Source organism: Arthrobacter sp. zg-Y238, from assembly GCF_024385525.1.
Classification (GTDB): domain Bacteria; phylum Actinomycetota; class Actinomycetes; order Actinomycetales; family Micrococcaceae; genus Arthrobacter_B; species Arthrobacter_B jinronghuae.
The window spans coordinates 113,575-169,327 of the sequence record NZ_JANFLU010000004.1; the positions used below are offsets into that span (position 1 = coordinate 113,575).

The 55,753-nt window shown below is 65.5% G+C and carries 56 protein-coding genes (2 of these 56 running past the window's edge); 37 read left to right on the forward strand and 19 right to left on the reverse strand.

All coding sequences use genetic code 11. The features are described from left to right. Positions 1–143: the 5' end (the start) of a S9 family peptidase gene (locus NNX38_RS04185; RefSeq protein WP_255796890.1), read on the reverse strand. It extends 2,035 nt beyond the left edge of the window; the window shows 143 of its 2,178 coding nt (coding positions 1–143); the start codon lies at positions 141–143; its stop codon lies off the left edge, out of view. A gap of 95 nt (positions 144–238) precedes the next feature. Then, positions 239–838, reverse strand: a complete 600-nt coding sequence (locus NNX38_RS04190) for a hypothetical protein (RefSeq protein ID WP_255796891.1) — start codon at positions 836–838, stop codon at positions 239–241. Between the two features lie 157 nt (positions 839–995). Here NNX38_RS04190 and paaA point away from each other — a divergent pair, with 157 nt between their 5' ends. The 7 genes from paaA to NNX38_RS04225 all read left to right on the forward strand — a co-directional run bounded on the left by paaA (position 996) and on the right by NNX38_RS04225 (position 6,021). Next, entirely contained in the window at positions 996–1,955 is a 960-nt protein-coding gene (gene paaA, locus NNX38_RS04195) for a 1,2-phenylacetyl-CoA epoxidase subunit PaaA (protein WP_255796892.1), read from the forward strand. A gap of 2 nt (positions 1,956–1,957) precedes the next feature. Beyond that, the gene (paaB, locus tag NNX38_RS16800) at positions 1,958–2,413 is read left to right on the forward strand and encodes a 1,2-phenylacetyl-CoA epoxidase subunit PaaB (protein WP_304661484.1); all 456 of its coding nucleotides are present in this window, start codon (positions 1,958–1,960) and stop codon (positions 2,411–2,413) included. Continuing rightward, on the forward strand, positions 2,344–3,228 hold the full coding sequence (paaC, locus tag NNX38_RS04205; protein WP_370646369.1) for a 1,2-phenylacetyl-CoA epoxidase subunit PaaC: 885 nt from the start codon (positions 2,344–2,346) through the stop codon (positions 3,226–3,228). Before paaB ends, paaC begins: the two co-directional genes overlap by 70 nt. A gap of 5 nt (positions 3,229–3,233) precedes the next feature. Then, positions 3,234–3,737 (forward strand): 1,2-phenylacetyl-CoA epoxidase subunit PaaD, encoded by a 504-nt coding sequence (paaD, locus tag NNX38_RS04210; RefSeq protein ID WP_255796894.1) that lies wholly within the window; start codon positions 3,234–3,236, stop codon positions 3,735–3,737. A gap of 4 nt (positions 3,738–3,741) precedes the next feature. Beyond that, the gene (gene paaE, locus NNX38_RS04215; RefSeq protein ID WP_255796895.1) at positions 3,742–4,875 is read left to right on the forward strand and encodes a 1,2-phenylacetyl-CoA epoxidase subunit PaaE; all 1,134 of its coding nucleotides are present in this window, start codon (positions 3,742–3,744) and stop codon (positions 4,873–4,875) included. Between the two features lie 9 nt (positions 4,876–4,884). After that, positions 4,885–5,652, forward strand: a complete 768-nt coding sequence (locus tag NNX38_RS04220) for an enoyl-CoA hydratase/isomerase family protein (protein ID WP_255796896.1) — start codon at positions 4,885–4,887, stop codon at positions 5,650–5,652. A 120-nt stretch (positions 5,653–5,772) separates the two neighbouring features. Beyond that, complete coding sequence (locus NNX38_RS04225) at positions 5,773–6,021, forward strand: DUF6480 family protein (RefSeq protein ID WP_229950199.1); 249 nt, start codon at positions 5,773–5,775, stop codon at positions 6,019–6,021. A 185-nt stretch (positions 6,022–6,206) separates the two neighbouring features. Here NNX38_RS04225 and NNX38_RS04230 read toward each other — a convergent pair whose 3' ends face one another. Further along, positions 6,207–6,659, reverse strand: a complete 453-nt coding sequence (locus NNX38_RS04230; protein ID WP_255796898.1) for an Lrp/AsnC family transcriptional regulator — start codon at positions 6,657–6,659, stop codon at positions 6,207–6,209. A 184-nt stretch (positions 6,660–6,843) separates the two neighbouring features. Here NNX38_RS04230 and pdhA point away from each other — a divergent pair, with 184 nt between their 5' ends. The 5 genes from pdhA to NNX38_RS04255 all read left to right on the forward strand — a co-directional run bounded on the left by pdhA (position 6,844) and on the right by NNX38_RS04255 (position 13,006). Next, the gene (gene pdhA, locus NNX38_RS04235) at positions 6,844–8,061 is read left to right on the forward strand and encodes a pyruvate dehydrogenase (acetyl-transferring) E1 component subunit alpha (RefSeq protein WP_255796899.1); all 1,218 of its coding nucleotides are present in this window, start codon (positions 6,844–6,846) and stop codon (positions 8,059–8,061) included. A gap of 26 nt (positions 8,062–8,087) precedes the next feature. After that, on the forward strand, positions 8,088–9,221 hold the full coding sequence (locus tag NNX38_RS04240; RefSeq protein WP_370646365.1) for an alpha-ketoacid dehydrogenase subunit beta: 1,134 nt from the start codon (positions 8,088–8,090) through the stop codon (positions 9,219–9,221). After that, positions 9,218–10,807, forward strand: a complete 1,590-nt coding sequence (locus NNX38_RS04245; RefSeq protein ID WP_255796900.1) for a dihydrolipoamide acetyltransferase family protein — start codon at positions 9,218–9,220, stop codon at positions 10,805–10,807. The genes NNX38_RS04240 and NNX38_RS04245 overlap by 4 nt, the downstream gene beginning before the upstream one ends. 63 nt (positions 10,808–10,870) lie before the next feature. Next, positions 10,871–11,731, forward strand: a complete 861-nt coding sequence (locus NNX38_RS04250; RefSeq protein WP_255796901.1) for an MBL fold metallo-hydrolase — start codon at positions 10,871–10,873, stop codon at positions 11,729–11,731. Between the two features lie 42 nt (positions 11,732–11,773). Next, complete coding sequence (locus NNX38_RS04255) at positions 11,774–13,006, forward strand: MFS transporter (RefSeq protein ID WP_255796902.1); 1,233 nt, start codon at positions 11,774–11,776, stop codon at positions 13,004–13,006. A gap of 21 nt (positions 13,007–13,027) precedes the next feature. On the opposite strand, the gene NNX38_RS04260 is transcribed toward NNX38_RS04255, so the two are convergent. Then, positions 13,028–13,936 (reverse strand): phosphatase PAP2 family protein, encoded by a 909-nt coding sequence (locus tag NNX38_RS04260; RefSeq protein ID WP_255796903.1) that lies wholly within the window; start codon positions 13,934–13,936, stop codon positions 13,028–13,030. 85 nt (positions 13,937–14,021) lie between these two features. Here NNX38_RS04260 and NNX38_RS04265 point away from each other — a divergent pair, with 85 nt between their 5' ends. From NNX38_RS04265 to NNX38_RS04275, 3 genes are read left to right on the forward strand one after another with little or no spacing between them, the layout of a single operon-like run. Next, complete coding sequence (locus NNX38_RS04265) at positions 14,022–15,020, forward strand: o-succinylbenzoate synthase (protein WP_255796904.1); 999 nt, start codon at positions 14,022–14,024, stop codon at positions 15,018–15,020. Positions 15,021–15,066: 46 nt separating this feature from the next. Continuing rightward, the gene (gene menD / locus NNX38_RS04270; RefSeq protein ID WP_255796905.1) at positions 15,067–16,773 is read left to right on the forward strand and encodes a 2-succinyl-5-enolpyruvyl-6-hydroxy-3-cyclohexene-1-carboxylic-acid synthase; all 1,707 of its coding nucleotides are present in this window, start codon (positions 15,067–15,069) and stop codon (positions 16,771–16,773) included. A 45-nt stretch (positions 16,774–16,818) separates the two neighbouring features. Then, a complete protein-coding gene (locus NNX38_RS04275) occupies positions 16,819–17,013 on the forward strand; it encodes a helix-hairpin-helix domain-containing protein (RefSeq protein ID WP_255796906.1) in 195 nt (64 codons plus the stop codon). A gap of 291 nt (positions 17,014–17,304) precedes the next feature. Here NNX38_RS04275 and NNX38_RS04280 read toward each other — a convergent pair whose 3' ends face one another. The 5 genes from NNX38_RS04280 to NNX38_RS04300 form a co-directional block, all read right to left on the reverse strand. Beyond that, complete coding sequence (locus NNX38_RS04280) at positions 17,305–18,054, reverse strand: amino acid ABC transporter ATP-binding protein (protein ID WP_229950183.1); 750 nt, start codon at positions 18,052–18,054, stop codon at positions 17,305–17,307. Positions 18,055–18,059: 5 nt separating this feature from the next. Then, positions 18,060–18,845 carry an amino acid ABC transporter permease gene (locus NNX38_RS04285; protein WP_152271435.1) on the reverse strand — a complete coding sequence of 262 codons (786 nt, stop codon included), beginning with the start codon at positions 18,843–18,845 and terminating at the stop codon, positions 18,060–18,062. Positions 18,846–18,918: 73 nt separating this feature from the next. After that, on the reverse strand, positions 18,919–19,707 hold the full coding sequence (locus NNX38_RS04290) for a basic amino acid ABC transporter substrate-binding protein (protein WP_255796907.1): 789 nt from the start codon (positions 19,705–19,707) through the stop codon (positions 18,919–18,921). A gap of 169 nt (positions 19,708–19,876) precedes the next feature. Continuing rightward, positions 19,877–20,656: a basic amino acid ABC transporter substrate-binding protein gene (locus NNX38_RS04295; protein ID WP_255796908.1), complete on the reverse strand. Its 780-nt coding sequence runs from the start codon at positions 20,654–20,656 to the stop codon at positions 19,877–19,879. A gap of 187 nt (positions 20,657–20,843) precedes the next feature. Next, positions 20,844–22,193, reverse strand: coding sequence for an isochorismate synthase MenF (locus NNX38_RS04300; protein ID WP_255796909.1), 1,350 nt, complete (start codon positions 22,191–22,193; stop codon positions 20,844–20,846). 119 nt (positions 22,194–22,312) lie between these two features. On the opposite strand from NNX38_RS04300, the gene NNX38_RS04305 reads away from it, so the two are divergent. Genes NNX38_RS04305 through NNX38_RS04315 form a run of 3 tightly spaced genes read left to right on the forward strand, consistent with a single transcriptional unit; the run spans position 22,313 to position 25,453 of the window. After that, a complete protein-coding gene (locus NNX38_RS04305) occupies positions 22,313–23,023 on the forward strand; it encodes a demethylmenaquinone methyltransferase (RefSeq protein WP_255796910.1) in 711 nt (236 codons plus the stop codon). Continuing rightward, complete coding sequence (locus NNX38_RS04310) at positions 23,020–24,348, forward strand: geranylgeranyl reductase family protein (RefSeq protein WP_255796911.1); 1,329 nt, start codon at positions 23,020–23,022, stop codon at positions 24,346–24,348. The genes NNX38_RS04305 and NNX38_RS04310 overlap by 4 nt, the downstream gene beginning before the upstream one ends. A gap of 49 nt (positions 24,349–24,397) precedes the next feature. Beyond that, positions 24,398–25,453, forward strand: a complete 1,056-nt coding sequence (locus NNX38_RS04315; protein WP_255796912.1) for a polyprenyl synthetase family protein — start codon at positions 24,398–24,400, stop codon at positions 25,451–25,453. A 66-nt stretch (positions 25,454–25,519) separates the two neighbouring features. On the opposite strand, the gene NNX38_RS04320 is transcribed toward NNX38_RS04315, so the two are convergent. From NNX38_RS04320 to NNX38_RS04335, 4 genes are all read right to left on the reverse strand, one after another. Then, entirely contained in the window at positions 25,520–26,008 is a 489-nt protein-coding gene (locus NNX38_RS04320) for an HIT family protein (RefSeq protein ID WP_255796913.1), read from the reverse strand. 7 nt (positions 26,009–26,015) lie between these two features. Next, a complete protein-coding gene (locus NNX38_RS04325) occupies positions 26,016–26,444 on the reverse strand; it encodes a hypothetical protein (protein ID WP_229950166.1) in 429 nt (142 codons plus the stop codon). A gap of 143 nt (positions 26,445–26,587) precedes the next feature. Then, entirely contained in the window at positions 26,588–27,217 is a 630-nt protein-coding gene (locus NNX38_RS04330; protein ID WP_255796914.1) for a putative glycolipid-binding domain-containing protein, read from the reverse strand. Between the two features lie 9 nt (positions 27,218–27,226). Continuing rightward, the gene (locus NNX38_RS04335) at positions 27,227–28,636 is read right to left on the reverse strand and encodes a PucR family transcriptional regulator (protein ID WP_255796915.1); all 1,410 of its coding nucleotides are present in this window, start codon (positions 28,634–28,636) and stop codon (positions 27,227–27,229) included. 146 nt (positions 28,637–28,782) lie between these two features. Between NNX38_RS04335 and NNX38_RS04340 the strand changes: the two genes are divergently transcribed. Together NNX38_RS04340 and gabT are read left to right on the forward strand one after the other, a co-directional pair. Then, positions 28,783–30,213 carry a gamma-aminobutyraldehyde dehydrogenase gene (locus NNX38_RS04340; protein WP_255796916.1) on the forward strand — a complete coding sequence of 477 codons (1,431 nt, stop codon included), beginning with the start codon at positions 28,783–28,785 and terminating at the stop codon, positions 30,211–30,213. Positions 30,214–30,262: 49 nt separating this feature from the next. Continuing rightward, positions 30,263–31,618: a 4-aminobutyrate--2-oxoglutarate transaminase gene (gene gabT, locus NNX38_RS04345; protein ID WP_255796917.1), complete on the forward strand. Its 1,356-nt coding sequence runs from the start codon at positions 30,263–30,265 to the stop codon at positions 31,616–31,618. A gap of 30 nt (positions 31,619–31,648) precedes the next feature. Here gabT and NNX38_RS04350 read toward each other — a convergent pair whose 3' ends face one another. Further along, positions 31,649–33,409 (reverse strand): HNH endonuclease signature motif containing protein, encoded by a 1,761-nt coding sequence (locus NNX38_RS04350; RefSeq protein ID WP_255796918.1) that lies wholly within the window; start codon positions 33,407–33,409, stop codon positions 31,649–31,651. 391 nt (positions 33,410–33,800) lie between these two features. Next, the gene (gene rarD, locus NNX38_RS04355) at positions 33,801–34,907 is read right to left on the reverse strand and encodes an EamA family transporter RarD (RefSeq protein WP_255796919.1); all 1,107 of its coding nucleotides are present in this window, start codon (positions 34,905–34,907) and stop codon (positions 33,801–33,803) included. A gap of 136 nt (positions 34,908–35,043) precedes the next feature. Here rarD and NNX38_RS04360 point away from each other — a divergent pair, with 136 nt between their 5' ends. Together NNX38_RS04360 and NNX38_RS04365 are read left to right on the forward strand one after the other, a co-directional pair. Then, the gene (locus tag NNX38_RS04360; RefSeq protein WP_255796920.1) at positions 35,044–36,465 is read left to right on the forward strand and encodes an FAD-dependent oxidoreductase; all 1,422 of its coding nucleotides are present in this window, start codon (positions 35,044–35,046) and stop codon (positions 36,463–36,465) included. 164 nt (positions 36,466–36,629) lie between these two features. Continuing rightward, positions 36,630–37,994, forward strand: a complete 1,365-nt coding sequence (locus tag NNX38_RS04365; RefSeq protein ID WP_255796921.1) for a GAF domain-containing protein — start codon at positions 36,630–36,632, stop codon at positions 37,992–37,994. A gap of 13 nt (positions 37,995–38,007) precedes the next feature. Here NNX38_RS04365 and NNX38_RS04370 read toward each other — a convergent pair whose 3' ends face one another. Then, positions 38,008–39,690, reverse strand: coding sequence for a DHA2 family efflux MFS transporter permease subunit (locus tag NNX38_RS04370; RefSeq protein WP_255796922.1), 1,683 nt, complete (start codon positions 39,688–39,690; stop codon positions 38,008–38,010). Positions 39,691–39,877: 187 nt separating this feature from the next. Between NNX38_RS04370 and NNX38_RS04375 the strand changes: the two genes are divergently transcribed. The 8 genes from NNX38_RS04375 to NNX38_RS04410 all read left to right on the forward strand — a co-directional run bounded on the left by NNX38_RS04375 (position 39,878) and on the right by NNX38_RS04410 (position 46,737). Then, entirely contained in the window at positions 39,878–41,401 is a 1,524-nt protein-coding gene (locus NNX38_RS04375; protein WP_255796923.1) for an aldehyde dehydrogenase family protein, read from the forward strand. A gap of 91 nt (positions 41,402–41,492) precedes the next feature. Next, the gene (adhP, locus tag NNX38_RS04380; protein ID WP_255797012.1) at positions 41,493–42,503 is read left to right on the forward strand and encodes an alcohol dehydrogenase AdhP; all 1,011 of its coding nucleotides are present in this window, start codon (positions 41,493–41,495) and stop codon (positions 42,501–42,503) included. Next, entirely contained in the window at positions 42,503–42,898 is a 396-nt protein-coding gene (locus NNX38_RS04385; RefSeq protein ID WP_255796924.1) for a DUF779 domain-containing protein, read from the forward strand. Before adhP ends, NNX38_RS04385 begins: the two co-directional genes overlap by 1 nt. 102 nt (positions 42,899–43,000) lie before the next feature. After that, positions 43,001–43,372 (forward strand): hypothetical protein, encoded by a 372-nt coding sequence (locus NNX38_RS04390; protein WP_255796925.1) that lies wholly within the window; start codon positions 43,001–43,003, stop codon positions 43,370–43,372. 105 nt (positions 43,373–43,477) lie between these two features. Beyond that, positions 43,478–44,098: a TetR/AcrR family transcriptional regulator gene (locus tag NNX38_RS04395; RefSeq protein WP_255796926.1), complete on the forward strand. Its 621-nt coding sequence runs from the start codon at positions 43,478–43,480 to the stop codon at positions 44,096–44,098. A gap of 269 nt (positions 44,099–44,367) precedes the next feature. Beyond that, positions 44,368–44,667, forward strand: coding sequence for a DUF4193 domain-containing protein (locus NNX38_RS04400; RefSeq protein WP_146360892.1), 300 nt, complete (start codon positions 44,368–44,370; stop codon positions 44,665–44,667). A gap of 81 nt (positions 44,668–44,748) precedes the next feature. Further along, positions 44,749–45,402, forward strand: a complete 654-nt coding sequence (locus tag NNX38_RS04405) for an NTP transferase domain-containing protein (protein WP_255796927.1) — start codon at positions 44,749–44,751, stop codon at positions 45,400–45,402. A 144-nt stretch (positions 45,403–45,546) separates the two neighbouring features. Next, positions 45,547–46,737 (forward strand): TerC family protein, encoded by a 1,191-nt coding sequence (locus tag NNX38_RS04410; RefSeq protein WP_255796928.1) that lies wholly within the window; start codon positions 45,547–45,549, stop codon positions 46,735–46,737. A 133-nt stretch (positions 46,738–46,870) separates the two neighbouring features. On the opposite strand, the gene NNX38_RS04415 is transcribed toward NNX38_RS04410, so the two are convergent. After that, positions 46,871–47,494, reverse strand: a complete 624-nt coding sequence (locus NNX38_RS04415; RefSeq protein ID WP_255796929.1) for a hypothetical protein — start codon at positions 47,492–47,494, stop codon at positions 46,871–46,873. An 89-nt stretch (positions 47,495–47,583) separates the two neighbouring features. Between NNX38_RS04415 and NNX38_RS04420 the strand changes: the two genes are divergently transcribed. Continuing rightward, positions 47,584–48,369, forward strand: a complete 786-nt coding sequence (locus tag NNX38_RS04420) for a glycosyltransferase family A protein (RefSeq protein ID WP_255796930.1) — start codon at positions 47,584–47,586, stop codon at positions 48,367–48,369. A gap of 67 nt (positions 48,370–48,436) precedes the next feature. Here the strand turns inward: NNX38_RS04420 and idi are convergent, their stop codons facing one another. Next, positions 48,437–48,958 carry an isopentenyl-diphosphate Delta-isomerase gene (gene idi, locus NNX38_RS04425; RefSeq protein WP_255796931.1) on the reverse strand — a complete coding sequence of 174 codons (522 nt, stop codon included), beginning with the start codon at positions 48,956–48,958 and terminating at the stop codon, positions 48,437–48,439. A 35-nt stretch (positions 48,959–48,993) separates the two neighbouring features. Here idi and NNX38_RS04430 point away from each other — a divergent pair, with 35 nt between their 5' ends. The 6 genes from NNX38_RS04430 to NNX38_RS04455 are packed head-to-tail and all read left to right on the forward strand — an operon-like array spanning position 48,994 to position 54,329. After that, positions 48,994–50,061, forward strand: coding sequence for a polyprenyl synthetase family protein (locus NNX38_RS04430; RefSeq protein WP_255796932.1), 1,068 nt, complete (start codon positions 48,994–48,996; stop codon positions 50,059–50,061). Between the two features lie 3 nt (positions 50,062–50,064). Continuing rightward, a complete protein-coding gene (locus NNX38_RS04435) occupies positions 50,065–51,000 on the forward strand; it encodes a squalene/phytoene synthase family protein (protein ID WP_255796933.1) in 936 nt (311 codons plus the stop codon). 2 nt (positions 51,001–51,002) lie between these two features. Further along, positions 51,003–52,682, forward strand: coding sequence for a phytoene desaturase family protein (gene crtI / locus NNX38_RS04440; protein WP_255797013.1), 1,680 nt, complete (start codon positions 51,003–51,005; stop codon positions 52,680–52,682). Then, complete coding sequence (locus tag NNX38_RS04445) at positions 52,682–53,104, forward strand: lycopene cyclase domain-containing protein (protein WP_255796934.1); 423 nt, start codon at positions 52,682–52,684, stop codon at positions 53,102–53,104. The genes crtI and NNX38_RS04445 overlap by 1 nt, the downstream gene beginning before the upstream one ends. Next, the gene (locus NNX38_RS04450) at positions 53,101–53,445 is read left to right on the forward strand and encodes a lycopene cyclase domain-containing protein (protein ID WP_255796935.1); all 345 of its coding nucleotides are present in this window, start codon (positions 53,101–53,103) and stop codon (positions 53,443–53,445) included. The genes NNX38_RS04445 and NNX38_RS04450 overlap by 4 nt, the downstream gene beginning before the upstream one ends. Positions 53,446–53,480: 35 nt before the next feature. Continuing rightward, positions 53,481–54,329 carry a prenyltransferase gene (locus NNX38_RS04455; RefSeq protein WP_255797014.1) on the forward strand — a complete coding sequence of 283 codons (849 nt, stop codon included), beginning with the start codon at positions 53,481–53,483 and terminating at the stop codon, positions 54,327–54,329. A 79-nt stretch (positions 54,330–54,408) separates the two neighbouring features. Here NNX38_RS04455 and NNX38_RS04460 read toward each other — a convergent pair whose 3' ends face one another. Continuing rightward, on the reverse strand, positions 54,409–55,753 hold the 3' portion of the coding sequence (locus tag NNX38_RS04460; RefSeq protein ID WP_255796936.1) for a catalase. It continues 146 nt past the right edge of the window; 1,345 of the gene's 1,491 nt are visible here — the last part of the coding sequence; the start codon falls outside the window, past its right edge; it ends in the stop codon at positions 54,409–54,411.

Here is a 55,753-nt window from a genome sequence, read left to right on the forward strand (position 1 = left end):
TAGGCGTTCTCTGCCTTGAGGTGTTCCACCACCTCCGGGTTTTCCTTCTCCCGGAGCCATTCATAGTTGTCAATGAACGTGTCACCGTGGCGGGTGCGTTCGGTGGGGACTTTCTTGGCAACCGGAGGCTGGGGAGTAGTCATGCTTCGAATATATCCATCCCGGCGGCGGCGTCGAAGGACCGCGCTGGCGTTATGCTCGCGGCTTAGCCGCGGACCGGCTCAGTGCGGGCTTCGGGCTAGTCCCCGAGCAGCAGCCAGGCGCAGAGTGCACCGGCGGCAAGGAAGAGGGCCCAGTTCACTACCACCACCAGCAAAGTGGAGGTGAAGGAGCGCGCTGCGGCTTGGTGCCGGGGAAGGAGCACCGGCTCGGGTGCCGGGCCCTTGCGGAACTGGCCCCACAGGCTCGTGGCCAACAGGACACCTCCTCCGCACAGGGCCAGCGGCAGTGCCGGCAGCGAGAACAGGATCACCTGCGGCGCAAACAGGAGCAGCACGGTCTCCGCCAGGAGGCAGGCCGCCAGCATCAGGGCCGGCCGCCGCAGGGACGCCCAGGTGGGATTTACCGCGTAAAGCGGGCTGACCCCGGCCACCACCATGGCGGTAAGGGCCAGCAGCAACCCCGGGGCGGTGACGCTGACGGTCGCCTCGTCAGCGGTGACGGCTGCCGACACGGCAAAGAAACCCAGCAGGCCCAGAAGCGTGGGGACGATGACGACGGCGGCGGACGTCCGTTCTGCCGGCTCTGCGACGGCCTGCTCCGAAGAAGATCCGCTGCCACCCGAAGCTGCACCCGCACGGATGGGCCGGCGGCCGGCGTCGGGCCCTGGAATACCCATGACTTTCCTTTCCGCACCGCAACATCTACTCACCAGTTTTACATAGCCCTCCCCTTGACTGGCCCACCGCACCTCCATATCCTGAACGAACGGTCGGTAATTATTTAGCGCGCGGCTACTGGGGACCACTCGCCGGCGCAAGTGGAAGCGGAGAAACATGAGCGGGCAAGAGCACTTTGACGCACTCATTGCAGCGGACGCCCGGGTGGAGCCGCGGGATTGGATGCCCGACGGGTACCGAAAGACGCTGGTCCGGCAGATCTCCCAGCACGCACACTCGGAAATCATCGGGATGCAGCCCGAAGCAAACTGGATCACCCGTGCACCGTCCCTGAAACGCAAAGCGATCCTGATGGCGAAGGTGCAGGACGAGGCAGGCCACGGCCTCTACCTGTACTCCGCCGCTGAAACCCTGGGCACACCGCGGGACCAAATGACCGCGGACCTCATTGCCGGCAAGGCTCGCTACTCGAGCATCTTCAACTACCCCACGCTGACGTGGGCGGATATGGGTGCCATCGGCTGGCTCGTGGACGGTGCCGCAATCTGCAACCAGGTCCCGCTTTGCCGCGCCTCCTACGGTCCATACGGGCGGGCCATGGTGCGGATCTGCAAAGAAGAGTCCTTCCACCAGCGGCAGGGCTTCGAGATCCTGCTGGAACTGGCCAACGGCACCCCTGCACAGCGGGAGATGGCCCAGGACGCAATCAACCGCTGGTATGCCCCCTCACTGATGATGTTCGGACCCCCGGACGAGGATTCACCGAATTCCCGCCAGTCCATGGCCTGGAACATCAAACGCTTCTCCAATGACGAACTGCGTTCCCGCTTTGTCGGCATGATCGTCGAGCAGGTGAAGGTCCTCGGCCTGACCCTTCCCGATGCGGATATCCGTTTCAACGAGGAGACCGAACGCTGGGAACACGGACCGCTCGACTGGGACGAGTTCTCCGAAGTCCTTGCCGGGCGCGGTCCGTGCAACTCGCAGCGTCTGGCCCGACGGCGGGAGGCCCACGAAGACGGCGCCTGGGTGCGTGAAGCCGCGGCGGCCTATGCCGCCCGCCAGGCCGGCCGCAGCAGCGCCGGTGCTGTCTCCAGCGAAGCGGGGGCAGCGTAGCCATGACGGGCGGATCAACAACCGGCGACGACGGCTCGACGCCGGTTGTCGCGGGCGCCGGCACGGCCGCAGTCCAGGACGCGGGATCGAAGCCGGCCACAGTCAACGACGCCGGCGCGGGGCCGGCGGGGTCGGCGACGGCAACTCCCGGAACGCCAACGGCTGCGCCGACCCCCGCGGCGGGCTGGCCGCTCTGGGAAGTGTTTGTCCGCTCCTCCCGCGGCCTGTCCCACGTGCATGCCGGTTCGCTTCATGCGCCGGACGCGGACATGGCAGTGCGCAACGCCAGGGATCTGTACACCCGGCGCAACGAGGGCGTTTCGCTCTGGGTGGTGCCGGCGTCGGCCATTATTGCCAGCGATCCCGATGCCAAGGGGCAGTTCTTCGAATCCCCGCAGGGCAAGGATTACCGCCACGCCACTTACTACACCAAGTCGGAAGGGGTGAAGCACCTGTGAGTTCAGACAGCGCCACCCGGATTACCCCGGGCAACGCCCTGCGGCCGGAGGACATTGCCGCCGCCGGAACGCGGGCAGACGCGAACACCGCCGCCTATGCCCTGCGCCTGGGCGACGACGCGCTGGTGCTGGCCCAGCGGCTCGGCTGGTGGATATCGCGGGCACCGGAACTGGAAGAGGACGTGGCCCTGGGGAACATTGCCCTCGACCTGATCGGGCATGCACGCTCCTTCCTCAGTTATGCCGGCAGTGCTGACGGCCGCACCGAGGATGATCTCGCGTACTGGCGGCAGGAAACCGAATTCCGCTCCGTGCATCTGGTGGAGCAGCCCAACGGCGATTTTGCCCGGACCATTGCCCGGCAGCTGGTGGTGTCCTTCTACCAGTTCGAGCTGTACGGCGCGCTGCAGCATTCCACCGATCCCACCCTTTCGGCGATTGCAGCGAAAGCGGTCAAGGAAGTGGATTACCACCGGGACCACAGCGCCCAGTGGGTGCTCCGGCTGGGCCTGGGCACGGACGAATCCCGACGCCGGATGATCCGTGCGCTCGAACTGACCTGGCCGTACGTGGCCGAGCTGTTCGACGACGACGAGCTCGTGGTCTCGCTCGGAAGCCGGGCGGTTCTGCCCTCGTCCCTGAAGCCTGCCTTTGACGGCCACATTGCCGCCATACTCCGCCAGGCGGAACTGGATCTGCCCGTGATACAGCCCGCTCCCGGCGGCGGCCGGCGCGGACAGCACAGCGAACATCTGGGTTATCTGCTGGCAGAGATGCAGGTGCTGGCCCGCGAACATCCCGGTGCATCGTGGTGAGCCTGATGGAATCCTCCCTGCGCCCGGCGGACCCCGCCGCGGCAGCGGCCTGGGACATCGCCGCCACGGTCTGCGACCCCGAAATCCCCGTACTCACCATCGAGGACCTGGGCGTGCTCCGGCGGGTGGAGGTCACCGACGCGCAGGTGCAGGTGGCCATCACCCCCACCTATTCCGGCTGTCCTGCCATGGACGCCATCCGGCAGGACGTCACCGCAGCCCTGGGCGCGGCCGGCTATCCCAGCGTCCAGGTCTCCCTCGAGCTGGCTCCGGCATGGACCACCGACTGGATGAGCAGTGCAGGCAAAGCGAAGCTGGACGCCTACGGCATCGCGCCGCCGTCGGGCCGCGCCGCCGCAGGTCCCGTCCGGGTGGGCCTGAGCGTGAAATGCCCCCAGTGCTCCTCGCTGAACACCCGTGAGCTGACCCGGTTCGGTTCCACCTCCTGCAAGGCGCTGTGGGTCTGCAGCGACTGCCGGGAACCGTTCGACTACTTCAAGGTGCTCTGAAGCTATGACCGCCCTTCCCGATGCGCCGCCCCGCCGCGGTGCCTTCCGTCCACTGACCGTTGCCGCCGTACGCCGATTGACCGGCGATGCCGTCGAGGTCACCTTCGACGTACCGTCCGAGCTGGTGGAGGCCTACGCCTATCTGCCGGGACAGTACGTTGCCCTCCGCACTGTCCTGGACGGCACGGAACTGAGGCGCAGCTACTCCATCTGCGCCGAGCCGAAGCCCGGCGAACTGCGGGTGGCCGTCAAGCGGGACCTGGGCGGCCTGTTTTCCTCCTGGGTGAACGAGCATTTGAGGGCCGGTGACGTACTGGACGTTATGAGCCCGGCCGGCAGCTTCATCTCCCGGCACGCCCCGGGCCAACGCGGCCTGGAATCGTTGCACGGGCAGGTGTTTGCCGCCGTAGCCGCAGGGTCCGGCATCACCCCGGTCATCGCGATCGCCCGCACCGTGCTGGCTTCCTCCGACACCACGCGCTTTGACCTGGTCTACGCCAACAAGGCGGCCATGGACGTGATGTTCCTGGAGGAACTGGCGGACCTGAAGGACCGCTACCCGTCCCGGTTCGCCCTGCATCACGTCCTCTCCCGCGAACAGCGGATTTCGCCGCTGCTCAGCGGACGGCTCGACGCCGGGAAACTCACCACCCTGATCGACTCGGTGCTGCCGGCCGCAGCGGTGGATGAATGGTTGCTCTGCGGCCCGTTCGACCTGGTGCAGCTGTGCCGCGACGCGCTCGCCGAACGCGGCGTCGACCCGGCTAAGGTGCGTTTCGAACTCTTCACCACCGGACGGCCCGACCGGCCGGAAGGCTCCGCCGGCCGTCCGCTTCTCCCCGACAGTTCAGGGGAGAACTTCGACATCACTTTCCGGCTGGACGGGCTGCAGGGCAAGGTGGCGAGCCCGGTGCACGCCCGCGAATCCGTGCTCAACGCTGCCCTTCGCGTCCGTCCGGATGTGCCTTTCGCCTGCGCCGGCGGCGTCTGCGGAACCTGCCGGGCGAAGCTGGTCTCCGGCACCGTGGACATGGAGGAGAACTATGCGCTCGAACCGGAGGAACTGGAGCGCGGCTACGTGCTGACCTGCCAGAGCCGCCCCACCAGCCCGGAAGTGACCGTTGACTACGACGCCTAGGAGCACCCGATGATCGACCTGACCATCTCCGACGGCGTGGCCGAAGTGGTCCTGAACGCCCCGCAGAAACTCAATGCCTTGGACGGTCCCGCCCTGGCGGAACTGGGACAGGCATACGACGACGCCGCTGCCGCCGGAGTGCGGGCACTGCTGCTGCGGGGAGAGGGCCGGAGCTTTTGTGCAGGGCGGGACCTTTCCACCGTCTCCCCGGAACACGACGACGCGCGCGGCTACCTCGTGGATGACCTGCTGCCGCTGCTGCAGAAGATGACCGCCTTCCCGGCGCCGACATTCGCTGCTGCCCAGGGTGCGTGTCTGGGAGTGGGGCTCGGATTGCTGGTGGCCACCGACGTCGTTTATGTGGCAACGGACGCGAAGGTCGGTTCGCCGTTCGCGAACCTGGGTGCGGCACTGGATTCGGGCGGGCACTGGCTGTTCACGGAACGGCTGGGGCCGCACCGCACCCTGGACCTGATCTACACGGCGGATCTGATGAGCGGTGCGGAGGCCGTAGCCGGCGGGCTGTTCAGCCGTGCCATGGACCCCGCCGAACTGCTGGACCGCACCCGTGCCACGGCAGTGCGCGTCGCGTCCGGACCCACGCAGGCCTTCACGGCGTCCCGGGAACTCGTGGCACAGATCAGGGACCGGCGGCTGGGTTTCTGGGAAGCGCTGGATGCCGAGAACACCGTGCAGGAAAAGCTCAGCGGAACTCCCGACTATGCGGAAGGGTTTAACGCCTTCCTGGCCAAGCGCAGGCCCGTTTTCCAGGGGTGACCGTCCGGGGCCGGCTTGTGATGCGGCGGACACCGGACTAGGTTGGAACTAACTCGTAAGCATACTTACAACAGGTGCTTGCCGGCGCTAGAGAACCCTGAGACACCGAGGAGGCGGAACATGGCCGACAGCTATAACCCGAACAATGACCCGGCGAACCCGGATAAGCCCAAGGACGCGCAAAAGGGCTCGAATACGCAGGAGGGCACCGGCAACCACGCCCACAGCGAGGCAAAGGCCGGAAGCACCAATCCTGATCCGCTGGACGGCAACATCACCGGCCTCGAGCCCGGTGGCGGCGTTCCTCCGGGAGAGACCCCTCCGGCAGAGGACCAGATGAGCACCGACCAGGGCCACGACGAAAACTGACCTGCCGGACTGGACTGGACTGAATGAATGCCTGGACCAAGGAAGCTGCCTGGATCGAATGAACCGTCCGGGCAGACATAAAAAGCAGACGTAAAAAGCAGGGCCTGCAGTTGCGGGCCCTGTTTTTTGCTTCCGCTGCTGCGCTTTGCTTCCGCTGCTGCGCTGTAACTTTCCCTGCTGCGCTGTCAGCGGGTGTCGCGTTCCTCGAACACCAGGAAGGTCTGCGTGTCGAGGACACCCGGCATGGACTGCAGCTGGTCGAAGATGACCCTGCGCAGGTGGACGTTGTCCTCGGCGCGGACCAGCACAATCACGTCGAACGAGCCGCCCACCAGGGCGATGTGGTGGATCTCCGGCACCTCGCTGAGCCGGTCCTTCAATTCCCGCCAGGCGTGCTGGCGGACCTTCAGCGTCACATACGCCGAAGAGCCCAGGCCGGCCTTCTCCGGATCCACCAGCGCCGTGAATCGGCTGAGGACTCCGGACTCCGTGAGTCGGGCAATCCGCGAGTAGGCGTGTGCCCGGGAGATATGGACTTCCTGCGCGACGGCGGTAAACGATGCCCTGCCGTCGGACCGCAGGACGGCCAGGATCTTTCGGTCAATGTCATCCAACGGCTGCACCTGCGTTGTAGTCATAATGTCCACGCTCTCCCCAAGTAATCTGCGTCACATTTGCAAGGTGTCCATCAGATTACTCCCGCAGAGCGCTGGCGTCCAAGATTTCGGGGAATGCTGGTAACGATTCAACGGCCGAAAGCATACTGGCAAGACAGAAGTTCCGTGTGCAAAGATGCCGCGGTGCTGCGGACGGAGGCTCGCGATGACCATCTCTACCGGCAGGACCCGGCAGGCTGCCTTTGGCGCCGAAAGCGGTTCCGGGAGCGCGGATGCCCTGTTGCCCTCGGACGTCCCCGTCCAGCTGCTGGATGCCGGCGGCGCAGCCCGTCAGGATTCCCGGTACGCGATGCCCGCCGATGACATGCTGCTGGATGCCTATGCCCGTCTGGTGGCGGGCCGGCGAATCAATGACCAGGCCAACGCCCTGGTGCGTCAGGGGCGGCTGGCCGTCTACCCTTCCTCGCACGGGCAGGAAGCCTGCCAGGTAGCCGCCGCTGCCGTGCTCCAAACGCAGGACTGGCTGTTTCCCACGTACCGGGACAGTGTTGCCGTGATGTCCCGCGGAGTGGACCCGCTGCAGGTGCTGACGCTGCTGCGCGGAGACTGGCACAGCGGCTATGACCCGTACGAGCATCGGGTGGCCCCGCAGGCTACACCCCTGGCCACCCAGCTGCTGCACGCCGTCGGCGTCGCGCACGCCGCGAAGCTCAAGGGGGAGGACACCGTGGTGCTTGCCCTGTGCGGCGACGGTGCCACCAGCGAGGGCGACTTCCACGAAGCGCTCAACTTTGCCGCCGTGTTCCACGTACCCGTGGTGTTCTTCATCCAGAACAACGAATACGCCATCTCGGTACCGCTGAAAAACCAGTCCGTGGCGCCGTCGCTGGCGCACAAAGCCATCGGATACGGCATGCCGGGGGAGCGGGTGGACGGGAACGACGTCGCCGCCCTCATCTCCGTCCTGGGCGCGGCAGTGCTGCGGGCACGCGAAGGCGGCGGACCGGCACTTGTGGAAGCGCATACCTACCGCATGCAGGCCCACACCAACGCGGACGACGCCACCCGGTACCGTTCGGCGGAAGAAGTGCAGGACTGGTTGCCCCGGGACCCGCTGGCCCGGACCCGTTCCTACCTGCGCGGCTGCGGGCTGCTCGATGACGCCCGTGAGGATGAACTGGCAGCGGCTGCCGAAGCGCTCGCGGCAGCCATGCGCGAGGGCCTGAATACCGACGTCGAACCGGACCCGCTGGCGCTGTTTGAACACGTCTATACCCGGCGCACTCCGCAGCTGGCGGAGCAGTCCGAGTTGCTGCGCGGCGAACTGCAACGCGGCGAGGCAGAACGCGATGCGCTTGTCCGCAACGTAGCCGCAGGTCCGGACGGCACCGGGAACCCCGCAGATCCCGGCGCTTCGCGGTGACACCTCCTGATCTGAAAGGCAGCACCATGGCAGCAACTCCAACGGACACTCCGCCCCAGGCACGGGAGATGGCCGATGCAGGGAGCGGACCGGAAACCCTGACCTTCGCCAAGGCGTTCAACGCCGCGCTCGCCGACGAAATGGCCGCCGACCCGACGGTCGTGGTCTTCGGCGAGGATGTGGGCCCGCTCGGCGGGGTCTTCCGGATCACCGACGGGCTGACTGCGCGGTTCGGAACCGACCGCTGCTTCGACACTCCGCTGGCCGAATCCGGGATCATGGGAATGGCCGTGGGCATGGCGATGAACGGTCTGCGTCCGGTAGTGGAGATGCAGTTCGACGCCTTCGCCTACCCAGCGTTCGAGCAGGTGGTCAGCCACGTGGCGAAGATGTCCAACCGGACCAGGGGAAAGGTGAAACTTCCGCTGGTGATCCGCATTCCGTATGCGGGCGGGATCGGCGGGGTGGAACACCACAGCGATTCCTCCGAGGCCTATTACGCGCACACGCCCGGCCTGACCGTCGTCGCGCCGGCAACCGTAGCCGATGCCTACACGCTGCTGCGCGACGCGATCCGGCTAAATGATCCGGTGGTTTTGCTGGAACCCAAGAAGCTCTACTGGAGCAAGGAAACAGTGGACCTGGCCGTCCTGCGCCGGGCCGCCGATGAAGCACTGCACACAGGCCGGCAGGTTCCGGACGGTATCGGGACAGCAGCTGTGGCGCGCACCGGAACGGACGCAACGCTGGTGGCTTACGGGCCGTCAGTGTCGACGGCGCTGGCTGCAGCGGCAGCCGCCGAAGCCGAGGGTCGGTCCCTGGAGGTCATCGACCTGCGCTCGATTGTTCCGTACGACGACGCCGCGGTCGACGCGTCCGTCCGGCGCACCGGACGGGCCGTGGTCATTTCCGAAGCGCCGGGGTTTGCCTCGGTGGCGTCGGAAATCGTGGCCCGCATCCAGGAACGCTGCTTCCATTCCCTCGCCGCACCGGTGCTGCGGGTGACCGGCTTCGATGTGCCGTATCCGGCGCCGAAGCTGGAACACTGGTTCCTGCCCGGCGTGGACCGCATCCTGGACGCCGTGGATGAGCTGCAGTGGGAGGAGCCTCCCGGTTCCGGCGCGGGTGCCGGAACTTCTGCTTCGGAGGATCCCCGATGAGTGTGCGCACCTTCCTGCTGCCGGATCTGGGTGAGGGCCTGACCGAGGCTGAACTCGTCAGCTGGCTCGTGGCCGTGGGGGACACGGTTGTGGTGGACCAGCCTGTTGCCGAAGTGGAAACGGCAAAGTCCCTGGTGGAAGTTCCGTCCCCCTTTGCGGGCCGCGTGGCACAGCTGCATGGCCGGGCCGGCGAGAGCGTCGACGTCGGGCATCCGTTGATCTCGGTGGAGACCGCTGCCGTGGCCACGGTTGGGGCCGGCCTGGCCGCCGGAATGACAGCTGCGGGAACCGGGGAAACGATGGCACCCGCGGCGGCCGTGGGACCGGCGGAAGCGGCCGAAGCAGTAGCGGCTGCGGAAACCGCCGGTGAGACCGCAGCGGGGGAGGCCACGGCGGGGGAGGCCTACCGGGAGGAAGAGAAGGCAGGGTCCGGAAACGTACTTATCGGCTACGGAACCCCGCCCGGCGGGCAGTCCCCGCGGCGCACCCGTGCGCCTCGGCGGCGGATGGGCGCGGCTGCTGGGGCGGCTGCCGGTCAAGCTGCCGGCCGCTCCGCTCGGACGGAAGCTCCGCGCTGTGTATCCCCTCTGGTCCGGCGCCTGGCCCGTGATGCCGGTTTGAAGCTGGCGGATGTGGCCGGCAGCGGCCCCGACGGGTTGATTCTGCGCCGCGATGTCGAAGCCGCCATGGCTCCCGCTGCGGCGGAGCACGCTGCCGCGGCTCCCGCCGGGGTGGAGGAAGTCACCACCGAAGAAACGGCGGCCCGATGGAATGCCCGCGGAACCGGGGCATCCGACGCCGCAACAGACGCGCGGACAGGGCTCGCCGTCACCTCGCGCACTCCGGTGCGTGGCCTGCGGCGCACTGTCGCCGCAAACCTGAGCCGCAGCCGCAGCCTGATCCCCGAGGCGACCGTGTGGGTGGATGTGGATGCCACGGCCCTGATGGACCTGCGCGCGGACCTTTCCCGGCAGCGGGAGGACACACCGTCGCTGCTGGCTTTCCTGGCCCGTTTCACGTTGGCCGGACTCACCCGGTTCCCGGAACTAAACACCCGGTTTGTGCCTGCAGGGGAGGGGATCGGCGCGGGATCGAGGGACAAGGCACGGGACAACACGGGCAAGGGCAAGGAAGAACAACAGGCCGTGATTGATGCCTTCGACGGCGTGAACCTGGGCATCGCAGTGCAGGCTGAGCGCGGGTTGATGGTTCCCTCGGTTCGGCGGGCGGACACCCTGTCCACTCGGGAACTGGACGCGGAGATCCGGCGTCTCACCTCGGCCGCCCAGGCCGGCCGCGCAACCCCTGCCGAACTTTCCTCGGGCACGTTCACGCTCAACAACTACGGTGTCTACGGGGTGGACGGCAGCGCTGCCATCATCAACTACCCCGAGTCGGCCATCCTCGGCGTGGGACGCATCATTGAAAAACCGTGGGTGGTTTCCGGCCGGCTCGCGGTCCGGATGGTCACCCAGCTGACCCTGGTGTTCGACCACCGCGTCTGCGACGGCGCGACCGCCGGCGGCTTCCTGCGCTACGTTGCCGACGCCGTCGAAAATCCGGGCCGCGTGCTGGCGGACCTGTAATACGTGCCGCAGACAACCACCCGCGATAGGTTGGAAACCGAGCCGGCGAAAAGGAAAGCTGACATGACAGAAACACCGCAGCAGCACATCCCCACCCAGCGTGGCTGGCAGGAGGTCGCGCCCCGGGTCTGGGTGCGCGCCAATGCTGCCTTTGCCGTTAACACCGGGCTGGTGATCGGGGACGATCGGGCACTGCTGATCGATACCGGAGCAGGCCCCGGAATGGCGCAGGAGATCTACGACGCCGCCCGGACGCTGACCGACCTGCCGCTCACGGCAGTGAACACGCATGCCCACTTCGACCACTACTTCGGCAACGCCCTGATGCTCGCCAACGGCGTGGAGGATATCTGGGGTACCGCCGGATGCGCCGCCAGTATCCGTGAAAACGGCAACAGCCACCGCCCGCAGGCTGCCGACGCCGAACCCGAAATGGCTGCAGCCATGGGCGAAAACACGGAAATCGCCGAACCCACGAAGCTGGTGGAGGACGCACCGGTGGACCTGGACCTGGGCGGCATCTCCGTGACCCTCTTCCACCTCGGACGAGGCCATACGGACCATGACCTGCTGGTGGGAGCCGGGGACGTGCTCTTCACCGGCGATCTCGTCGAACAGGGCGCTGATCCGGCCTTCGAGGACTCCTTCCCCAAGGACTGGATCCGCACGCTGGGGAAAATCTCGGCACTCGAGGACCTGTACACGGTCTTCGTTCCCGGGCACGGAAAGCCCGTCACCGTGGATTTCGTGACCACTCAAATGAACAAGATGCGCACCGCCGTCGCCGTCACCCGCAGCGCCATGGACCAGGCATCGGTGGACATGACGAAGGCAATTCCCATCCTGCCGTACGGGCCGGACCAGTCCCGGGCGCTGCTCACCCGCCTGCGGACCCTTGCCCGATGGAAGTGGCTCAAGCAGTAATCACCGGCCGGACCGGAACCGGATTGGGGATAGTCTGGGGCCGTGCCAGCGGACGATTTCAGCCTTCGTAAAATAGCTATCCCGGCCTACGGGCCCACCCTGCTTTACGGGCTGGCGACCGGAGCCATCCTGCCGGTCATCGCGCTCAGCGCCCGCGGCCTGGGTGCCACTGTTGCCCTCGCAGCGCTGGTCATCACCCTTACCGGCGTCGGTTCACTCCTGACGAATGTGCCTGCCACCATTGTGACCACGCGTTTTGGGGAGAAATGGGCGCTTGTGGCTGCCTCGGCCTGGTGCGCGCTGGCGATGGTCCTTGCCGCTCTCGTCCCTGTGCTGGCGGTTTTCGCCCTGGCCGTCTTTATGGTCGGGATGGCAGGCTCGGTCTTCGGGCTGGCCCGGCAGAGCTATCTGACGGAAGCCGTACCGGTGCACTTCCGGGCACGGGCCCTGTCCACGCTCGGCGGGGTGAACCGGATCGGCGTCTTCATCGGCCCCTTCGCAGCTGCCGGCGCAATCCACTTCTTCGGCACCACCGGGGCGTACTGGGTGGGTGCCGCGGCCGCCGTCGGCGCCGGGATCATCAGCCTCCAGGTGCCGGATCTTACTGTCCGTTCCGGGAAGCGCGGAGCGGGGCGGGAGTCCAAGGCCGACGCCGGCCCTGCGCCCACCGTGCGCTCCATCCTGCGAAGCCATGCACGGATCTTCCGGACCATCGGCATCGGGGTGCTGCTGATCGCCGCCGTCCGTGCGACGCGGCAGGCAGTTATTCCGCTCTGGGGCCAGCACATCGGCCTGGACCCCACCGCTACAGCGCTGATCTACGGGCTCTCCGGCGCCATCGACATGCTGATCTTCTATCCCGCGGGCAAGGCCATGGACACCTGGGGACGGCGCTCGGTGGCGGTGCCCTGCATGCTGATCATGGGGCTGGGCCTCGGGCTGCTGCCGCTGGCTTCCGAAGCAACCGGACTGCTGCTGGCTGCACTGCTGATCGGGTTCGGCAACGGCATTGGCTCCGGAATCGTCATGACTCTCGGTGCGGACTTCTCGCCCTCGCCCGGACGCCCGCAGTTCCTGGGCATCTGGCGGCTGCTGGCAGACGTCGGGACCATGGGCGGCCCCGGCATCCTCTCCGGAGTGACTGCCCTCGTGTCGCTCTCGGCAGGAATCGGGGCCACTGCCGTCCTGGGACTGCTGGGCGCCGTCGTGCTCTGGATCTGGGTTCCGGGGCGGAAGGCCGCAGGCAATCCGGTCACCGCCGGAAAGGCCCGCTAGCCTCTATCGCACTGCTGCCCGTTACCGGCGTGCGGGGTCTCCGGCCTGCTGGTTGAACAGCCAGCAGGCGAGGGCGCTGACAAGGTAGCCGACGCCCACTATCAGGGACAGGCCCGCCCAGAAATACAGCGGCGCAGACGTGCTCACGGCGGTGGGGTCCCAGCGGGCATAGAAGTACAGTCCCAGGCTGGCAGCCGTGGCGAGCACGCCCGGCACGGCGCAGATGACGGCAATCGCTTTCGCCGCTCCTTTCGCCGTTCCCTTGGCCGGCCAGCGGTTCCAGTCCGGGTTGGTCCGCATCATCACCAGGCCGCCGACCAGTGTCCAGGCGGCCACCACCAGGAGCGAGGCCACGACGTCGGCCGGCCGGTGCCAGAGGTTGAGGAAGGTGGCGGCGCCCGCGAGCACGGCGTAGCTGCCGCCGAAGAGTGCAGCCAGGGGCCGCCAGCGCGGCGAGGCGAGCAGGAAGACCGCCGCGGCTGCAGAGGCGGCCAGCGTGGTGTGGCCGGACGGCAGCGAGTTGAAATCCAGGGTCACCACCCCGCGGTCCGGCCGGTCCAGCACGGTCCGTTTCAGCAGCTGGCTGCTGACATTTGCTGCTCCGAAAGTGCCGAGGGCAATCACCGCCGGCGAAATCCGGTGCCGCAGGATGGATACAAACACCACCACGATCACGGCGATGAAGACGGAGATCAGCGGCAGCTCGTCCAGAAAGGCAATCACCGGCCGTTCGGTGGCCGGTGCAATCAGCTCCGCTTCCTGGAAAGCGGACTCATCGGCGAGCTGGCCGGTGGTGGTGCGGACGAAGAACCAATACGTTGCGGCAACGCCGGCAGCGCAGAGGAGGGCTGCGAAAAGAAAGAGCGCCGGATTATGCGCAGCCGGTCGTTCGGCACGGGCGCGCTGTGCCAGCAAGTTGCGAGTATCCATTACATCCAGATTGCCACATCATGCTGGTCCTTACCTGTTCGACCCGAAGCGGGCAGCCGGTGAGGGTCAAGCGTAGGCTGGCAGGGTGCCGAACAACCCTGACCTGTCTGCCCTCCTCGCCGGAGCCCGCGTGGTTTCCATCCCCATGCGGGTGAAGTTCCGCGGCATCCTGCACCGCGAAGCCCTGCTGATCGAGGGGCCAGCCGGTTGGGGCGAGTTTGCTCCGTTTCCGGAATATTCCGACGCCGAGGCCTCACCTTGGCTCGCCTCCGCCTTGGAAGCGGCCTGGCAGGGCTATCCCGAAGCGGTGCGGAAGTCCATCCCGGTGAACGGCACGGTCCCCGCCGTGGCGGTGGATCAGGTGGAGGGCGTGCTCGCCCGGTTCGGAAACGTCCCTGCCGTGAAGGTCAAAGTGGCCGAAGCCGGCCAGTCTCCGCTTCAGGACCTGGCCCGGGTGGCCGAGGTACGCCGGCTGCTGCCCGACGCCGGTATCCGGGTGGATGCCAACGCGGGCTGGGACGTGCGCACCGCCGTCGACACGCTGACCCTGCTGGCCGAGGCCGGGCTCGAATATGCCGAACAGCCCGTGGCGGGTATCGACGGCCTGCGCGCCGTCCGGACAGAGCTGCGCCGGCGCGGGGTTCCCGTACTGATCGCCGCTGATGAAAGTGTGCGAAAGGAAAGCGATCCGCTGAAGGTCGCCCGGGAAGACGCTGCGGACCTGATCGTCATCAAGGCGGCGCCGTTGGGCGGGGTGCGCCGCGCCGTGGAGATCGTGGCGCAGGCCGGACTGCCGGCCGTGGTGAGCTCCGCCATCGACACCTCCGTGGGGATCCGTACCGGAGTGGCACTGGCCGCGGCGCTGCCCGAACTGCCCTACGCCTGCGGGCTGGGTACGTTGTCGCTGATGGCCGGGGACGTGACGGAAGAATCGCTGGTGCCCGACGGCGGTGCCCTGGCTGTGCGGGACGTGCCGGTGTCCGAGGAACTGTTGGAGCGGTTTGCCGCACCGCCGGAGCGCCGTCAGTGGTGGCTGGACCGGCTGGAGCGGGTGCACGGGCTGCTGGCCGTGCCGCGCCACTAGGCCGGACCCAGACACCTGCCCCGGCAGCTAACCCTAGGATGGAAGGGTGACCGGATCCTCGAACGCCCCCGCCCAGTCTTCCGCGGACCTGACGTCCCTGCAGGCAGCCCGCTCCGCCGTCGCAGCTCTGGCCGCCGCCGGGGTGCGCGACGTCGTCCTGGCCCCGGGATCGCGCAGCGCACCGCTCGCCTACGCGTTGGCGGAAGCGGAACTGCAGGGCCGGATGCGGGTGCACGTCCGGATCGACGAACGGGTTGCCGGCTTCACCGCGCTGGGCCTGGCGCGCGGCGGCCGCCGTCCCGCAGCCGTCGTGACGACGTCGGGCACCGCCGTCGGCGAATTAATGCCGGCCGTGATGGAAGCCCACCATGCCGGTGTCCCGCTGGTGGTTCTCTCCGCAGACAGGCCGGCCGAGCTGCACGGCACGGGCGCCAACCAGACCACCGTGCAGCCGGGAATCTTTGCCCACTACCCGGTGACGGCTGCAGACGTGGCGGCTGGCACCGATCCCGCTGAAGCCATTTCCGCAGCTCTGGCCCGGCTCGGCCACGGAATTCCAGTTGGACCGGTGCACGTGAACCTCCAGTTCCGGGATCCGCTGACCCCCGGCGAAACCGACCCCCTGTTCCTCGAATCCGGCTCCGTCCCGGAGGCTTTGCCCGCCTCCTCCGCAGTTCCGGCAGAGGACCGCGTCCCGGCCTCCCATCCACCGATTCCCGGCGTTCACCGCACAGTGGTGGTAGCGGGCGACGGCGCCGGGGAGCTCGCTGCGCTCTTCGCCCTGCGTGCGGGGCTGCCGCTGCTGGCCGAACCGTCCTCCAACGCCCGCTTCGGTCCCAACGCAGTGGGTGCGTACCGGCTGCTGCTGCCGGAACTGGGTCCACTGATCGAACGCGTGGTGGTGTTCGGCCGGCCCACGCTGTCCCGTCCGGTGGCCGCGCTGCTGGCCCGTACCGACGTCGAAAAGGCGCTTTACCTGCCCCGGCCGGTGAACTGGTTTACCCAGGGGCGGCGTCCGGAAACCATCATCAGCGACATTCCCGGACTCTTCGAGTTCGCCGGAACCGGTGCGCCCGGCTGGCTTGAGAAGTGGCGGACTGCCTCGGAAGCGGCACTGAACACGCTGAACAACCTGCTGGAACAGCAGCCTCGCCTCACTGGCCTGCACGTCGCCGATCTGGTGTGGGACGCCGCAGACGCCAACCTGGTGCTCGGTTCCTCCAACGTCATCCGGGACATGGACCTGGTGGCCTCTCCGGGCTGGCATCCGCTGGATGTCTACGCCAACCGGGGTCTGGCGGGGATCGACGGGACCATTTCCACCGCTACGGGCATTGCGCTGGCGAACGGCATTCCCACCCGGCTGCTGCTGGGTGACCTCACGTTCCTGCACGACGCCGGTGCTCTTCTCCTGGGAGACGGGGAGGACGAGCCCGACCTGCAGATGATCGTGCTGAACGACGGCGGCGGAGGCATTTTCTCTGTCCTCGAACACGGTGCACTAGGGGAGGACCCGCGATACACGGCCTTGGTGGAACGCTTCTTCGGGACACCGCACCGTGCCGACCTGGCCGGGCTGTGCCGAGGCTACGGTGTCCGGCACCAAGTGGTCAGCTCTGCCGATGAACTTGAAGCGGCGCTGGCCGAACCGGTTCACGGACGGTCGGTGCTGGAAGTACGCACGGCCAGGGAAACGCTGCGGGACCTGCACCAGCAGGTGCAGTCGGCAGTGGCGGCAGCGGTGCGGGGCTAGTAGGTTCACCTTTACGCCCGCCCGGGTGAAGCGTAGCGTCGCCGCATGGCTACGCCGCTCGATGCCTTACCGAAGATCGGGGCGCCGGCTACCAGTGCCCTGACCGAGGCAGGCTATGACTCACTTCGGAAGCTGGCCGGTGTCCCGCAGGCGGAACTCGCTTCGTTGCACGGCATGGGTCCGAAAGCGCTGCGGCTCATAGCGCAGGCGCTGGAAGAACATGGACTCGCGCTGGGCTGAATGAAGCGCCGGACCGGTTGCACCTTAGAGGTGCAGGCCGCGCCGGCGGGTGTGCTGCTTCCGTCTTGGCCACCGGGCCCGGGATAACCCGGCGGCTCCGACCGCCGCTGGAGCGTGCGGACATCGCCTGGTCCGGCCGGCGGCGGCTGTCCCGTCGGTCGAGGGCCTTCATTGACCTGGTCCGGTCCCGTGCAGCCGATCTAGCGCCGGAGCCCGTATAGGAGCGGTGATTCCACGAAAACAGCCCTTCCGGACAAAGCCGGAAGGGCTGTTTTTGCTGGGAGGAACCTTTTAGAGAACCTTCGAGAGGAACGCCCGGGTGCGTTCGTGCTGCGGGTTGCCCAGGACGTCCTCGGGACGTCCCTGCTCCACTACGACGCCGCCGTCCATGAAGACAACGCGGTCGCCTACTTCACGGGCAAAGCCCATCTCGTGGGTCACCACCATCATGGTCATGCCTTCCTCGGCAAGCTGGCGCATGACGGCGAGCACGTCGCCCACGAGTTCCGGGTCCAGCGCGCTGGTGGGCTCGTCGAACAGCATCATGTCCGGATCCATGGACAGTGCACGGGCAATGGCCACACGCTGCTGCTGGCCGCCGGAGAGCTGGGCGGGGAATGCCGTGGCACGGTCCTCCAGGCCCACCTTGGCGAGGTTCTTCAGGGCTACCTTGGAGGCTTCCTCCTGGCCGCGCTTCTTCGCCCGGCGCTGCGCCAGGGTCAGGTTGCGCAGCACGTTCAGGTGCGGGAAGAGGTTGAACTGCTGGAAGACCATGCCGATCCGGGTGCGTACCTTGTCCAGGTCCGTGTCGGGATGGGTAATGTCAACGCCCTCCACCAGGACGGTGCCGCTGGTGGGCTCCTCCAGGCGGTTGACGCAGCGCAGCAGGGTGGACTTGCCGGAACCGGACGGGCCGATCACGCAGACCACTTCGCCCTGGTCTACATGGAAGTCGATGCCCTTCAGCACCTCGTTGCTTCCGAAGGACTTGTGGAGGTTGCGGACCTCGATGGCAGGGGCGTTGGTGTTGGGAACGCTCATGGCTGCTACCTGCCTCTCTGGTTGTGTCGTTCAAGCTTTGCCACCAACTGGGTCAGCGGCAGCGTAATGATCAGGTACATCAGGGCGGCGAGCACCAGCGGTGTGGCGTTCGCTGTCTGCGAGACGGAGTCGCGTGCGAAGGTGGTCAGCTCGCGGTCCTGCAGGGCCATGCCGGCAATGAAGAGCAGCGAGGTGTCTTTGATCAGGATGACCAGTTCGTTGGTCAGCGGCGGCGTGATGATCCGGAAAGCCTGGGGCAGGGTCACGGAAATCATGGTCCAGGCCGGACCCATGCCCAGCGACCGGGCAGCCTCGGCCTGGCCGGAGGGAACGGCCTGGATTCCGGCACGGATGGTCTCAGCAATGTAGGCACCGGAGACAATGATCAGGGCCAGGAGTCCTGCGCCTGCGCTGCCTCCCGGCGGGCGCCAGTCAAAAGCGATCGGCACGGCGAAAGCGAAACCGAAGATCACCAGCAGTGCAGGGAGTCCGCGGAAAAGTTCGATGTAGGCCGTGGCGGCCCAGCGGTACGGCGCTACCGGGGAAAGCTTCATCAGCGCCAGCAGCAGGCCCAGGAGGAGCCCGCCGGCGAAAGCGATGACGGTATAGATAATCGTGTTCTTGACCGCCACCGTGATGATGGTGGGGAAGGCCTCACGGGCCACCTCGGCGTCGAAGAAGTTCTCGCCGATGGCTTCCCAATCGGCAGCCAGCACTACGGCTACCAGCGCGATGACGAAAACGGCGTACAGGACGCCCCGGAACAGGCGTCTGCGGGTGGAGGGTTTCAAAGTGGGGAGCCTTCCAAGGAAGAAAAGGGGTTGTCCCGGGCACCCGGCCCGGGACAACGCAGTGGTCTAGGCGTTATTCGGTGAAGTACTTGTCGTAAATCTCCTGGTATTTGCCGTTGTCCCGCAGCTCAGCGAGCTGCTCATTAACGGCGGAGATGAGCTCGGTGTTGTCCTTCTTCATGGCGAAGCCGTAGGACTCATCCGTCTCATACTCTTCGGCGATGGTGAATTCACCATCCTCCGTGTGTCCAATGTTCACCGGCAGGTCCTGGAGCACAGCATCGACGTTACCGGACTGGATGGCAGGGAAAAGTTCGGCATCGCTCGGGAAAGCCACGATTTCCGCTCCGGCAGCATTCTCGCGGGCGTAGGACTCACCGGTGGTGTTTCCCTGGACACCGAGCTTCTTGCCCTCCAGGTCCTCGATGCTCTTGATGTCCGAGTCGACGGGGACCAGCAGTGACTGCAGCGAGTCATAGTACGGATCGGCGAAGCCCATGGCCTCTTCACGTTCCGGGGTGATGGTGATTGCGCTGGCCTCAAGGTCGCACTGTCCCGCCGCGAGCACGGTGCCGCTGGCAATTCCCTCGAACCCGGCGTCCTGGACTGCGAGTTCAAGATCAAGACCGGTCGCGATCTCCTTGACCAGGTCCATGTCGAAACCTGTGTATTCGCCGTTCTCTTCGTACTCGAACGGAACGTAGGGAATGTCCGAGCAGACCGTCAGCGTGCCTTCGGATACCAGGTTGTATCCGTTGGCAGCGTCGTCGGAGGCTCCGGCGTCGTCACCACCGCAGGCGGTCAGCGAAAGGGCGCCGATGGCCAGAAAGGTGAAGGCGGCGGTGCGGGCTTTGTACGGCATTGGTTTACAACCTTACGTCGGACGGTATGAGCGGTCTCACCCGTAGCTGGGTATTGGGATGCAGTCTAGAGCGTACGTAGTCCATATTTCGGTAACGTGTCCGCCACTGTCGGCAGCAAAACAGAAGCCCCGTGGCGTGCCGTACTGCGGCACCCGATTCCCTGTGCGGCTACTTCGTGAAGAACCGGTCATGGAGCTCCTGGTACTTCCCATTCTCCCGCAGATCAGCAAGCTGTTCATTTACCTTCGAAACCAGCTCCTCGCTGCCTTCCTTCTTCATTGCGAGGCCGTAGGATTCACCCGTCTCGAAGCTGGCTGAAATCCGGAACTTGCCGTCCTCGGTGTGGTCCTGGTTCACCGCGTGGTCCTGGAGGACCGCATCAATGTTTCCGGCCTGCAGTCCCTGGAACAGCTCCGCGTCGGTCTGGAAGGACATAATCTCTGCGTCGGCCGCGTTTTCCCGTGCATAGCTCTCACCGGTGGTGCCCTGCTGGACCCCTACCTTCTTGCCCTTGAGGTCTGCCAGGGAGGCAACCGAGGAGTCGGCAGGAACCAGGAGGGTCTGCGGCGAGTCATAGTACGGGTCCGAAAAAGCCAGTTTCTCGGCCCGCTCATCCGTGATGGACATGGCCGCGGCAATCACATCGCACTGGCGGGCAGCCAGTACGGTTCCGCTCTGCAGGCCGTCGAATCCAACGTTCTGCACCTCATGCTCGAGACCCATGCCCTTGGCAATTTCACGGGTGAGCTCGATATCGAAGCCGGTGAACTCGCCGTCCACCACGTATTCAAACGGTTTGAAAGGAACGTTGGAGCACACAGTGAGTGTGCCCTCGTTGACGGTCGTGAGACCGGACTCCGCGGAGTCGTCTCCGCCGCCGCAGGCGGTCAGGGACAACGCTCCGACAGCAAGGAGGGCAGCAAGAGTGGTGCGGGCTTTGTGCGGCATTGCGATTCAGAACCTTTGGTCGGCAGGAACAGAAGAGGCCGCAGGCGGAAACCAAACCGTCTCCAGAGCGGCATAGGGCGGAAGCGGCCATGACGGCGCGATCCGAGTTTCTATTCTACCCACTGTAAATTTATGCAAAAAACCAATCGCCTATGCAGTTGGTCTCCGACGGAGGTGCCGTGAGGCTTCAGGATCCCGAAGATGAGGATGCGAAATCGGGGTTACGCACCGGAACGGCGCGGGGCCGGTCCAGGCCGAGGGCCTCAAGCATTGGACGGAACTTGCTCCAGGTTTCCTCTAGTTCCGCCGCAGGATTGGAGCCGGCCACAATTCCACAGCCTGCATAAAGCCGTACTTTCGTGGGGCTTTCGATCACTGCGCCGCGCAGGGCGATACCCCATTCACCGTTTCCGGCAGCGTCCATCCAGCCGACCGGTCCGGAGTAGGGGCCGCGGTCCATGTGCTCAAGCTCACTAATAAGTTCGCCGGCAACGCTGGTGGGGAAGCCGCAGACAGCGGCGGTGGGATGCAGTGCTTCCACCAGGGTCAGGGGCGTGGGGATCAGTCCGCTCTCATCCGGCGCGAGCTCGGCGGTGACGTCTGAGGCCAGATGCCAGACATTGGGCAGTTCAAGGACAAACGGCTCCGTGTGGGAAGTCATCGAAGAGGTGAAAGGTTCAAGGGACCGGGTGAGGGAATCGATGGCAATCTGATGCTCGTGCTGCTGCTTGGCGGAACCGGCCAGCACCCGCTTGGCGTAGTGGGGATCGTCGGCAGGAGCAGTGGCGCGGTCCAGTGTTCCCGCCAGTACGCGCGCCTCGGCGGTACCGTTTTCGACCTTGATCAGCATCTCAGGGGTGGACCCGATCAATCCGTCCACGGAGTACGTCCAGCAGTCACGGTAACGCACGGCCAGTTCACGCAGCACCTGTGACGCCACGAGGGGGTTGCCCAACTCCACGGCAATATCGCGGGCCAGGACAATCTTGCTTAAATCGCCGGCTGCTACATGGGCAACCGACCGTGCCACGGCGTTTTTCCACTCTGACTCACTCAGCATGCCCGGCAGGACCCGGTCTGCCGGATCGCTTTCCCGGTAGACCGGAAGGTCCTCCAGGTAGCGGGCCAGTGCGGCCTTCGCGGTCTCCTCGTTGAGTTCCGCGTCGGGATCCGTGGTTGTGTACGTCACCCAGCCGGCGCCGTCGCGCAGCCCAACGATGATTTCCGGAACCACCAGACGGGATTCAAAGGGGGAGCGCTTGGAGAAGGCGAAGGAACCAAAGGCGACGATGCCGGTGCCGGGAGCGGAAAGAGGGCCCTCGACGTCGGCGTCCGCAAGGAGGGACCGCCACCATTCCTGTGCCCGGGCGAAGCGCTCGGGGCCGCTGGAGGTGAAGCGGGCCGCTTCCCCAAAGCCCACCAGTCCCTCCTGACGCCGGATCCAGCACAGTTGCTCGTCAAGAACCAAATACTCCAGAAGGCCGATGGCGGCGGAAAGCTCACCTACAGGCACGGTCACAGAACGCAGGGTGGTCATAGTGGTTCCACACTACTCCGCCGCCGGTACACGCCCGATATCGGGGCCGTCGGCTGAGAGGAACCAGACAACCCGACGGCCGGTTCGGCGGCCCTCCCATTGTTTGAGACAATGACAGAGTGAACCGCGCATCGTTGGAAAAACGCCCGGATGAAGTTGCTGCCATGTTTGATGACGTGGCACCTAAATACGACGTCGTAAACGACGTGCTGTCCCTCGGACAGACACGCCGCTGGCGGCGCATTGTGGTGGACGCCGTCGGCGCCGTGCCCGGACAGCGGGTCCTGGACCTCGCCGCCGGCACCGGCACCTCGAGCGAGCCCTACGCAGACGCCGGCATCGACGTCGTTGCCTGCGACTTCTCCCTCGGCATGCTCAAGGTAGGCAAGCGCCGCCGCCCGGATATCGACTTCGTCGCCGGCGATGCGACTAACCTGCCGTTCGAGGACAACTCCTTCGACGCCTCCACCATTTCCTTCGGCCTGCGCAACGTCAACGAGCCGAAAAAGGCCCTGGCGGAAATGCTCCGGGTGACCAAGCCCGGCGGCCGCCTTGTCATCGCGGAATTCTCTTCGCCGGTGGTTCCGGTATGGCGCACCATGTACACCGAATACCTGATGCGTGCCCTTCCTTCGATTGCCCGCAAGGTCGCCTCCAATCCGGATGCGTACGTCTACCTCGCCGAGTCCATCCGGGCGTGGCCGAACCAGGACGGCCTGGCAGCGTGGATTGCCGAAACCGGCTGGCAGGACGTTGCCTACCGCAACCTCACCGGCGGCATTGTGGCTGTGCACCGCGCCGTCAAGCCCGGAGGGCATCCGGACAAGTGAAGGTCCTTATCGTCGGTGCCGGCCCCGCCGGTTCCACAGCCGCGTACTACCTCGCCTCTGCAGGGGTGGATGTAACAGTTCTCGAAAAGACCGCCTTCCCGCGGGAAAAGGTCTGCGGCGACGGCCTGACCCCCCGCGCCGTGCGCGAAATCCAGTTCCTGGGCCTGCCGCACGAAGAAGCCGAAGGGTGGCGCCGGAATAAGGGGCTACGCCTGATTGCCGGCGGTAGAACGCTGGAACTGCCATGGCCAGCGCTGTCGGATTTCCCCGATTACGGCCTGATCCGAACCCGTCTCGGTTTCGACGAGGCACTTGCCCGCCACGCGCAGGCTGCCGGAGCGAAGATCCTTGAGCGGCACACAGTAGTCTCTGCCATCCGCGGCGACGACGGACGTGTGGAAGGCGCAGTCGCCAACGTTCTGGATGAAAACGGGAGGCGCACCGGCGAACGGCGGGAGTTCTTCGCCGACGTCGTCCTGGCTGCCGACGGGAACTCAAGCCGCACCGCCCTGAGCGTGGGCATCGAAAAACGCGACGACCGTCCCATGGGCGTAGCCGTACGTACCTACTTCGAAAGCCCGCGCACCAATGACGACTGGATGGAAGGCTGGCTGGAGCTTCCGGATGCCTCCGGCAATCCGCTGCCCGGCTACGGCTGGGTCTTCGGAGTGGGAGACGGAACGTCCAATGTTGGCCTCGGCATCCTGAACTCCTCCAAGGAATTCGGCAAGCTGGATTACCGCAAGGTCCTGCGCGACTGGACCGCCGGCATGCCCGCAGAGTGGGGCTTCACCCCGGAAAACCAGGTGGGCGAGATCCGCGGGGCAGCCCTGCCCATGGGCTTCAACCGCACCCCGCACTACTCGCCGGGGCTGCTGCTGCTCGGCGATGCCGGCGGCATGGTCAGCCCGTTCAACGGCGAAGGTATTTCCTACGCCATGGAATCGGCGCGGTTTGCGGCCGAACACATCATCGAGGGCTCCGGGGCCGCACTTGCACCGGGCCTGCTCACATCGCAGGCCGCGTTCGACGTCGAACTGCGCGCCTATGCCGACCACGTGCGGGAAGAATGGGGCAGCCACTTCACGCTCGGCCGCATCTTCGCCGCCATGATCGGCCGCCCCGCAGTCATGAAACTGGCGCTGCGCACAGGAATGCCGATTCCCGTGCTTATGCGTTTTGTGGTGCGTATGCTCGCTAACCTGACGGACAGCAGTTCCAAGGGCATAGAGGATAGAGTGATTGCCTTACTGGAAATGCTGGTCCCGCCGGCAAGCAACCAAGGAACGCCGATAACTCCCCGGCAGCCTGCGCAGCACCCGTGACTTCTATGCCTGTTGTCCACCCGTTCCGACAAATAGTGAGTCTTGAACAGTGACTGAATCCACCAACACCAGCCCGGAAACCGTGCCAGGCACTTCCGCACTGCCGCCGGGCTTCGCCCTGCTGGCTGAGGACCCGAGGCTTGGCCCGTCCATGGCCGCATCCCTGGAGCAGGTGGAACTGCGGCTGCGCGAAGCGGTAGCCAACTCCGATCCCTTCGCCGATGTCACCTCCCGGCACCTTGTGGAGGCCGGCGGCAAGCGGATCCGTCCGCTCCTGACCCTCCTGGCTTCCCATCTCGGTGCCGAAGATGCGCCGGAAAAGGTTATCCAGTCGGCCGTGGTCGTCGAGCTGACGCACCTTGCCACGCTCTATCACGACGACGTGATGGACGAGGCGCCGTACCGCCGCGGAGCCCCGACAGCACATGAACTCTGGGGCAACTCGGTGGCCGTGCTCACCGGCGACCTCATCTTTGCGCGGGCTTCCAGCCTGGTCTCCGCCCTGGGTGGCCCTGCGCTGGCTATCCAGGCACACACATTCGAGCGGTTGTGCCTGGGTCAGCTGCACGAAACGGTTGGCCCTGCCGAAGGCCAGGATCCGCTCGAACACTACCTGTCCGTGATCGCGGACAAGACCGGTTCACTGATTGCCGCCTCCGGCCAGTTCGGTGCGTTGTTCTCCGGCGCGGGCCAGGAAACCATCGACATCATGGTCGAATACGGCGAGAAGGTAGGCATCGCCTTCCAATTGGCCGACGACGTCATTGACGTCACCGGCAAGCAGGCGAAGTCCGGGAAGACGCCGGGCACCGACCTGCGCGAAGGCGTTCCCACCTTGCCCGTGCTGCTGCTTCGGCGTGCCGCGGCCGACGGGGATGCCGAAGCCGCAGCCGTGCTCGAACTGGTGGAAAGGGACCTGAGCTCCGACGAGGCGCTGGCCGAAGCCGTAGCTGCCCTGCGCAGCAGCCCGGTCACGGATCAGTCCTGGGAAGTTGCACGCAGCTGGTCCGAAGACGCCGTAGCTGCCCTCGCACCGCTGCCTGAGTCCGTAGTGAAGGAAGCCCTGGCCGCTTTTGCGCGCGCCGTGGTCAACCGCGAGGTGTAACTTCCGCTGCCGGGACTGCATGTCACGGGATTCCTCGGCCGCCGCAGTTTCCTGCTGGAACTGCGGCTATAGGACCGCGCGCAGCTCGGCGGCCTTGCGGGCACGCACAGCGGGCGGCACGATGGGCCGCTTGGGCGTGAAGTAGAGCCCGTCGTCCGTCCAGCGAGGGAGCACATGCTGGTGGTAGTGCCACACGTGCTGGCTCCCGGCGGGCTCGTTGTGCTGCCTTGTGGTGACGCCGTCGGGATGCCAGGCCTTCTTGATGGCCACCGCCATATCCCGGGTCACGAGCATGATCCGCGCCGCGACGTCGTCGGGCAGCTCATAGAGCAGTTCGTAGTGCTGGCGCGGCGTGACGAGGACGTGGCCGGGCTCAGGATCAAACCCGTGTGAAGCTATGAACGCCAGCACCAGCTCGTCGGAGTAAATCAGGTCTCCGGGCTCGCACAGGTTTCCGGGATTCCGGAACTCGCCCGAGGCCATGTCGCAGAACGGACACTGGTACCCGTCAGGTGCGTGGCTTTTCCAAGTTGTTTCGGGAAAAACGTCCTTCATAGACGGCTCAGTCCTCGTCTTCATCCTCTTCAAAGACCCACTCGAACATGTCCAGGACATACTCGCTAAGGGTGCCTTCTTCGCTCTGCCAGTCACCGCGCGCGTTGTTGCGGCGCCACACGATGGGATCGGGAACGTCCAGCTGGTCCGCACGGATGCCCCAGACGAACTTCTCGTCCTCATCTTCGAGGAACAGCAGGTAGCCGTCTTCGATCTCCAGCTCGTCCGGATCCCAGAAGAAGTGGAAGGCCTCCATCAGGTCTTCGCATCCGCCGAGGGCGAGGTAGAACTCACGCAGTACCAGCGGGATGTTGAAATCGTGGGCGGCAAGCATCGAGTCGAGCTCCCGTTCGGGGATGCCGTCCTCTTCCCGCCAGTTGTCCTCAAGGTACTTGGGGACCAAGGCGCGGAATCGATCCAGGAAAATTTCACTCATGTGGTCTCCAAGCGTGCGTTGAGTGGATGTATTCCAATCCTAGCCGGGACACGGAGTGGGTCCGGACGCGGGGAAGCGGAAGCCTTTGCGGAGCCCGAAGTCCGGAGTCCGGTGCCCGGTGTCTGGACGTGAGGGCCTGGACCTCAGGGCAGACGCGCGGCCAGTCCGGGGTAGTCGATGACGGTGCCGTCCGCGTCGACGGTGATTTCGGCGGTGAACCCGCGGTTGGGCGAGCTGTAGAGGACGACGGCGTGGCCCTGGTCCGGAGAATAGGCGCGCACCTGTGAATACACCTGTCTGCTGGGCAGGACCCGCAGGCTGGGCATTTCCACCCACGCCATCGTCAGTTGGGTCTCATCCGGGGGAGCGGATTCGTTCAGCAGGTCCAGCCGCAGGATCGGCATGGTGTTGGTGAGCGGACACAGCGCAAGGTCACAGTCCTGGGCTTCGTCGAGGCTGCGCGGGTCGGCGATTCCGGGGGCGGGCAGGTCCGTGAGCCCGGACGTGGTTGTCTCCACGCTCCATCGGCCCTCGGTGCTGCGTTCGAGCTCCAGGGTCCGGGACCAGCCCTTCCCCGTCACCTCCACCGTCAGCCGCCGGGTGACCCAGCCCGGGATTGTGGAGAGCGTCCATGATGCGCGGTATTCGGCGGTGACAGAGGTGCCGGCTGCGGCTAGTTCCCGGTCCCGGAAAGACACCACTGCTGTGTCCGTGCGCTCCGGATCGTCCTGTCCCTGCCAGCGGACGGTCCTGGCCTGCGCGGTGGTAGTCATTCCTAAAGGTTAACTGCCCAAACGGCGGACGTTCAGCGCAAGGTACAGGTGTACCCGGTCTGCGGTCACTGCGGGGTCGTATCCGGACAGCTCGGCAATCTGTGCAAGCCGGTACCGGACAGTGTTGCGGTGCAGGCCCAGATCTGCGGCGACGGCGGCCACCGACCCGTTCAGGAGCAGGTAGGTGTCCAGGGTAGGGATCAGCTGAGCGCCGTGCTTCTTGTCGAAGGCGATCAGAGGGTCCAGGGCTTCGGCTGCCAGATCCGAGAGCGGAACATCGCGGCTGGCCATCAGCAGGGACGTGAGATTCAATCGGTCCGGTTCGTTCACTGCTGCACCGTTGCGCAGTGCCTCCCGTGCCTCGTAGTAACTCCAGCGCAGCCCTGCTGCTTCGGTGTACGACCCACCGATCCCCACCTTCGCCGTCAGCCCGGCGCCAAAGAGATACGCGCTCAACTCAGCGGCCAGCACGTTCGCGTCGGCAGCCGGAACAACCATGGCCAGCAGGTTTTCATGGATGGCCGTGGGCACGTCGATGAATGCGGCCGGCAACGGCAGCGTAGGCAGGGTGCGGATCTGGCCGGATGCTACTTCCACCAGGAGTATGGCTTGCCGCAGACCCGAGTCGATGCCCGCTGCCTGCAACCTCACAGCTGCGTCCTGACCTGCGAGCCGGCCATCCACCACGTCTCCCAGGAGCTGGCCGGCAACCGCCCTGCTGCTTGCCCGTCTGGCGGCCTGGTTGCTCAGCTCCACGCCGATCAGGCTTTGCGCATAGGCAATGATGTCCGGCTGTACCGACGGTTCGGCAATGGCCAGTGTGCAGCGGTCCCGCATTCCCGTGGGGACGGGAATCCGCCGCCAGGAGGCATCCGCGTCGGAGGTAGCGAAGACCGGTGCACCGTATTGAAAGAGGGCAACGTCCGCCTCTACCAGCCGGGAGAGTTCTGCCAGCAGCCGTGGCAGGCCCTTGCCGCTGAGCAGTGCCTCTGCCAGTACCTGATGGCCGGAAAGCAATTGGTGCAGCTGGGCGACATGCTGGGCGGAAAGTGAATCGGCAACCAGCTTCCCCAGAGCCATAAACGGCGTGCCGTAGGGGACCTCGAAGACGGGCACGCCCAGGCGGTCCGCCTCGGCGAGCAGGGAAGCCGGCACCGAGCCATGGCTGAGTCCGGTACCGAAACCGATTCCTATCACTCCAGCTCGCTCCACGCTTTGCACAAAGCGTTGCTGGGCCGCGCCGCTGCGGTGCCGCAGGCCCGTAGTCAGCACCACCTCGCCGCCGCCGAGGAACGGAGAGGGATCCTCGAGTTCGGTCACCGCGACCCACTGGATAGGCCGTGGAGACAGGGGCGCCGACCCGTGGCGCGTCAGGTTCAACCCGCCTGCCGCCAGCAGGTCTGAAAGTGTGATCGACATTGCACCACTATAGGGCTGCTGGCTTTAGGCGATTGCACTGCCATCATCGGGCGAGGCTGTGCAGGCGACCGTATGTGTGACCTGCGCTTCACAGTAGGTTTGAGCTAACCGAATACGCACCCGCCCGCCCCGAAAGGACGTCCGGCATGGCTGAGACACTGCAGAACTTCATCAACGGTGAGTTTGTCCCGTCCCGCGGAACCGATGTGCTCGATGTCGTGAATCCCACGAACGGCGAAGTGGTGGCCGTGTCGCCCGTGTCCGTGCAGGCCGACGTCGACGCGGCCATGGATGCCGCCGCGGCAGCGTTCCGCACGTGGAAGCGGACCACTCCCAGCGAACGCCAGCGAATGCTGCTTCGTCTGGCGGATGCCTTTGAGGCCCATTCCGACGAATTGGTGGAAGCCCAGCACCGCAATACGGGTCAGGTCCGTTCACTGATTGCCGCAGAAGAAGTGGCTGTCGGGGCGGATCAACTCCGCTTCTTTGCCGGCGCTGCCAGACTGTTGGAGGGCAAATCCGCCGGCGAGTATATGGAAGGGTTTACCTCCTTCATCCGTCGCGAGCCGATCGGCGTCGTTGCCCAAGTGGCTCCGTGGAACTACCCGCTGCTGATGGCGGTCTGGAAGATCGGTCCTGCGCTTGCCGCGGGAAACACCGTGGTGCTCAAGCCCTCCGACACCACCCCCGAATCCACCTTGGTCCTGGCCCGCCTTGCGGCAGACATTTTCCCTGCCGGCGTGTTCAATGTTGTCCTTGGCACCGGTGCCACCGGTGAGCTGATGGTTGAACACCCCGTGCCCGGCCTGGTTTCCATCACCGGATCAGTGCGGGCGGGCATCGCCGTGGCCTCCGGAGCGGCAAAGACCCTCAAACGGGCCCACCTGGAACTCGGCGGCAAAGCCCCCGCAGTCGTATTTGCAGACGCAGACCTGGACCGGACCGCCACAGCTGTTGCCGAATTCGCATTCTTTAATGCCGGTCAGGACTGCACAGCCATCACCCGCGTTCTGGTGGAGGATTCCGTCCACGACGCACTGGTGGACAAGCTGGTGGCTGCGGCCAAGGAGCTGAAGACCGGCAGCGACAACGACGAGGAAAACTATTTCGGTCCGCTGAACAACATCAACCACTTCAACGCGGTGAACGCCGTGATCGAAGCGCTGCCCGCGCATTGCCGTGTGGAGACCGGTGGGCGGAGAGCAGGCTCTAAGGGCTTCTTCTTCGAACCCACCGTCATTACCGGTGCCCGCCAGGACGACGACGTGGTGCAGAAGGAAACCTTCGGCCCGGTCATCACTGTGCAGAAGTTCGACACCGAGGAGCAGGCCGTGGAAATGGCCAACGATGTTGAATACGCCCTTGCCTCCAGCGTCTGGACCACGAACCACGGCCGGGCCATGCGTCTGTCACGGGACCTGGATTTCGGAGCGGTCTGGATCAACACGCACATTATGCTCACTGCCGAGATGCCGCATGGAGGTTTCAAGAGCTCCGGCTATGGCAAGGACCTCTCCATGTACGGCGTGGAGGACTACACCCGCATCAAGCATGTGATGACCGCGCTGGACGCCTAGCCCGGCATCCGATCCCTGTTCCCCGGCAGTACTTCCGAAAGGCAAACCCATGAGCATCTCCGTCACCACCCCGAGTTACCGCATCGAACAGCGACGCCGGATTACCGGCACTTTCCCGGGTCCGAAGTCTGAAGCACTTCAGGCCCGGCGTGCTGCAGTGGTTGCGAAAGGCGTTGCCTCGAGCGTTCCCGTGTATGCCGCTGACGCCGATGGCGGCATCATTGTGGACGTAGACGGCAATGCCTTCACTGATCTGGGCTCGGGTATCGCCGTGACCAGCGTCGGTGCCTCTGATCCAGCCGTTGTCGCCGCCGTGCAGGATCAAGTGGAGCACTTCACGCACACGTGTTTCATGGTGACGCCCTACGAGGGATATGTGGCGGTTGCCGAACGTCTTGCTGCGGTGACTCCGGGAGATTTCGAAAAACGGACCGTGCTGTTCAACTCCGGCGCCGAAGCGGTGGAGAACGCCGTGAAGATTGCCCGCTCGGCTACCGGGCGCGACGCAGTAGTGGCTTTCGACCACGCCTATCACGGCCGGACCAACCTCACCATGGGGCTCACCGCGAAGGCCATGCCGTACAAGACCGGTTTCGGCCCCTTTGCCCCGGAAATTTACCGGATGCCCATGAGCTATCCGTTCCGTGAAGAGAACCCGAACCTTACCGGCGCGGAGGCTGCGGACCGGGCCATCCTGGCGATCGAGAAGCAGATCGGTGCGGACCAGCTTGCCGCCATCCTCATTGAACCGATTCAGGGCGAGGGGGGATTCATTGTTCCTGCGGAGGGCTTCCTGCCGCGGCTCGCGGAGTGGGCGCAGACCAACGGCGTGGTCTTCATTGCCGACGAGGTGCAGTCAGGTTTCTGCCGTACGGGTGAATGGTTTGCGGTGCAGCACGAGGGCGTGGTTCCTGACCTGATCACCATGGCAAAGGGGATTGCCGGAGGGTTGCCGCTCTCCGCGGTGACGGGACGCGCGGAATTGCTCGATGCTGTCCACCCCGGCGGTCTGGGCGGCACTTACGGCGGTAACCCGGTCGCTTGTGCAGCTGCTCTGGCGGCGATGGACACCATGGTTTCGCAGGACCTGGCCGAGCGGGCACGGCACATCGAGGAGCTCGTCCTGCCCCGGCTGGAGGCACTGGTGGTCGAGGGCGGCGTCGTTGGCGATGTCCGTGGACGCGGGGCCATGCTCGCCATGGAATTCGTTCGCCCCGGGTCTAAGACGCCCGACGCCGAGGCGGCCAAGGCTATCGCGGCGGCGTGCCTGCAGGAGGGTGTCATTGTGCTGACCTGCGGAACCTACGGGAACGTCATCCGGCTGCTGCCGCCGCTGACCATCGGGGACGAGCTGTTGCTTGATGCACTTGACGTGTTGGAAACCGCGGTCCGCGCCCGGAGCTGACACCGTCACGGAAGGACATCGCGGGACGCGTCAGGTTCCGTTTGGGATCCCGCCGGAGGCCAGGAACCCAGGATGGAAGTACGTGTTCCGCAGCGGTCTGCGCTCGGGATCTATGTAAGCAGGCGGCAGGAACCATGGGATGCCTGCGCGCATCGATACCTGCCAGTTGCCCTGATGGATCAAGTGGTGGTGGAAGGAGCACAGCAACACGCCGTTCCCGATGCTGGTGTCTCCACCCCGTTCCCAGAATGTGACGTGGTGCGCTTCGGTCCAAGGTCCCGGAACTGTACATCCGGGGAAAGCGCAGCCCCGGTCGCGGGCGTGGAGGGCCTTACGCAGGTGGGGAGGGAAAAGCCGGGCGGCCCGGCCCAGGTCCAGTACCTGTCCCTTGGATCCCAGGACTACCGGAATCAGGTCCGCGTCGCAGGCTATGCGCCGGACAGTTCGGGTGTCGATTGGTCCGGAGAAGGCAGCGATGCCAGGCGACGGAGAACGCGGCGTTTCGGTGTTCCTGTTATCCGGACCATTGGCGGCATCTTGTCCGGCTGGTCGAGCCCGGCGGATCCTGCGGTTCCTCGCGCCCGACCCGCCCGTTGGGTGTGACAGCCCCAGCAGGAGTGCGTCATGACTGATAGTGACCATAACCTGAGGGCGCATACCCCCGGAAGCGGGCAGGCCTCCAGACGCCAGGGCAGTACGGACAGCGGCGAGCAGTCCCTCCAACAGCAGTTGCGGGCGGGTTGGTCTGGGCAGCCGGTCCAGAATTTCGGAGTGCGCAGGTGAACCCTGTCCCGCTGCTGCAGGTGTAGAAGCTCCCGCGACAGGAATGTGGGGCTCGGGCTGGATGTCGTCTTGTTGGGCAGTGCTGGATGGGGCAGTGCCGGATGGGGCAGCCCCGGATGGGGCAGCGCCGGATGGGGCAGCGCCTGGTTGGGCCGCGCCGGGTGGGGTCGCGCAGCCGGGTTCTGTCCTGCTTTCTGGTTCCGGGGCGCCGCGGTTGGCCCCGTCCTGGCCGTTCACCCGCGGGTTGGAGGCGCTGTTTATCAGGGTTGTGAGTGCCTCGTGCTGTTCATCGGTGCAGTAAATGTGGAGATGGTTCAATCCGTTTCGGCGTCGTCCCGGGAAGATCCCTTGGAATCGGACGAGCTCTTCTTCGGTAGGTGGCCGGTCCTGGTCCAGCAGGGCGGTCCAGTGCTTCGCCGTACGGACGAGAAAATCATGGTCCTGATGGGAGCCGATATCCGTGAGCTGCTTTTCCATGGCGTCGAGAGCCTGTGGTTCCATCCGAGGAAGTGCTTCTTCCAACGCATGTGCGATCACATCTGCATCAGTTGCAGCGACGGCAGCATCAGCGCAAGCCTCAGCTAACCGCGGATACGCGGGTGGGCGGGTCTCACCTGTGATCGTGGTTGCGGGGAGGACAACTGAACCGAGTGCCAGCCTGCGGCGCGCTTCTGTCCGTGAGATCCGAAGGCGTGCCCGCATGAAATCTGCAGTACTTCGGAACTCCCGCAGGCCGTCCTCTCCACGTGTCTGGGCGGTCCTCTGCCGATCGATGGCCGCGGCAGCGATCAGCTTCAGGTAGTCCGTAATGCGTGAAATACCTTCAATCGCCGCGGCCAAATCCACGGCATCTTGAAAGCCTAGAAGCCCCCACCCCTCAGCCGCGTCGTCACGGAGTTCATGGGCTTCCCCAAGGAGTGCTTCGGCACGTTGAATCAGGCTCGCGCCGGTTGTCGCGACGGAGAATTCCGCCGGTTGCTGCAACTCGCTCAAAGGTTCCGAAGCCATGAAACAAGGCTGCCGCAGCAAAGTGACTCGTGGTCCGGTGAGGCTCCGGATTGGGGACAATTATCAACACCCACGGCCTAGAGCGAAGCAGGGGAGGACAACTCGACCCGACCGGTCCTGGCCAAGCCCGCCCGGCCTTGGGCAAGCTCTCCCGGGCCGGCCCACCCTACGAGCGACCCTAACCAGCCCGGCCCTGTCTGGCCCGGCTGCGCCGCCCGGCTGCGCCGCCCGGCCCCGCCGCCCGGCTGCGCCGCCCGGCCCCGCCGGCCGGGCCTGAACCCCGCCGCCCGGCCGTAAACCTCGCTGACCGGCGCCGGCCCCGCTGCCCGCCCGTAAACCCCGCTGCCCGCCCCTACTCGCTGGCCAAGCTCTGTCTCAGCACAACTGGCCCCTACACAGCCGCAGCGCGCAGCCGACGGTTGCGGCGGGGGCCGCCGATCATATCGACGGTCAGCATCACCAGTGCGAGCCAGACGAGGCCGAAGCCCGCCCAGCGCTCGGGCGGCATCGCTTCCTTGAACACAGTCAGGGCCAGGATGAACTGCAGGGTAGGCGCCAGATATTGCAGCAGCCCCACCGTGGACAGCGGCAGCCGTCGTGCAGCCGCTCCGAAGAAGATCAGCGGCACGGCAGTGATGATGCCGGAGGCGACCAGGAGCCAGAGATGCCCCGCACCGTTGGTAGTCAGCGTGGCCGCACCGGTCATGGAAAGCCAGATCATCACACCGATTGCAATAGGCGTGAGGACGGCCGTTTCAATCGTCAGGCTGGAAACTGCGTCAACACGGGAGCCGATGCCCTTTTTGACCAAGCCGTAGAACCCGAAGCTGAAGGCCAGAGCCAGAGCCACCCACGGCACGTTTCCGTACGCGAACGCCAAGACCAGAACGGCAATGAAGCCCACTGCCATGGCCGCCCATTGGAGCGGACGCAGTTTCTCCTTAAGCACCAGCACACCGAGCAGGACCGACACGATCGGATTAATGAAGTAGCCCAACGCTGCTTCCACTGCGTGTTCGTTCAGCACGGCCCAGGAGTACGTCAGCCAGTTCACTGCGATCAGCAGGGCAGCGCCCGCCAGGGTTCCTACTGTGCGGGGGTTCCGACCCGCGGCAAGCATCGGCTTCCAGGCCCGCATGACGGTGAGCAGGATGGCGCAGAACACCAGTGACCAGACAACGCGGTTCGCAACGATTTCCACCGCACCGGCCGGTTTGAGGACCATGAAGTAGAGCGGAAGCAGGCCCCAGAGCCCGTACGCACCAATTCCGAAGAGGATGCCGGGAAGGTTCTCGCGTCCCGCCGGTCCGGACGACGCAGGCCCGGACGACGACGGCGCAGCGGACACCTCTGCCGCCCCCGGCGCCCCCGGCGCACCGGTAGACGAACCGGTAGGCGAACCGGGGGACGAGCCGACGCCCTCGCCGGGCGTAGCAGTAAGGACGGCGTGCAGGGCGGGGACAGGCTTTGAGAAAGGCACGCAGTGCTCAACACCCATGGGCCGGTCCGTATTCCCCAGGGTGTCACGAACGCGGTTTTCCGAGCCGTTTAGACGGTGGCGAACCCGGCATTTAGAATAAATAACTGTGTGTTAATTGCGCACCCAGAAGCTCTGAAGAGAAGAAGGACTATCAGTGACTAACCCTGCCGCGGACAGCGCCCAGCGTCCTTTGAGGGTCGCCATTATCGGCGCAGGCCCCGCCGGTGTTTACGCCGCCGACATCCTTACCAAAGCCGATCGGGACTTCGAGGTCAGCATTGACCTCTTCGACCAGTACCCCGCGCCCTACGGGCTCATCCGTTACGGCGTGGCCCCTGACCACCCCCGGATCAAGGGCATCGTCAACGCCTTGCACAAGGTGCTGGACCGCGGTGACATCCGTTTCCTCGGCAACGTCAATTACGGCCGCGACCTGACGCTGGCAGACTTCCGCCACTTCTATGACGCCATCATCTTTGCCACGGGCGCCATCAAGGACGCCCCGCTGAACGTGCCCGGCGTCGATCTGGAAGGCTCCTTCGGCGGTGCGGAATTCGTGTCCTGGTATGACGGGCATCCTGACGTTCCGCGCGAATGGCCGCTGGACGCAAAGGAAGTTGCGGTGATCGGCAACGGCAACGTTGCCCTCGACGTCGCCCGCATCCTCTCCAAGCACGCAGATGACCTGCTCACCACGGAGATTCCGACCAACGTCTACGAGGGCCTGAAGAAGTCCCCGGTCACCGATGTGCACATCTTTGGCCGCCGCGGACCGGCACAAGTGAAGTTCACGCCGCTGGAACTGCGTGAACTCTCCCATTCCCGCGACGTCGACATTGTCCTGTACCCCGAGGACTTCGAATTCGACGAAGGCTCCGACGAGCAGATCCGCACCAACAACCAGACCAAGACCATGGTCAACACCCTCACCAACTGGCTGGTGGAGGAACAGGACACCGGAGCTTCCCGCCGCCTGCACCTGCACTTCCTGCACAGCCCCGTGGAGATCTATGAGGACCCCGCGGATCCGGGCAAGGTCGCCGGCATGAAGTTCGAGCGAACCGAACTGGACGGCACCGGAAACGTCCGCGGCACCGGTGAGATTGTCGATTACCCGGTCCAGGCTGTTTACCGGGCCATCGGATACTTCGGCTCCGAGCTGCCCGAGGTGGGCTACGACGAGCAGCGCGGCGTGATCCCCAACGAGGGCGGCCGCGTCATCAACGAAGACGGCGCTCCGGTGCCGGGTATCTACACCACCGGTTGGATCAAGCGCGGCCCGGTCGGCCTGATCGGCCACACCAAGGGCGACGCGCTGGAGACCATCGGCTTCCTGCTGGAGGACCGGCTGAACCTGCCGGCCGCCACGCACCCGGATCCGTCGTCGATCATTGAGCTGCTTGAAGAACGCGGCGTCAAGTACACCACTTGGGAGGGCTGGCTGAAGCTGGATGCCTATGAGCGCAGCCTGGGCGCCTCCTACATCCACCCCGACCCGCTGACCGGCGAACTCGTCCGTGAACGTGTCAAGGTGGTCGACCGCGAGGAAATGACCCGCATCTCCCGCGGCGAGTAGCCGTAAGCAGCAACCCGCAGTTCCTCTGGCCTCCGCCGGTCCGCGCATGGGAGCATATCCAGCAAGGTGTGTTCCCTAAGCGGACAACGTCCAATTCGAAGACGTTGTCCGCATATCAGCGTGGATAGGCGGGGGCCGTGCGCATTGCGGCGCGAAATGAAGGTTTGGCCCAGAACGGGCAGTCCGGTGTCTTGCCGCGGGTCCCGGCGGAGGCGCTGCTTCACAACGCCGTCAGGGCCCACGAGGCGCTCGGTGCCGGCAGCGGGTGGCTGGAACGGCTTAGGCCTTCCATCCGGGAGTCCTGGCAGCGTTCCCTGCAGCACCACTCGGACCCGGATGTTTCGCGTCCGGAGCTGGTGTTCGACGACGCCGCCCTGGACCGTTATCGTGCCGCGCACCCGCTCGCTGCCGTGATGCCGGTAATCCGCCGCCTGCTCGTGGAGCCCGGAGAGGACTCCGGGTTATTGGTGGCCGTAGGCGATGAACTGGGCCGCTTGCTCTGGGTCGACGGAGATGCCGTCCTGCGCCGCCGTGCGGAAGGCATGCTGTTTCTTCCCGGCGCGGATTGGTCAGAACGAACGGTCGGCACCAGTGCCCCCGGAACTGCCCTCGCCACAGGGTCAGACGTGCAGATTGCCGGACCGGAGCATTTCAGCCGGCTTGTTCACTCCTGGAGCTGCACCGCCGTACCGGTCCATGACCCGGATACCGGTTCCGTGCTGGGCGTTGTGGACGTCACCGGAGGCCCCGAAGCCGTCGCTCCGCATACGCTCGCCCTGGTCCGGGCAGCTGTCGCTGCCGCCGAGGCCCGGCTGCAGGTCCAGCGCCTGCAGGCCCGACGGGATACCCGTAACGGATCATTCGCTGCCTCCGGAGCTCCGCTGCGCCGCCGCACCCGCCGGCCAGCCTCATTGCCCGCCAGTGACTTCACGGAGAGCCTGGAGCTGCTTGGCCGGGACCGGGCCGTCCTCCAGATCGGCGGCAGGTCGGTGGAACTCAGTTCCCGCCACGGCGAACTGCTGGCGGTGCTGGCGCTGCATCCGGGCGGGCTGACGGCGGAGGAGCTGGCCTCACTTGCCTACCCCGACGGCGGCCAGGCAGGTACCGTGCGGGCCGAGATGCTGCGGCTGCGCAATCTCATGGAAGCAGTGGCAGCTGGAACCGAGCCGCTGGTCCCGCGCTCCCGCCCATACCGGCTGGCCCGCCCGCTGGAAGTGGACGCCGCGCAGGTCCTGCGGTTCCTGGAACACGGTGCCTACCGGCTGGCCCTGCGGAGGTACGGCGGACCGGTGCTGCCGCGCTCGGAAGCCCCCGCCCTCATCCGGCTGCGGACCGAGGTCTCCGCCGTTCTGCGCCAGGCGATGCTGTCCGACGCCGGCGCCGACACCCTGCTCCAGTACCTGCACCTGCCGGAGGCAGAGCACGACGCCGAGGCCTGGCAGCTTGCCCTGCGCGTGCTTCCGCCGCGCTCGCCCCGCAGGGCCGCCGTCGTCGCGGCCTTGGAACGGATCGAACGCGACCTGGCCTAGGCAGCTTCCGGAGTTATCTCTCCTGCGTCGACGACGTCGGCGACGACGGACCGGACCCGGAGCGTTTCGTGCTGCCGGAAGGCGCCTTGCCGTCCCCGGGACCCGCGGCCGGCCGAATCCGCAGGCTGCTGAGTAAACCGACCAGCAGGGCCGCCGCCGCTATCCAGCTTGCCAGTGACGCGCCGTCGGTCATTGCCTCCCTGGCCGCGTCGGCAATGAAGGCAGTCTGCGGATCGGCCGCCAACTGCTGGATGCTCCCTCCCGAGGTTGCATTGACGGAATCCACCAGGCTGCCCAGCTGCGGAGCGTTTGCCGCCGTTTCCGCCGCTCGGTTTTCGGTCCCGGTGCGCAGCGTCGTGAAGAATGCGGTACCCAGAACGGCGATGCCGAGCGCTGAACCGGTCTGTCGTGCGGTGCTCTGGGTAGCTGACCCCTGTCCGCTCTTGGCTACCGGAACGTCGGCGAGGATCACCGAAGTCAACTGCGCCGTGGCCAGTCCCACACCCATTCCGTAAACGAGCAGGATCGGCGACGTCAGCCACGCGTTGCTGTCCGGCCTGATCAACAGTGCCAGCGAGGCAATGGAAAGGATTTCCAGGCCCAGGCCTATCCGCACCACCACAACCGGACGGAAAACCTTGGCCAGGGCCGTTACCGCGCCGCTGGCAAGGAAGGAGCCCAGCGCCAGCGGAAGCAGGGCGAGGCCGGCCTCGAAAGCGCTGTAGCCGAGCACATTCTGGAACCAGAGGGGCAGGGAAAGGATCAGGCCGAATTCGCCGAAACTGACGATCAGCGCCGTGACGTTGCCGTTGGCAAAGGACGGAATCCGAAACAGCGAAAGGTCCAGGATGACGCCCTTGCCTGCGGCAGTCCGCGACCGTTCCAGCAGTACGAAGCGGAACAGTGCCACGGCGGCGAGAAGGAAGGACAGGGGAACGGGGGAGAGGGGCCCCACCTGGAACAAGGCACCCTCTGCGGGGGCCCACCAGCCGAAGCTGCGGCCTTCGATCAGCCCGAAAACCAGGGCACCAAAGCCCACGATGGATAGGAGTGCCCCGCCCAGGTCCAGCCGCTGCGCAGCAGACGTGATTTCCTCCCGTGACTCGGCCACAAACAGCAGCAGGCCGGCGACAATCACCACGCCCACGGGGACATTGATCCCGAAGGCCCATCGCCAGCTGGCATGCTCCGTCAACCACCCGCCCAGCAACGGGCCGACGGCGGCCATCCCGCCGATCGTCGAACCCCACACAGCGAAGGCGATACCGCGTTCGCGTCCCTGGAAGTTCGCGTTGAGCAGGGCCAGGGTGGTGGGCAGGATCATCGACCCGCCGAAGCCCTGAACGGCCCGCCCGAGGATGAGGACGCCTCCGGAGGACGCGGCCGCGCAAAGCAGGCTGGCGGCCACGAAGATTACGACGCCGGTCAGCATCACCCGCCGTCGACCCAACCGGTCCGCGAGCCGGCCCCACGTAAGAAGCAGGGCCGCGAAGAGCAGGGTATAGATTTCCTGGACCCATTGGATCTCGGTGCTGGAGATGCCCAGGTCCGCAACGATCGAGGGGATGGATACGGAAACGATAGTGGCGTCCATGATGATCATGGCCACGCCGAGACTGATGGCCAGCAGGCCCCACCAGCGGTAACGGACAAAGCGGTTGGGTGGAAGGGGATCGCTACCGGAACGATTGGCCATATGCCGTCCTGGGTTGATGGTGCCTGAGACGTTGTCCCACGACACGGTACGGCGGTGCGGCGGCAGTCTGCCAGTGGTGAAGGCCGCGGACGGCCAGGAAGAGTTGCAACCTGCTTGCAACGTTGCGCTCCGTATCCTCGGGGATGTCCGCAACCGACACCGACGTCGAACGCACAAGGAGCGCAAAATGACCGTTTACGCACAACCAGGCACCGAAGGATCAAAAGTCACCTTCAAACCGCGCTACGACAACTGGATCGGCGGGGAATGGGTGGCGCCGGTCAAGGGGGAGTACTTCGAGAACGTTTCGCCGATTAACGGACGGGCATTCTGCGAAGTGGCCCGCGGTACATCTGCCGACATCGATCTCGCGCTGGACGCCGCCCACAAGGCAGCGGGTGCCTGGGGCAAGACGGCGGTAGCCGAACGGGCACTGGTCCTGACCCGCATCGCGGACCGGATCGAAGCCAATCTCGAAATGCTGGCCGTCGCCGAAACCTGGGACAACGGCAAACCGATCCGGGAAGTCCTGGCCGCGGACCTGCCGCTGGCCATTGACCACTTCCGCTACTTTGCCGGCGCTATCCGCGCCCAGGAGGGCGGCATCTCCCAGATCGATGACAACACCACCTCGTACCACTTCCACGAGCCGCTGGGAGTTGTGGGACAGATCATTCCGTGGAACTTCCCCATCCTCATGGCCGTCTGGAAACTCGCTCCGGCGCTCGCCGCAGGCAACGCCATTGTGCTGAAGCCCGCTGAGCAGACGCCGACGTCGATCCTGGTCCTGATGGAACTCATCGCGGACCTGCTGCCGGCAGGCGTGCTGAACGTGGTGAACGGCTTCGGTGTGGAGGCAGGCAAACCCCTGGCATCCTCGAACCGGATCCGGAAGATCGCCTTCACAGGTGAGACCACCACGGGCCGGCTTATCATGCAGTACGCCAGCCAGAACCTGATCCCGGTCACCCTCGAACTGGGCGGCAAGAGCCCGAACATCTTCTTCGCCGACGTCGCCGCTGCCGATGACTCGTTCTACGACAAGGCACTCGAAGGCTTCAACATGTTCGCCCTGAACCAGGGCGAGGTCTGCACCTGCCCGTCCCGCGCACTGGTCCAGGACTCCATGTATGACTCCTTCATGGCGGACGCACTGGCCCGCACGGCACAGATGATTCAGGGCAATCCCCTCGATACCAACACCATGGTGGGTGCACAGGCGTCCAACGACCAGTTGGAGAAGATCCTCTCCTACCTGGATATCGGCAAGCAGGAGGGCGCACGGGTCCTCGCCGGAGGCGAGCGCGCCCACTTCGACGGCGACCTTGCCGGGGGCTTCTACGTCCAGCCCACCGTCTTCGAGGGCACCAACAACATGCGCATCTTCCAGGAGGAAATCTTCGGTCCGGTGGTTTCCGTGACCCGGTTCTCCGATTACGGGGAGGCCATGGCCATCGCCAACGACACCTTGTACGGCCTTGGTGCCGGTGTATGGTCCCGGGACGGCAACACCGCCTACCGGGCCGGACGCGACATCCAGGCCGGCCGGGTATGGGTGAACAATTACCACGCATATCCCGCCCATTCCGCTTTCGGCGGCTACAAGTCCTCCGGCATCGGCCGCGAGAACCATGCCATGATGCTGGACCACTACCAGCAGACCAAGAACCTGCTGGTCAGCTACGCCGAAAACAAGCAGGGGTTCTTCTAAGCGGTCCCCGGACCTGCCTAGGCTTGGGTGTCACTCACTTTCCACTGGAACTTCCCTAGACCGCTGATGGAACGAGGACCCCATGGCCAGCATGCAGGCAGCAGTAGTGAACCAACTCGGTGAAGGCCTCTCCATCGAGGAAATGGCGGTGCTTGAACCAGGTCCGGGCCAGGCGCTCGTCAAGCTGGTGGCATCGGGTGTATGCCATACGGATCTGCATGCCGCAGACGGTGACTGGCCCGTGAAGCCGACTCCGCCGTTCATCCCCGGCCATGAGGGCGTAGGTGAGGTGGTGCAGGTCGGTGAAGGGGTCACCGACCTGCACCCGGGCGACATGGTGGGCAATGCCTGGCTCGCCTACGCCTGCGGTGTATGCGAGTACTGCCGGACCGGCTGGGAAACCCTGTGTGAGCAGCAGAAGAACAGTGGTTACTCCGTGGACGGCTCCTTCGGCCAGTACATGCTGGTGGATGCGCGTTTTGCGGCGCGCATTCCTGAAGGGGCCGATCCGCAGGAAATTGCTCCCGTCCTCTGCGCAGGCGTCACGGTCTACAAAGGACTGAAAGTCAGCGAGGCACGGCCCGGTCAGTGGGTCGTCATCTCCGGCATAGGCGGGCTGGGACACGTGGCAGTGCAGTATGCCATTGCCATGGGACTGCGCGTCGCCGCCGTGGATATCGCAGATGACAAGCTGGAGCTGGCCACGAGGTACGGAGCCGAGGTTGTGGTCAATGCGCGCAACGAGGACCCGGCGGAGGTTATCCAGGAAAAGATCGGCGGTGCGCACGCAGTACTTGTCACCGCGGTGCATCCGACAGCCTTTGGACAGGCCATCGGCATGGCCCGGCGCGGGGGAACGATTGTGTTTGTCGGGTTGCCGCCGGGGGACTTCCCGGCCCCGATCTTTGACACTGTGCTTAAGGGCCTCACCATCCGGGGGTCGATCGTGGGTACCCGCCAGGACCTGGCGGAGGCAATCGACTTCTACGACCGCGGACTGATCCACCCCAACATCAGCGTCCGCAGCCTGGAAGAGATTAATGACGTGATGACTGAACTCCGAGAAGGCCGCGTCGATGGCCGTGTGGTGATTGGATACTGATGGATTCTTCGCTTGCTTCCCCGCTGGATGCGGCTGCCGCACTGCCCGGGGAGACTTTCTCCCGGGTGGCGCTGACGCCGCAGGCACAAGCCCTGCTGCTGCAGCTACGGCCCATCCACGGTGCGCTGATGTTTCACCAATCCGGAGGCTGCTGTGACGGGTCCTCACCCATGTGCTTCCCGAAGGGGGAGTTTCTCACTTCAGATGCCGATGTCCTTCTGGGGGTTTTCGACCTGGCGGGCGAGGAATTGGAGTTCTGGATGTCGCGTGAACAGTTTGAGTACTGGAAGCACACCCATCTGACCGTGGATGTTGTCTCCGGACGGGGAAGTGGGTTTTCCGTGGAAGCCCCTGAGGGTAAACGCTTCCTTATCCGGTCCCGTCTGCTTGACTAGGATCCAAATAGTAAGCTGACTGTTGAACCTGCCGTTTTGAACGGTAGGGTGCAGTGGACGGAACTTATCAAGGCCCCGTGAGGGCAGGAGAAGAGGAAGACCATGGTAAAGAAGTTTGTATTTCTGGCGGGCGCGGGTGTTGGCTACCTGGTTGGTTCCAAGGGCGGCCGCGAAAAGCTGATGCAGCTTTGGAATGACCCGAAGGTGCAGGAAACCGTTTCCCACGGCACCGATTGGGCGAAGGAAAAGGCGCCGGGCCTGCAGGACAAGGTTACGGGCGTCGCCAAGGATGCCGCCTCCAAGGTCACCGGTTCCAGCAGTGGATCCGGCTCTTCCGGCAGCACCGGATCCGGCTCCGCCGGGTCCACCGCGAGCACCGGTTCTTCCGCTGCCGGCAGCACGGGAACCAATGGTTCCTACACCTCCGGCGGCGAGCAGAAGATGTCTCCGGCTGAACCGCAGCCCGAGGCATAACCGCAAAGAGCAAGAGAGGCACCGGACAGGTAGGCGAAGGCCTGCTTGTCCGGTGCTTTTCTGTGCCCCTTGCCCGCCGTGCAAACTTGCACCTAGTGTATGGGCGTGGCAGCAGGAGAAACGGCCGCCCCTTCACGGCGGGAGCGGAACAAATCGGTGACACGCGCAGCCATCGCTGCGGCTGCCCTCAGCCTGGTCCGCAGTAACGGACCGGGCAATTTCACGGTCGACGACATCGCGGAGCGGGCCGGTGTCTCCCGCAGGACGTTCTTCAACTATTTTTCCAGTATTGAAGCATCGCTCACGGTGGCCATGGAAGGCTTCCTGGAAACCGTGCTGGGCCAGTTTGAGTTACGGCCGCAGGACGAAAACGTCGTGGAGTCCATGCTGCAGGCACTGACTGCGCCGGCGGATCCGGAGCGGCTGGCGGTGACCGCCGAGCTTTACGCCATTGCCCAGGACAACCCGGAAATGATGCGGTTCCAGCTCGAGGCCTGGAACCGGGCGGAACAGCGCATTGTCTCTTCCATCCGGCAGCGACTGGGTGATGCCGCCGATCCCTTTTACATCTCCTGCCTGGTCGGATCTGTGCTGACCTGCGGACGCAGTGCGTTTGCGCAGTGGGAACGGCGCACGCAGGGCGCAATCAACCCGGAGTCACTCAAGCTGCTGGAAGAACTGTTTGCTGAAGCGATTGGTTTCCTCCGCAACGGATTCAATCGTTAGCGACTCCCGCCGAAAAAGCGGAACCTGCACGGCTGGATGCACGTTGAGGTAGGGAAGGGCGCTCAGAGGACCGCACCGGGACCCCCGATGGGCTTCCGGTCGCAGCGCGCGTTACGGTAGCCGTGGAACCGGGTGCCACGTCCGAAGAAAGAAAGTTGCAACTGAACGGTCCACGGGAATAGTACGCAACCGTACATCCGTTATGTTCGGCTAGTATCGAGTGCCCCGGAAACAAACACAACTACGGATTTGGAGTGTGAGCCGAGAAAATGGCTACAGATTATGACGCGCCGCGCAAGACTGAGGAAGAAGCCGGACCGGCTTCTATCGAAGAGCTTCAGGCACGGCGCAGCGACAAGCAGTCTGCCGTAGTTGACGTGGACGAGACCGAGGCGGCTGAAGGATTTGAACTGCCCGGCGCAGACCTGTCCGGTGAAGAACTGCTTGTCCGCGTCGTGCCGCCGCAGGAAGACGAGTTCACCTGCAACTCCTGCTTCCTGGTCCGCCACCGCTCCCAGCTGGCCGTCGAAAAGAACGGCCTGGCCTACTGCAAGGACTGTGAAGGATAACTACCCGAAAACTCAGCCGTCGCACCATCCAAGGGTGCGGCGGCTGCCTGTTTAAGCCCGGCCCGGAGTAAGGACAGACGAATGAGCGGAACGACGACGGCGGTCCTGCTGGCTGCCGGTGCCGGCACACGCCTTGGCCGCGGGCCCAAGGCACTGCTGCCCTTCCGCGGGCGGCCGCTGATTGAACATCAGGTGGAGGTGCTGCTGGCCGGCGGGTGCACCAAAGTGGTCGCGGTGCTGGGCGCCGGGAGCACGGAAATCCTGGCCTCTGTTCGGCTGCAGGGCGCTGAACCAGTTGTTAATCCACAGTGGGAGCTGGGAATGGGCACCAGTTACCGGTGCGGGATCGTGGCGGCGCTGGCCCCGGAACCGGCAGCCGCGATCCTCGTGGCCCTGGTGGACCAGCCCGGCTTAACCCCGGCCGTAGTCTCGCGCGTCCTCGCGGCGGGGCGGCGCGGCAGAATCGCCGCCGCCGGCTACCGGGGGCCGGACGGCCGGTTGCGGCGCGGGCACCCTGTTCTGTTGGATGCTTCCCTGGCCTCGCGAAGCCTGGAACGGGATGCGCGTTATTCAGGGGCTGAACTTGCAGGGGAAGGGAAGCCGGGAGCCGGTCCGGATTCCGGGGCGCGTGCGTTCCTGGCTGCCCACCCGGAACTCCTGGACGTCGTGGACTGTTCCGACCTGGCCGACGGGCGGGACGTGGACTGCGAAGCGGACCTTCCCCTGTTAGACTGATTGCTTCGTAGGGGAGTATCCCAAAACGCAGATATCCGTCAACACGTGGAGCACCGACGCTCCGCCGGGTTCAGCGGCCAGCCTATTCAGGATGGCGGGAGAGACCTATGCTCCTTCGGCATACCCTACGAAAGCAGATATTTCATGACTGTTTCCCCCTTGGTCTGGGGAGTGACCATTGTGGTCATCCTGGCCCTATTGGCCTTTGATTACTTCTTCCACATCCGCAAGGCTCACATCCCTACGCTGAAGGAAGCGGCCATTTGGTCCTCCATTTACGTAGGTCTCGCCTTAATCTTCGGCGGTGTTGTCTGGGTCCTTGGCGGATCCCAGATGGGCACCGAGTATTTCGCCGGGTACATCACCGAGAAAGCACTCTCGGTAGACAACCTGTTTGTCTTCCTGATCATCATGGCGAGCTTCCGCGTTCCCCGTGAGGACCAGCAGAAGGTCCTGCTGTTCGGCATCGTCTTCTCCTTGATCGCCCGTACCGCCTTCATCCTTCTCGGCGCCGCGCTGATCAACTCCTTCTCCTGGGTCTTCTACATCTTCGGTTTGATCCTGCTGATCACGGCGGGCAACCTGCTCAAGCCTGAAAGCACCGAGGGCGACGATGAAGCCAACAACTTCATCATTCGCCTGGCCCGGAAGATCTTCCATACGTCGGATAGCTACGACGGCGACAAGCTGTTCACCATGGAGAACGGCAAGCGCGTCCTCACCCCGATGCTGCTGGTCATGGTGGCCATCGGCGGTACCGACATCCTCTTCGCGCTCGACTCGATCCCTGCTATCTTCGGCCTGACGCAGAATGTCTTCATTGTCTTCACCGCCACGGCGTTCTCCCTGATGGGCCTGCGCCAGCTCTACTTCCTCATCGACGGACTGCTCGACCGCCTGATCTACCTCAGCTACGGCCTGGCCACCATCCTGGCCTTCATCGGCGTCAAGCTTGTCCTGCACGCCCTGCATGAGAACACGCTGCCCTTCATCAACGGCGGCGAGCATGTTTCGGTCGTGGAGATCACCACCGGCCTCTCGCTCTCCGTCATTGTGGGCGTCCTGCTGGTGACCGTTGTTGCGTCCCTGGTCAGCCCCGCCGGCAAGGCCATGACAGCCGTCAACAACGCGCGGCGCCATGCAGATGCTTACCTGGACCTGCACTACACGGCTGATCCCGAAGAGCGTGAGCGGGTCTACAAGGCCCTGTGCGATGAAGAGCAGGACATCCTGAAGATGGACCTCAAGTACCGCGACAAGGTCAAGGACATCGAAGAAATCCGCGAAACCGTAGCCCGCGCCCACAGCGAGCACGAGCGGTACCTCTCCCGCTAGCGAGAACAGCCGGCGGTGATCCGCCAGCAGTACCGGGCATTCCGGGCAGCCACCGCTGCCCGGGATGCCCTTCGCAGTTAAGCGCGTGAACCCGGTGCCACAAGTCGGCTATCAGCGGCGCGCGGGCCCCGGGCTAGCGGCGGGTACGGTGCGGCACCGGGGCAATCCGCCGCGCACCGGACCGGCGGACCGCAAAACCCAGGCACAGGCCCGCGGCCAGGGCTCCCAACCCTGCGGCGGCCAGATCTCCCATGGTGTCCGCATATCCGACATTGATGCTTGCATCCACGTACGTGTGGCCCCACCACTCACCGATCTCCCAAAGCACACTCATCCCCAGTCCCAGCGCCAGCACCAGCAGCGGAACCACCACGGGGAGCGAGGGGGAATGCCGGTGCGGGCGCTGGACCGCCGGTACCGCGCCGAACTGCACCAGCAGGAAATAGGCAATCACGGCCAGCGCGCCGGTGGCGGCGAAGTGAACGGCGAGATCCCACCAGGAGACGCGGGCGTAGAGGTCCGCTACGCTGCTCCACGCTGCAACCAGCAGGACCAGGCCGTAGGCGGCGTCGAAACCGGGGAAGACCGCCAGTGCCCGGGAGACCAGAAGTCCCAGCAGCACCAGCAGGAACAGGGCCGTTTCCACCGGTCCCAGCAGTACCAGTGACGCCAGGACGCTGAGCACTCCCAGCGCACGTACCGCGTCGGCTAGGTATTCCTTCCGGGATTCCGGCGGGCGGAGCAGTGCATCGATCATCCTCATACGGTAGCCCGGTGCCGGCCACGGAAGCAGTGGGCACCGGAAACCGGCCCGGAGAACCAGCGGCCCCGCGCTAAACTCAGCCCATGCCTTCTGAGCTTCCGGCAGTTTCCGTGGTCATCCCGTGCCGCAATGATGCAGTCCTGCTGGAAGCGTGCCTGCAGTCGCTCGCGCGGCAGAGCCTGCCGCCCCGGGAAATAGTGGTGGTGGACAACAACAGCAGCGATGCCAGCGCAGAGGTTGCCCGGAGGTTCGGCGCCCGAGTGGTTTTCGAACCGGCTGCGGGAATCCCTGCCGCTGCCGGCGCCGGGTACGACGCCGCCTCGGAGCGCCTCGACCCGGACGCCGTTATTGCGCGGTGTGACGCCGACTGCGTCCTGCCCCCGGATTGGATTGCGCGCATAGCTGAAGCTTTCGCTGCCGACCCGAAGTTGGAAGTGCTTAGCGGGCCCGGTGTTTTCTACGGGATGCCCCGCCTCCCGGCGCTGCTGCTTTCCCGGTTGTATCTGGGGTCCTATTACCTGGCGATGGGTTCAGCGCTGGCCCACTGGCCGTTTTTCGGCTCGAACCTGGCTCTGCGCGCCGGGACCTGGCGGGCCGTCAGCGGCGAGGTGCACCGAAACGATGCGCAGATGCACGACGACGTCTGCCTCAGCTTCCATCTCGGCCAAGGTCGTCGCTGCCGCCGGGATCCGCATCTGACTGTGGGGATGGCGCCGCGCGCGGTGCAAAGCCGGGCAAACGTGGCCCTGCGCTTCCGCCGGGCCTTCCACACCCTGGCCGGCCACTGGCCCCAGGAGTACCCCTGGGTTCGCTGGAGCAGGAGATTCGCGGGCAGCAAAGCCACAGTACCCGCCGCACCGGCGGACTGAGCACCTCCGGCGTACCAGCCTGAGTGCCCGCGCACCGGCAAACTGAGCACCTCCGGTGGAACCGGTTCTAGGGGTAGAGCAGCGGAAGCTGCAGCACCAGCCAGGGACTGAATGCCCACGGCGTCAGCCGAACCGCCGGAACGAGCTGCGCCGGATCCGCCCACTCCCAGTCCATGACCTCGTCCGGTGCGGGGACCGGATCGGCGTCGGCCACAGCCGTGTAAACGGGGCAGATCTCATGCTCGACAATCCCCGAGGCATCCACGGCACGGTAACGGAAATCCGGCAGCCGCAGCGTCAGGTCCCGCACTTCCAGCCCCAGCTCGCGCCGGGCGCGCCGGTTCACGGCGTCCTCCGTAGCCTCCCCTGGACCGGGGTGGCCGCAGAAGGAATTTGTCCAGACTCCAGGCCAGGTCAGCTTCGACATTGCACGGCGGGTGACCAGCAATTCGCCTCGCGTATTGAAGACGTGGGTGGAGAACGCCAGATGCAGCGGAGTGTCAGTGGTATGCACGCCGGCTTTGTCCCGAGTGCCCACGGGACGGCCGTCATTGTCGACCAGAACCACGCGTTCTGAGCCGTCTGTCATTTCTTCCCCTAGTCCCATACGTGTTTACTTTACCTATGCAGACCCACCCCCCGCTCGACTTGTCTATCGGCCAGGACCTGGTCGAGACCGTCCTGAACCGGTTCTACGAGCGGGCCAAAGCCCGGGCCGCGAAACTGGGACCCGGCTACCTCTCACTGTGGCAGGCGCTGGAAAATTCGACTGCCGGAGGTAAGCGGGTCCGCCCGCGCATCCTTTTGACGGCCTACCTGAATCTCGGCGGCACCGACACGGCGGCAGCTGCCAGGGTAGGCGCCGCCTTCGAACTGCTGCATACGGCACTGATCGTGCACGACGACGTGATCGACCTGGATTTCACCCGCCGGGGACTCGAAAACGTCTCCGGTGTCTATCGGGGGCTGGCCACCGCTGCGGGCGTTGAAGCCGGCGCAGCCCGGCACCGGGGCCTCTCCGCCGGGGTCATCGCGGGGGACCTGGCGCTGACCGGTGCTTTCCGCCTGCTGGGCAGTGCCGAGGTGGACACGGACGTCCGGGAGCGGCTGGCCGAGATCCTGGACGACGCCGTCTTCGCGTCCGCCGGCGGAGAGCTGATTGACGTAGACCTTTCCTTCCACCCGGACGCTCCGCCCATCGCCGAAATCCTGCACATGGAGCGGCTCAAGACCGCTGTCTACTCCTTCGAAGCACCGCTGCAGGCCGGAGCGGTACTGGCCGGGGCATCGAACGACGTCGTGACCACCCTCGGTCTCTTCGGCCGGGACATCGGGATTGCCTACCAGGTGGTGGATGACCTGCTGGGGGTGTTCGGCACGGAGAGCACCACGGGCAAGTCCAGTTTTTCGGACCTGCGTGAGGGAAAGCGCACGGTGCTGGTCTCCTATGTTGCACGGAAACCGGAATGGGCGGAACTCTCGGGCCTGATCGGGAACTCCGAGCTGACCGCCCGGGATGCCGCCCGCGCCCGGGAACTGCTCGTCTCCTCCGGTGCCCGGGACCATGCGCAGCAGCTGGTGCGCGAATATGCGGACCGTGCGCGCCAACACCTGGACTGCCCTGCGGTCACCCCCGGGCTGCGCACAGCACTGTCGACAGTGGTCGACGACGCCGTGAACCGGGGACGGTAGTCCGTGGCACCTGAGCAGGGCCTGTCCCTCTATAACGCCGTTGCGCGCCGGACGTCGGCCGTGCTGATCCGGTCCTATTCGACGTCGTTCGGGCTGGCCTCCCGGCTGTTGCCGGCCCGGACGCGCCTGCAGATTGAAACCGTCTACGCGCTGGTCCGGCTGGCGGACGAGATTGTCGACGGCGTGGCGGCGGCCGCACTGGTGCCCCGCACGGAGATCGGCGGGTTGCTTGATGAGCTGGAGGCGGACACGGAACGTGCCCTGCACACGGGCTACAGCGTCAATCTGGTGGTCCATGCGTTCGCGCTGACAGCGAGGGAAGCCGGCATCGGTACGGATCTCACCCGTCCGTTCTTCGCCTCGATGCGGGCAGACCTGGACCAGGTGGAACACACTGAAGCCAGCTTCAACGAGTACGTCTACGGCTCCGCCGAAGTGATCGGGCTGATGTGCCTGCAGTGTTTCCTCGACGGAGTTCCGCTGCCCGATGACCAGGCCAAGCGGCTGCATGAGGGCGCCCAACGCCTGGGGGCGGCCTTCCAGAAGGTTAACTTCCTGCGGGATCTCGCCCAGGACTTCGAGGCCCTGGGACGCAGCTATTTCCCCGGCGTCACCGTGGCAGCGTTCAGCGAAGCGGACAAGCACCGGATCCTGGACGGGATTGATGCTGATCTGCTGGTTTCGGGTGCCGCGGTGGCGGAACTCCCGGCAAACTGCAGGGCCGCCGTCGCGCTGGCCCAGGACCTGTTCGGTGAATTGGCCCGCCGGCTCCGGAACACACCCGCCGAACAGCTGCGCACCTCCAGGGTGCGGGTACCGAACCCCGTGAAGGTCCGTATCGCAGCGCGTGCGGTCCTGACCCGCCGAGTGGCCGGTCCTGCCGGGCTCCGGCACCACGGCGGAAACCCAGCGGTCCCGGGAAACGAAAGGCAACCATGAGTATGCGTCCGCGCACCGCCGTCGTGATCGGCGGCGGAATTACCGGACTGGCCACCGCGGCACTGCTGTCGCGGGAAGGCCTGGAGGTCACGGTGCTGGAGAAGCAGCCGGAGACCGGGGGACGGGCCGGCAGCTGGGAGACCGGAGGCTTCCGCTTTGACACGGGACCGTCCTGGTACCTCATGCCCGAGGTCTTCGACCACTTCTTTAGGCTGCTGGGCACCTCCGCTGCGGAACAGCTGGAGCTGGTCCGGCTGGATCCGGGGTACCGGGTGCTCTTCGAGGACACCGCCGAACCGGTGGACGTGGCCGCCACCCGGGACGGCAACATTGCGTTGTTCGAGTCGCTGGAACCCGGTGCCGGAGCCCGGCTCGAGGAATACCTCGAGTCCGCCGAAGAGGTCTACGCCATGGCCAAGAAACGGTTCCTGTATACAACGTTCGCCTCGTTCCTGCCGCTGCTGCGCCCTGATGTCCTGCGCAGCGGCCCCCGGCTGGCCAGGCTGCTGCTGGAACCGCTGAGCACCTTTGTTGCCCGGCGTTTCACGGATCCCCGGATCCGGCAGATCCTGGGCTACCCGGCCGTTTTCCTGGGCTCCTCGCCGTTCACCACGCCCAGCATGTACCACCTGATGAGCCGGCTGGACCTGGCCGACGGGGTGCTTTATCCCGTGGGCGGCTTCCACCGGATAGTTTCGGTCATTTCCGACCTGGCGCGGGCCGAGGGCAGCCGGGTCATCACCGGGGCCGAGGTCACCCGGATCCGTACTTCCGCTCCGGCCGCCGCCAAGAACGGACGGCCCCGCTTCCCCCGCCGCAAACCCCGGGCCGTGGGCGTGGAGTACCGGGATGCCGCCGGCTCACTGGTGTCGCTGGACGCGGACCTGGTGGTTTCCGCAGCGGATCTGCACCATACGGAGACCGCCCTCCTGCCCCGGGCACTGCAGACCTATCCGGAGGAATACTGGGAGCACCGGGTCCCCGGTCCCGGCGGGCTGCTGCTGCATCTCGGCGTGCAGGGGCAGCTGCCGCAGCTGGAACACCACACCCTGCTGTTCACCCGGGACTGGGAAGCCAACTTCCAAAAGATTTTCGGCCAGGAGACCTCCGTGCCGGATCCGGCATCCCTGTACGTCTGCCGTCCAAGCGCGACGGACCCCGATGCCGCGCCGGAAGGACACGAAAACCTGTTTGTCCTGGTGCCGGTGCCTTCGGATCCGTCGCTGGGAGCCGGAGGGATTGACGGCGCCGGGGATCCCCGGATCGAGAAGATGGCCGACGCCGTCATCGAGCAGCTCTCGTCCTGGGCCGGAATACCCGATCTGGCCGAGCGCATCATTATCCGCCGAACCGTGGGCCCGCAGGACTTTGTCGCCGACCTCAATTCCTGGCGGGGAACCCTGCTGGGACCGGCGCACATCCTGAAGCAAAGCGCGTTCTTCCGCGGAACGAACGCCAGCCGGAAGGTGGAGGGGCTGCTGTACGCCGGCGGGTCCACCCTGCCGGGCATCGGCCTGCCTATGTGCCTGATCAGTGCGGAGCTCGTGCTCAAGCGGCTGCGCGGGGAAACGGGCACCGAGGCCCTGCCGGAGCCCGCACCGTGGGCGGCACAGGTGTCATCGAGCCAACTGCCGGGAGGGGAGCCCCCGGCCCCGCAGCCGTCGGCAGAGGCGGGAACGTAATGGGCGTCCTCTACCTGCTTTTCCTGCTGCTGTCGCTGGGCTGCATGGTGCTGCTGGATCACCGGTTCCGGCTGTTCTTCTTCGCCAACGCACGGCGGGCAGCCGTAGTACTGGCGATCGGACTGCTGTTCTTCACCGCCTGGGACCTGGCCGGCATCGGCTCCGACATCTTCTACCGCGGCGAGACCCCGTTTATGCTCGGCCTGACTTTGGCACCGCACCTGCCCGTGGAGGAGATCTTTTTCCTGGCCTTCCTTTGCTACCTGACCATGGTGGTCTTCGGTCTGGTGCAGCTGGTTGCGGAACGAACAGCGGAACGGGCCGCGGAACGAACAGGGGAACGGGCTGCGAAACGACACCAAACCGCGGAACAGGCCAGCGAACACCCGGGCCGCAGGCCGGCGGAAAGGACGCAGCAGTGACCTACTGGACCCTCAATGCCTTCTTCCTCGTTCCGGCGGCGCTGATCTGCGCAACAGCCCTGCTGCGTCGGAACCGCCCGCGGTACTTTGCCGCCGCGGCGGCCGTTACCGCCGTCGTCCTGCTGGTCCTGACTGCGGTCTTCGACAACCTCATGATCCGGGCGGGCCTCTTCTGGTACAACGAGGACCGCATTTCCGGTGCCTTTGCCGGCGCCGCGCCGCTGGAGGATTTTGCCTACCCCCTGGCGGCCGTCCTGCTGCTGCCGGCGCTCTGGGTGCTGCTGCCCGGACGTGCCCCCGCCCCGGGAGGCGCCAAGCCGGACACTAAGGAAACGCCGTGAGCACCGCCGCCACCGGAACCAGGGGAACCCTGCGGATGCTGCTGGTGTCCTCGCGGCCGCTCTCCTGGGTGAACACGGCGTATCCGTTCGCCGCGGCGTATCTGCTCACCACCGGGCGGATCGACCTGACCTGGGTGATCGGAACCCTGTACTTCCTGGTTCCCTACAACCTGGCGATGTACGGCATCAATGACGTTTTCGACTACGAGTCGGACCTGCATAATCCGCGCAAGGGCGGAGTGGAAGGCGCCGTCCTGGACGGCGGCTTCCACCGCACTACGCTGTGGGCAGCGGTTCTCACGAACGTGCCGTTCCTCGCCGCCCTGGTCCTGCTCGGAAGCCCGCTGTCCTGGCTCGTGCTGGGCGTGAGCGTCTTTGCAGTGATCGCCTACAGTGCACCCGGGCTCCGGTTCAAGGAACGCCCCTTCCTGGATTCGATGACGTCGAGCACCCACTTCGTCAGCCCTGCCGTGTACGGGCTGGTCCTGGCCGGTGCGGTATTCACGCCGGGGCTTTGGGCGGTGCTGGGGGCGTTCTTCCTCTGGGGCATGGCGAGCCAGGCCTTCGGCGCGGTGCAGGACGTGGTGCCGGACCGCGAGGCCGGCATCGGATCCATTGCCACGGTGCTGGGGGCGCGGCCGGTGGTGGTGCTCGCCGCCGCTGCCTATCTGGCGGCCGGCCTGCTGATGCTGCTGACTCCCTGGCCGGCGATGCTGGGCGGGCTGCTGGCACTGCCCTACATCCTGAACCTGGTTCCGTTCCTGCGCATCACCGACGCCGGGTCGGGCAGTGCGAACGCCGGCTGGAAACGGTTCCTGAAGCTGAACTTCCTCACCGGTTTCCTGGTGACACTGCTGATCATCTGGTACTGGCCTACCCGGTAAGAGGCAGGACACACAGCAGCGGCCGGCCCCCGAAGGGACCGGCCGCTGCTGGTTACTGCTGGTTTAGCGGGTGCTGGAATTACTCAGCAACGCCCACGAACTCGGCCTTTTCGTTGGCCGTGGTCTCGCCCTGAGCCAGGGAAAGGCGCAGCTTCTCGCCCAGGACCGCGTCAACGTTGGTCCAGTACTGGATCGCAGCTTCGCGGATGTGCGGACGCTTCACGCCGGAGATGGCACCGGTGATGGTTTCCAGGAAACGCTGCTTGGCGGCGTCGTCGAAAACCTCGCGGTACAGCGTGCCGGCCTGGCCGAAGTCGCTGTCCTCGGAGTGCAGGGTCGCAGCGGAACGCACCAGGGCGCCGTCGTTCTCCCAGCTTCCCGCACCCGCCAGCGCTGCGTCGGCCGCGGGGCCGCCCAGCGTGTTCGGAGCGTAGACCGGAGTCTCCGGGGAGTTGTAGGAGAAGCGCATGGCGCCGTCCTGCGAGTAGTTGTTAACCGGAGCCTTCGGCGCGTTGACCGGCAGCTGGTTGTAGTTGGCGCCGATGCGGTAACGCTGGGCATCCGGGTAGGAGAAGATGCGGGCCATCAGCATCTTGTCCGGGCTGGCGTCGATGCCGGGAACCAGGTTCGCGGGGGACAGGGCAACCTGTTCGATCTGCGCGAAGAAGTTCTCCGGGTTGCGGTTCAGGGTGTGGGTACCCACCTTGATCAGCGGGTAGTCCGCGTGCGGCCAGACCTTGGTCAGGTCGAACGGGTTGAACCGGTACGTCTTGGCATCTTCGTACGGCATGACCTGCACGTGCAGGTCCCAGGACGGGAAGTTGCCGGCCTCGATGGCCTCGTACAGGTCGCGGCGGTAGTAGTCGGCGTCGGCGCCGGCAATCTTCTCGGCCTCGGCACCGGTGATTTCGTGGTTGCCCTGGTTGGACGTGAAGTGGTACTTCACCCAGAAGCGCTCGCCGGCGGCGTTGATCCACTGGTAGGTGTGCGAGCCGAAGCCGGGCATTTCACGCCACGAGGTCGGCAGGCCGCGGTCGCCCATCAGGTACGTGACCTGGTGTGCGGACTCGGGGGAGTTGGTCCAGAAGTCCCACTGCATGTCCGCATCGCGCAGGCCGGAGCCCGGCAGGCGCTTCTGCGAGTGGATGAAGTCCGGGAACTTGATGCCGTCGCGGATGAAGAACACCGGAGTGTTGTTACCGACGATGTCGTAGTTGCCCTCGGTGGTGTAGAAACGCAGCGCGAAACCGCGTACGTCGCGCCAGGTGTCGGGGGAACCCATTTCACCGGCAACCGAGGAGAACCGCTGGACGGTTTCGGTGGTGGTGCCGGGCTGGAAAACAGCGGCACGCGTGTACTTGGAGACATCCTCGGTGACAACGAACTCACCGAATGCGCCGCCGCCCTTGGCGTGCACGATGCGC

Coding starts and splice junctions, on each gene's coding strand:
- NNX38_RS04190 (WP_255796891.1), bottom strand. CDS start 838: ATGGGTATTCCAGGGCCCGACGCCGGCCGCCGGCCCATCCGTGCGGGT.
- paaA (WP_255796892.1), top strand. CDS start 996: ATGAGCGGGCAAGAGCACTTTGACGCACTCATTGCAGCGGACGCCCGG.
- paaB (WP_304661484.1), top strand. CDS start 1,958: ATGACGGGCGGATCAACAACCGGCGACGACGGCTCGACGCCGGTTGTC.
- paaD (WP_255796894.1), top strand. CDS start 3,234: ATGGAATCCTCCCTGCGCCCGGCGGACCCCGCCGCGGCAGCGGCCTGG.
- paaE (WP_255796895.1), top strand. CDS start 3,742: ATGACCGCCCTTCCCGATGCGCCGCCCCGCCGCGGTGCCTTCCGTCCA.
- NNX38_RS04220 (WP_255796896.1), top strand. CDS start 4,885: ATGATCGACCTGACCATCTCCGACGGCGTGGCCGAAGTGGTCCTGAAC.
- NNX38_RS04225 (WP_229950199.1), top strand. CDS start 5,773: ATGGCCGACAGCTATAACCCGAACAATGACCCGGCGAACCCGGATAAG.
- NNX38_RS04230 (WP_255796898.1), bottom strand. CDS start 6,659: ATGACTACAACGCAGGTGCAGCCGTTGGATGACATTGACCGAAAGATC.
- pdhA (WP_255796899.1), top strand. CDS start 6,844: ATGACCATCTCTACCGGCAGGACCCGGCAGGCTGCCTTTGGCGCCGAA.
- NNX38_RS04240 (WP_370646365.1), top strand. CDS start 8,088: ATGGCAGCAACTCCAACGGACACTCCGCCCCAGGCACGGGAGATGGCC.
- NNX38_RS04245 (WP_255796900.1), top strand. CDS start 9,218: ATGAGTGTGCGCACCTTCCTGCTGCCGGATCTGGGTGAGGGCCTGACC.
- NNX38_RS04250 (WP_255796901.1), top strand. CDS start 10,871: ATGACAGAAACACCGCAGCAGCACATCCCCACCCAGCGTGGCTGGCAG.
- NNX38_RS04260 (WP_255796903.1), bottom strand. CDS start 13,936: ATGGATACTCGCAACTTGCTGGCACAGCGCGCCCGTGCCGAACGACCG.
- NNX38_RS04275 (WP_255796906.1), top strand. CDS start 16,819: ATGGCTACGCCGCTCGATGCCTTACCGAAGATCGGGGCGCCGGCTACC.
- NNX38_RS04280 (WP_229950183.1), bottom strand. CDS start 18,054: ATGAGCGTTCCCAACACCAACGCCCCTGCCATCGAGGTCCGCAACCTC.
- NNX38_RS04290 (WP_255796907.1), bottom strand. CDS start 19,707: ATGCCGTACAAAGCCCGCACCGCCGCCTTCACCTTTCTGGCCATCGGC.
- NNX38_RS04295 (WP_255796908.1), bottom strand. CDS start 20,656: ATGCCGCACAAAGCCCGCACCACTCTTGCTGCCCTCCTTGCTGTCGGA.
- NNX38_RS04300 (WP_255796909.1), bottom strand. CDS start 22,193: ATGACCACCCTGCGTTCTGTGACCGTGCCTGTAGGTGAGCTTTCCGCC.
- NNX38_RS04320 (WP_255796913.1), bottom strand. CDS start 26,008: ATGAAGGACGTTTTTCCCGAAACAACTTGGAAAAGCCACGCACCTGAC.
- NNX38_RS04325 (WP_229950166.1), bottom strand. CDS start 26,444: ATGAGTGAAATTTTCCTGGATCGATTCCGCGCCTTGGTCCCCAAGTAC.
- NNX38_RS04330 (WP_255796914.1), bottom strand. CDS start 27,217: ATGACTACCACCGCGCAGGCCAGGACCGTCCGCTGGCAGGGACAGGAC.
- NNX38_RS04335 (WP_255796915.1), bottom strand. CDS start 28,636: ATGTCGATCACACTTTCAGACCTGCTGGCGGCAGGCGGGTTGAACCTG.
- NNX38_RS04340 (WP_255796916.1), top strand. CDS start 28,783: ATGGCTGAGACACTGCAGAACTTCATCAACGGTGAGTTTGTCCCGTCC.
- gabT (WP_255796917.1), top strand. CDS start 30,263: ATGAGCATCTCCGTCACCACCCCGAGTTACCGCATCGAACAGCGACGC.
- NNX38_RS04350 (WP_255796918.1), bottom strand. CDS start 33,409: ATGGCTTCGGAACCTTTGAGCGAGTTGCAGCAACCGGCGGAATTCTCC.
- rarD (WP_255796919.1), bottom strand. CDS start 34,907: ATGGGTGTTGAGCACTGCGTGCCTTTCTCAAAGCCTGTCCCCGCCCTG.
- NNX38_RS04370 (WP_255796922.1), bottom strand. CDS start 39,690: ATGGCCAATCGTTCCGGTAGCGATCCCCTTCCACCCAACCGCTTTGTC.
- NNX38_RS04375 (WP_255796923.1), top strand. CDS start 39,878: ATGACCGTTTACGCACAACCAGGCACCGAAGGATCAAAAGTCACCTTC.
- adhP (WP_255797012.1), top strand. CDS start 41,493: ATGCAGGCAGCAGTAGTGAACCAACTCGGTGAAGGCCTCTCCATCGAG.
- NNX38_RS04385 (WP_255796924.1), top strand. CDS start 42,503: ATGGATTCTTCGCTTGCTTCCCCGCTGGATGCGGCTGCCGCACTGCCC.
- NNX38_RS04390 (WP_255796925.1), top strand. CDS start 43,001: ATGGTAAAGAAGTTTGTATTTCTGGCGGGCGCGGGTGTTGGCTACCTG.
- NNX38_RS04400 (WP_146360892.1), top strand. CDS start 44,368: ATGGCTACAGATTATGACGCGCCGCGCAAGACTGAGGAAGAAGCCGGA.
- NNX38_RS04405 (WP_255796927.1), top strand. CDS start 44,749: ATGAGCGGAACGACGACGGCGGTCCTGCTGGCTGCCGGTGCCGGCACA.
- NNX38_RS04410 (WP_255796928.1), top strand. CDS start 45,547: ATGACTGTTTCCCCCTTGGTCTGGGGAGTGACCATTGTGGTCATCCTG.
- NNX38_RS04415 (WP_255796929.1), bottom strand. CDS start 47,494: ATGATCGATGCACTGCTCCGCCCGCCGGAATCCCGGAAGGAATACCTA.
- NNX38_RS04420 (WP_255796930.1), top strand. CDS start 47,584: ATGCCTTCTGAGCTTCCGGCAGTTTCCGTGGTCATCCCGTGCCGCAAT.
- idi (WP_255796931.1), bottom strand. CDS start 48,958: ATGACAGACGGCTCAGAACGCGTGGTTCTGGTCGACAATGACGGCCGT.
- NNX38_RS04430 (WP_255796932.1), top strand. CDS start 48,994: ATGCAGACCCACCCCCCGCTCGACTTGTCTATCGGCCAGGACCTGGTC.
- crtI (WP_255797013.1), top strand. CDS start 51,003: ATGCGTCCGCGCACCGCCGTCGTGATCGGCGGCGGAATTACCGGACTG.
- NNX38_RS04445 (WP_255796934.1), top strand. CDS start 52,682: ATGGGCGTCCTCTACCTGCTTTTCCTGCTGCTGTCGCTGGGCTGCATG.
- NNX38_RS04455 (WP_255797014.1), top strand. CDS start 53,481: ATGCTGCTGGTGTCCTCGCGGCCGCTCTCCTGGGTGAACACGGCGTAT.